Source organism: Fluviicola sp. (assembly GCF_039596355.1).
In the GTDB taxonomy this organism is placed as follows: domain Bacteria; phylum Bacteroidota; class Bacteroidia; order Flavobacteriales_D; family Crocinitomicaceae; genus Fluviicola.
This window is the reverse complement of the sequence record NZ_JBCNJW010000003.1, coordinates 115,343-172,081: the sequence shown is the minus strand read 5'-3', so window position 1 is coordinate 172,081 and position 56,739 is coordinate 115,343. Positions and strand designations below refer to the sequence as shown.

At 44.1% G+C, this 56,739-nt stretch carries 58 protein-coding genes and 1 other RNA gene (2 of these 59 only partly in view); 31 read left to right on the top strand and 28 right to left on the bottom strand.

Translation table 11 applies throughout. The features are described 5' to 3' along the window. The 3 genes from ABDV94_RS08745 to ABDV94_RS08735 form a co-directional block, all read left to right on the top strand. Positions 1 to 1,585: the 3' portion of a peptidylprolyl isomerase gene (locus ABDV94_RS08745; RefSeq protein WP_343606572.1), read on the top strand. 371 nt of this gene lie to the left of the window's left edge; only the last 1,585 of its 1,956 coding nucleotides appear in the window; its start codon lies off the left edge, out of view; it ends in the stop codon at positions 1,583 to 1,585. Between the two features lie 141 nt (positions 1,586 to 1,726). After that, the gene (locus ABDV94_RS08740) at positions 1,727 to 3,106 is read left to right on the top strand and encodes a peptidylprolyl isomerase (RefSeq protein ID WP_343606571.1); all 1,380 of its coding nucleotides are present in this window, start codon (positions 1,727 to 1,729) and stop codon (positions 3,104 to 3,106) included. 18 nt (positions 3,107 to 3,124) lie between these two features. Next, positions 3,125 to 4,081, top strand: coding sequence for an AAA family ATPase (locus tag ABDV94_RS08735; RefSeq protein WP_343606569.1), 957 nt, complete (start codon positions 3,125 to 3,127; stop codon positions 4,079 to 4,081). Positions 4,082 to 4,134: 53 nt separating this feature from the next. Here ABDV94_RS08735 and ABDV94_RS08730 read toward each other — a convergent pair whose 3' ends face one another. Further along, complete coding sequence (locus ABDV94_RS08730) at positions 4,135 to 5,028, bottom strand: hypothetical protein (protein ID WP_343606567.1); 894 nt, start codon at positions 5,026 to 5,028, stop codon at positions 4,135 to 4,137. A 193-nt stretch (positions 5,029 to 5,221) separates the two neighbouring features. On the opposite strand from ABDV94_RS08730, the gene ABDV94_RS08725 reads away from it, so the two are divergent. The 4 genes from ABDV94_RS08725 (at position 5,222) to ABDV94_RS08710 (ending at position 7,783) form a co-directional block, all read left to right on the top strand. Beyond that, complete coding sequence (locus tag ABDV94_RS08725; protein ID WP_343606565.1) at positions 5,222 to 6,097, top strand: transglutaminase-like domain-containing protein; 876 nt, start codon at positions 5,222 to 5,224, stop codon at positions 6,095 to 6,097. Positions 6,098 to 6,280: 183 nt separating this feature from the next. Next, positions 6,281 to 6,583 carry a hypothetical protein gene (locus tag ABDV94_RS08720; protein WP_343606563.1) on the top strand — a complete coding sequence of 101 codons (303 nt, stop codon included), beginning with the start codon at positions 6,281 to 6,283 and terminating at the stop codon, positions 6,581 to 6,583. 87 nt (positions 6,584 to 6,670) lie between these two features. Further along, a complete protein-coding gene (locus ABDV94_RS08715; protein WP_343606561.1) occupies positions 6,671 to 7,297 on the top strand; it encodes a hypothetical protein in 627 nt (208 codons plus the stop codon). 36 nt (positions 7,298 to 7,333) lie between these two features. Beyond that, positions 7,334 to 7,783 carry a hypothetical protein gene (locus ABDV94_RS08710; protein WP_343606560.1) on the top strand — a complete coding sequence of 150 codons (450 nt, stop codon included), beginning with the start codon at positions 7,334 to 7,336 and terminating at the stop codon, positions 7,781 to 7,783. Positions 7,784 to 7,965: 182 nt separating this feature from the next. Here ABDV94_RS08710 and dnaE read toward each other — a convergent pair whose 3' ends face one another. The 7 genes from dnaE to ruvX all read right to left on the bottom strand — a co-directional run bounded on the left by dnaE (position 7,966) and on the right by ruvX (position 16,239). Beyond that, on the bottom strand, positions 7,966 to 12,354 hold the full coding sequence (gene dnaE / locus ABDV94_RS08705) for a DNA polymerase III subunit alpha (RefSeq protein WP_343606558.1): 4,389 nt from the start codon (positions 12,352 to 12,354) through the stop codon (positions 7,966 to 7,968). A gap of 254 nt (positions 12,355 to 12,608) precedes the next feature. After that, positions 12,609 to 13,049 carry a DUF1573 domain-containing protein gene (locus ABDV94_RS08700; RefSeq protein WP_343606556.1) on the bottom strand — a complete coding sequence of 147 codons (441 nt, stop codon included), beginning with the start codon at positions 13,047 to 13,049 and terminating at the stop codon, positions 12,609 to 12,611. Between the two features lie 367 nt (positions 13,050 to 13,416). Continuing rightward, positions 13,417 to 13,749: a DUF1573 domain-containing protein gene (locus ABDV94_RS08695; RefSeq protein ID WP_343606554.1), complete on the bottom strand. Its 333-nt coding sequence runs from the start codon at positions 13,747 to 13,749 to the stop codon at positions 13,417 to 13,419. A gap of 60 nt (positions 13,750 to 13,809) precedes the next feature. Continuing rightward, complete coding sequence (locus tag ABDV94_RS08690; RefSeq protein WP_124744245.1) at positions 13,810 to 14,256, bottom strand: DUF1573 domain-containing protein; 447 nt, start codon at positions 14,254 to 14,256, stop codon at positions 13,810 to 13,812. A gap of 205 nt (positions 14,257 to 14,461) precedes the next feature. Next, a complete protein-coding gene (locus tag ABDV94_RS08685) occupies positions 14,462 to 15,034 on the bottom strand; it encodes a hypothetical protein (protein WP_343606550.1) in 573 nt (190 codons plus the stop codon). Then, the gene (gene def, locus ABDV94_RS08680) at positions 15,034 to 15,630 is read right to left on the bottom strand and encodes a peptide deformylase (protein WP_343606548.1); all 597 of its coding nucleotides are present in this window, start codon (positions 15,628 to 15,630) and stop codon (positions 15,034 to 15,036) included. The genes ABDV94_RS08685 and def overlap by 1 nt, the downstream gene beginning before the upstream one ends. Before the next feature lie 192 nt (positions 15,631 to 15,822). Next, entirely contained in the window at positions 15,823 to 16,239 is a 417-nt protein-coding gene (gene ruvX / locus ABDV94_RS08675; RefSeq protein WP_343606546.1) for a Holliday junction resolvase RuvX, read from the bottom strand. A gap of 77 nt (positions 16,240 to 16,316) precedes the next feature. Between ruvX and ABDV94_RS08670 the strand changes: the two genes are divergently transcribed. Next, on the top strand, positions 16,317 to 17,126 hold the full coding sequence (locus ABDV94_RS08670) for a 2,3,4,5-tetrahydropyridine-2,6-dicarboxylate N-succinyltransferase (protein WP_343606545.1): 810 nt from the start codon (positions 16,317 to 16,319) through the stop codon (positions 17,124 to 17,126). 65 nt (positions 17,127 to 17,191) lie between these two features. Here the strand turns inward: ABDV94_RS08670 and ABDV94_RS08665 are convergent, their stop codons facing one another. Beyond that, entirely contained in the window at positions 17,192 to 19,459 is a 2,268-nt protein-coding gene (locus tag ABDV94_RS08665; RefSeq protein WP_343606543.1) for an aconitate hydratase, read from the bottom strand. A gap of 412 nt (positions 19,460 to 19,871) precedes the next feature. On the opposite strand from ABDV94_RS08665, the gene ABDV94_RS08660 reads away from it, so the two are divergent. The 4 genes from ABDV94_RS08660 to ABDV94_RS08645 all read left to right on the top strand — a co-directional run bounded on the left by ABDV94_RS08660 (position 19,872) and on the right by ABDV94_RS08645 (position 22,247). After that, the gene (locus tag ABDV94_RS08660) at positions 19,872 to 20,414 is read left to right on the top strand and encodes a hypothetical protein (RefSeq protein ID WP_343606541.1); all 543 of its coding nucleotides are present in this window, start codon (positions 19,872 to 19,874) and stop codon (positions 20,412 to 20,414) included. Between the two features lie 155 nt (positions 20,415 to 20,569). After that, the gene (locus tag ABDV94_RS08655; RefSeq protein ID WP_343606540.1) at positions 20,570 to 20,929 is read left to right on the top strand and encodes a TfoX/Sxy family protein; all 360 of its coding nucleotides are present in this window, start codon (positions 20,570 to 20,572) and stop codon (positions 20,927 to 20,929) included. A 19-nt stretch (positions 20,930 to 20,948) separates the two neighbouring features. Then, positions 20,949 to 21,518: a Crp/Fnr family transcriptional regulator gene (locus ABDV94_RS08650; RefSeq protein WP_343606539.1), complete on the top strand. Its 570-nt coding sequence runs from the start codon at positions 20,949 to 20,951 to the stop codon at positions 21,516 to 21,518. A gap of 63 nt (positions 21,519 to 21,581) precedes the next feature. After that, positions 21,582 to 22,247: an MBL fold metallo-hydrolase gene (locus tag ABDV94_RS08645; protein WP_343606538.1), complete on the top strand. Its 666-nt coding sequence runs from the start codon at positions 21,582 to 21,584 to the stop codon at positions 22,245 to 22,247. 101 nt (positions 22,248 to 22,348) lie between these two features. On the opposite strand, the gene ABDV94_RS08640 is transcribed toward ABDV94_RS08645, so the two are convergent. Then, positions 22,349 to 25,117, bottom strand: coding sequence for a bifunctional aconitate hydratase 2/2-methylisocitrate dehydratase (locus ABDV94_RS08640; protein ID WP_343606536.1), 2,769 nt, complete (start codon positions 25,115 to 25,117; stop codon positions 22,349 to 22,351). 226 nt (positions 25,118 to 25,343) lie between these two features. On the opposite strand from ABDV94_RS08640, the gene ABDV94_RS08635 reads away from it, so the two are divergent. The 5 genes from ABDV94_RS08635 (at position 25,344) to rplI (ending at position 28,927) form a co-directional block, all read left to right on the top strand. After that, entirely contained in the window at positions 25,344 to 26,249 is a 906-nt protein-coding gene (locus ABDV94_RS08635; protein WP_343606534.1) for a hypothetical protein, read from the top strand. Positions 26,250 to 26,317: 68 nt separating this feature from the next. Next, positions 26,318 to 27,685, top strand: coding sequence for a hypothetical protein (locus ABDV94_RS08630; RefSeq protein ID WP_343606532.1), 1,368 nt, complete (start codon positions 26,318 to 26,320; stop codon positions 27,683 to 27,685). A gap of 129 nt (positions 27,686 to 27,814) precedes the next feature. Then, positions 27,815 to 28,162, top strand: a complete 348-nt coding sequence (gene rpsF, locus ABDV94_RS08625) for a 30S ribosomal protein S6 (protein WP_343606531.1) — start codon at positions 27,815 to 27,817, stop codon at positions 28,160 to 28,162. A gap of 25 nt (positions 28,163 to 28,187) precedes the next feature. Beyond that, positions 28,188 to 28,451, top strand: a complete 264-nt coding sequence (rpsR, locus tag ABDV94_RS08620) for a 30S ribosomal protein S18 (RefSeq protein ID WP_013685774.1) — start codon at positions 28,188 to 28,190, stop codon at positions 28,449 to 28,451. A gap of 29 nt (positions 28,452 to 28,480) precedes the next feature. Beyond that, positions 28,481 to 28,927: a 50S ribosomal protein L9 gene (gene rplI / locus ABDV94_RS08615; RefSeq protein ID WP_343606528.1), complete on the top strand. Its 447-nt coding sequence runs from the start codon at positions 28,481 to 28,483 to the stop codon at positions 28,925 to 28,927. 175 nt (positions 28,928 to 29,102) lie between these two features. On the opposite strand, the gene ABDV94_RS08610 is transcribed toward rplI, so the two are convergent. Beyond that, positions 29,103 to 29,726, bottom strand: coding sequence for a hypothetical protein (locus ABDV94_RS08610; protein ID WP_343606526.1), 624 nt, complete (start codon positions 29,724 to 29,726; stop codon positions 29,103 to 29,105). Between the two features lie 418 nt (positions 29,727 to 30,144). On the opposite strand from ABDV94_RS08610, the gene ABDV94_RS08605 reads away from it, so the two are divergent. Further along, positions 30,145 to 30,615: a peroxiredoxin gene (locus ABDV94_RS08605; protein WP_343606524.1), complete on the top strand. Its 471-nt coding sequence runs from the start codon at positions 30,145 to 30,147 to the stop codon at positions 30,613 to 30,615. Continuing rightward, complete coding sequence (locus tag ABDV94_RS08600; protein WP_343606522.1) at positions 30,602 to 31,075, top strand: YciI family protein; 474 nt, start codon at positions 30,602 to 30,604, stop codon at positions 31,073 to 31,075. The genes ABDV94_RS08605 and ABDV94_RS08600 overlap by 14 nt, the downstream gene beginning before the upstream one ends. Here the strand turns inward: ABDV94_RS08600 and ABDV94_RS08595 are convergent. Genes ABDV94_RS08595 through ABDV94_RS08585 form a run of 3 tightly spaced genes read right to left on the bottom strand, consistent with a single transcriptional unit; the run spans position 31,072 to position 33,985 of the window. Continuing rightward, entirely contained in the window at positions 31,072 to 31,521 is a 450-nt protein-coding gene (locus ABDV94_RS08595; RefSeq protein ID WP_343606520.1) for an SRPBCC family protein, read from the bottom strand. The genes ABDV94_RS08600 and ABDV94_RS08595 overlap by 4 nt on opposite strands. A gap of 9 nt (positions 31,522 to 31,530) precedes the next feature. Then, positions 31,531 to 32,262 carry a LytTR family transcriptional regulator DNA-binding domain-containing protein gene (locus ABDV94_RS08590; RefSeq protein ID WP_343606518.1) on the bottom strand — a complete coding sequence of 244 codons (732 nt, stop codon included), beginning with the start codon at positions 32,260 to 32,262 and terminating at the stop codon, positions 31,531 to 31,533. Next, positions 32,255 to 33,985, bottom strand: coding sequence for a tetratricopeptide repeat protein (locus tag ABDV94_RS08585; protein ID WP_343606516.1), 1,731 nt, complete (start codon positions 33,983 to 33,985; stop codon positions 32,255 to 32,257). The genes ABDV94_RS08590 and ABDV94_RS08585 overlap by 8 nt, the downstream gene beginning before the upstream one ends. A 227-nt stretch (positions 33,986 to 34,212) precedes the next feature. Between ABDV94_RS08585 and ABDV94_RS08580 the strand changes: the two genes are divergently transcribed. Beyond that, complete coding sequence (locus tag ABDV94_RS08580) at positions 34,213 to 34,656, top strand: hypothetical protein (protein WP_343606514.1); 444 nt, start codon at positions 34,213 to 34,215, stop codon at positions 34,654 to 34,656. Positions 34,657 to 34,753: 97 nt separating this feature from the next. Here the strand turns inward: ABDV94_RS08580 and ABDV94_RS08575 are convergent, their stop codons facing one another. From ABDV94_RS08575 to rfaD, 4 genes are all read right to left on the bottom strand, one after another. Continuing rightward, the gene (locus tag ABDV94_RS08575) at positions 34,754 to 35,749 is read right to left on the bottom strand and encodes a T9SS type A sorting domain-containing protein (RefSeq protein WP_343606512.1); all 996 of its coding nucleotides are present in this window, start codon (positions 35,747 to 35,749) and stop codon (positions 34,754 to 34,756) included. Between the two features lie 304 nt (positions 35,750 to 36,053). Then, a complete protein-coding gene (locus ABDV94_RS08570) occupies positions 36,054 to 36,857 on the bottom strand; it encodes a TonB family protein (protein ID WP_343606510.1) in 804 nt (267 codons plus the stop codon). A gap of 119 nt (positions 36,858 to 36,976) precedes the next feature. Further along, positions 36,977 to 37,360, bottom strand: a complete 384-nt coding sequence (locus ABDV94_RS08565) for a VOC family protein (RefSeq protein ID WP_343606508.1) — start codon at positions 37,358 to 37,360, stop codon at positions 36,977 to 36,979. Between the two features lie 7 nt (positions 37,361 to 37,367). Next, entirely contained in the window at positions 37,368 to 38,333 is a 966-nt protein-coding gene (gene rfaD / locus ABDV94_RS08560) for an ADP-glyceromanno-heptose 6-epimerase (protein WP_343606506.1), read from the bottom strand. A 151-nt stretch (positions 38,334 to 38,484) separates the two neighbouring features. Here rfaD and ABDV94_RS08555 point away from each other — a divergent pair, with 151 nt between their 5' ends. From ABDV94_RS08555 to ABDV94_RS08525, 7 genes are all read left to right on the top strand, one after another. After that, positions 38,485 to 38,916 carry a 6-carboxytetrahydropterin synthase gene (locus ABDV94_RS08555; RefSeq protein WP_343606504.1) on the top strand — a complete coding sequence of 144 codons (432 nt, stop codon included), beginning with the start codon at positions 38,485 to 38,487 and terminating at the stop codon, positions 38,914 to 38,916. Positions 38,917 to 39,051: 135 nt separating this feature from the next. Further along, positions 39,052 to 39,642 carry a GTP cyclohydrolase I FolE gene (gene folE / locus ABDV94_RS08550; RefSeq protein ID WP_343606502.1) on the top strand — a complete coding sequence of 197 codons (591 nt, stop codon included), beginning with the start codon at positions 39,052 to 39,054 and terminating at the stop codon, positions 39,640 to 39,642. Positions 39,643 to 39,787: 145 nt separating this feature from the next. Beyond that, positions 39,788 to 40,516: a Bax inhibitor-1/YccA family protein gene (locus ABDV94_RS08545; RefSeq protein ID WP_343606500.1), complete on the top strand. Its 729-nt coding sequence runs from the start codon at positions 39,788 to 39,790 to the stop codon at positions 40,514 to 40,516. Positions 40,517 to 40,608: 92 nt separating this feature from the next. Then, positions 40,609 to 41,319 carry a zinc metallopeptidase gene (locus ABDV94_RS08540; protein ID WP_343606498.1) on the top strand — a complete coding sequence of 237 codons (711 nt, stop codon included), beginning with the start codon at positions 40,609 to 40,611 and terminating at the stop codon, positions 41,317 to 41,319. A 231-nt stretch (positions 41,320 to 41,550) separates the two neighbouring features. Then, positions 41,551 to 43,083, top strand: a complete 1,533-nt coding sequence (locus ABDV94_RS08535; protein WP_343606495.1) for a GH3 auxin-responsive promoter family protein — start codon at positions 41,551 to 41,553, stop codon at positions 43,081 to 43,083. Next, positions 43,076 to 43,888, top strand: coding sequence for a hypothetical protein (locus ABDV94_RS08530; RefSeq protein ID WP_343606494.1), 813 nt, complete (start codon positions 43,076 to 43,078; stop codon positions 43,886 to 43,888). Before ABDV94_RS08535 ends, ABDV94_RS08530 begins: the two co-directional genes overlap by 8 nt. Before the next feature lie 156 nt (positions 43,889 to 44,044). Further along, positions 44,045 to 44,659 (top strand): deoxynucleoside kinase, encoded by a 615-nt coding sequence (locus ABDV94_RS08525; protein ID WP_343606492.1) that lies wholly within the window; start codon positions 44,045 to 44,047, stop codon positions 44,657 to 44,659. Positions 44,660 to 44,876: 217 nt separating this feature from the next. Here ABDV94_RS08525 and ABDV94_RS08520 read toward each other — a convergent pair whose 3' ends face one another. Continuing rightward, a complete protein-coding gene (locus ABDV94_RS08520; protein ID WP_343606490.1) occupies positions 44,877 to 45,455 on the bottom strand; it encodes a hypothetical protein in 579 nt (192 codons plus the stop codon). A gap of 50 nt (positions 45,456 to 45,505) precedes the next feature. Between ABDV94_RS08520 and ABDV94_RS08515 the strand changes: the two genes are divergently transcribed. Continuing rightward, positions 45,506 to 46,360 (top strand): hypothetical protein, encoded by an 855-nt coding sequence (locus ABDV94_RS08515; RefSeq protein ID WP_343606488.1) that lies wholly within the window; start codon positions 45,506 to 45,508, stop codon positions 46,358 to 46,360. 551 nt (positions 46,361 to 46,911) lie between these two features. Here ABDV94_RS08515 and rnpB read toward each other — a convergent pair. The 5 genes from rnpB to ABDV94_RS08490 all read right to left on the bottom strand — a co-directional run bounded on the left by rnpB (position 46,912) and on the right by ABDV94_RS08490 (position 50,847). Beyond that, positions 46,912 to 47,331, bottom strand: an RNA gene (gene rnpB / locus ABDV94_RS08510) — RNase P RNA component class A. A 12-nt stretch (positions 47,332 to 47,343) separates the two neighbouring features. Next, a complete protein-coding gene (locus ABDV94_RS08505; protein WP_343606486.1) occupies positions 47,344 to 48,420 on the bottom strand; it encodes a T9SS type A sorting domain-containing protein in 1,077 nt (358 codons plus the stop codon). A gap of 165 nt (positions 48,421 to 48,585) precedes the next feature. Then, entirely contained in the window at positions 48,586 to 48,993 is a 408-nt protein-coding gene (locus ABDV94_RS08500; protein WP_343606484.1) for a hypothetical protein, read from the bottom strand. A 55-nt stretch (positions 48,994 to 49,048) separates the two neighbouring features. Then, positions 49,049 to 50,275 (bottom strand): hypothetical protein, encoded by a 1,227-nt coding sequence (locus ABDV94_RS08495; protein ID WP_343606482.1) that lies wholly within the window; start codon positions 50,273 to 50,275, stop codon positions 49,049 to 49,051. Further along, positions 50,272 to 50,847, bottom strand: a complete 576-nt coding sequence (locus ABDV94_RS08490) for an RNA polymerase sigma factor (RefSeq protein ID WP_343606481.1) — start codon at positions 50,845 to 50,847, stop codon at positions 50,272 to 50,274. The genes ABDV94_RS08495 and ABDV94_RS08490 overlap by 4 nt, the downstream gene beginning before the upstream one ends. Before the next feature lie 107 nt (positions 50,848 to 50,954). On the opposite strand from ABDV94_RS08490, the gene ABDV94_RS08485 reads away from it, so the two are divergent. After that, positions 50,955 to 51,467, top strand: a complete 513-nt coding sequence (locus ABDV94_RS08485) for a histidine phosphatase family protein (RefSeq protein WP_343606479.1) — start codon at positions 50,955 to 50,957, stop codon at positions 51,465 to 51,467. On the opposite strand, the gene ABDV94_RS08480 is transcribed toward ABDV94_RS08485, so the two are convergent. Continuing rightward, complete coding sequence (locus ABDV94_RS08480) at positions 51,409 to 52,227, bottom strand: rhomboid family intramembrane serine protease (protein ID WP_343606478.1); 819 nt, start codon at positions 52,225 to 52,227, stop codon at positions 51,409 to 51,411. The genes ABDV94_RS08485 and ABDV94_RS08480 overlap by 59 nt on opposite strands. A gap of 246 nt (positions 52,228 to 52,473) precedes the next feature. Here ABDV94_RS08480 and ABDV94_RS08475 point away from each other — a divergent pair, with 246 nt between their 5' ends. Beyond that, a complete protein-coding gene (locus ABDV94_RS08475) occupies positions 52,474 to 53,163 on the top strand; it encodes a hypothetical protein (RefSeq protein WP_343606476.1) in 690 nt (229 codons plus the stop codon). A gap of 181 nt (positions 53,164 to 53,344) precedes the next feature. Here the strand turns inward: ABDV94_RS08475 and ABDV94_RS08470 are convergent, their stop codons facing one another. After that, a complete protein-coding gene (locus ABDV94_RS08470) occupies positions 53,345 to 53,650 on the bottom strand; it encodes a DUF3861 domain-containing protein (RefSeq protein ID WP_343606474.1) in 306 nt (101 codons plus the stop codon). Between the two features lie 195 nt (positions 53,651 to 53,845). Between ABDV94_RS08470 and ABDV94_RS08465 the strand changes: the two genes are divergently transcribed. Next, complete coding sequence (locus ABDV94_RS08465) at positions 53,846 to 55,297, top strand: hypothetical protein (protein ID WP_343606472.1); 1,452 nt, start codon at positions 53,846 to 53,848, stop codon at positions 55,295 to 55,297. 159 nt (positions 55,298 to 55,456) lie between these two features. Here ABDV94_RS08465 and paaI read toward each other — a convergent pair whose 3' ends face one another. Continuing rightward, positions 55,457 to 55,864, bottom strand: a complete 408-nt coding sequence (paaI, locus tag ABDV94_RS08460) for a hydroxyphenylacetyl-CoA thioesterase PaaI (RefSeq protein WP_343606470.1) — start codon at positions 55,862 to 55,864, stop codon at positions 55,457 to 55,459. A gap of 1 nt (position 55,865) precedes the next feature. Beyond that, a protein-coding gene (locus ABDV94_RS08455) for an AMP-binding protein (protein WP_343606468.1) crosses the window boundary here: on the bottom strand, positions 55,866 to 56,739 show its 3' portion. The gene runs 473 nt beyond the window's last position; 874 of the gene's 1,347 nt are visible here — the last part of the coding sequence; the start codon falls outside the window, past its right edge; it ends in the stop codon at positions 55,866 to 55,868.

The window sequence follows — 56,739 nt, the reverse complement described above, 5'->3', positions numbered from 1 at the left end:
GCACATTTTGGTAAAAGTGGCTGAAAATGCTTCTCCGGAAGATACTCTTGCTGCATACAACCGCATCATGGCACTGAAAAAACGCATCGAAAACGGGGAAGATTTTGCAACCGTTGCAAGAAGCAAAAGCGGTTCGGATGATCCTTCTGCAGTACGAAACGGAGGTGATTTAGGATATTTTACAGCATTCCAGATGGTGTACCCGTTTGAAGAAGCGGCATACAACACTCCGGTAGGAAAAATCTCCAACCCGGTTCGCACGAAATTCGGTTACCACATCATCAAAGTGATCGATATGCGTCCGGCACGCGGAACGATTAAAGTGGCTCACATCATGGTTGCAACCGGAAGAGACGCAAGCGCGGAAGACCTGGAAGCAGCTCATAAAAAAATCGATGAGATTTACGAAAAACTGCAGGCTGGTGAGTCTTTCGAGAAACTGGCAAGCGAATTCTCCGATGATGCGCAAACAGCAGAAAGAGGTGGTGAATTGCAGTTGTTCGGAACGGGTACAACAACCCGTATGGTTCCTGAATTTGAAGAAGCAGCTTTCGCTTTGAAAACAAACGGTGAGATTTCCAAACCGGTACAAACGGCTTACGGATTCCACATCATCAAGCGCCTGGAGTTAACACCGCTGCGTTCATTCGACGAACTGAAGAAAGAAATTCAGAACAAAGTGAACAAAGACGAACGCTCCAACGTCACGCAGCAGTCTTTCATCGAAAAGCTGAAAAAAACCTACGCATTCAAAGACAGCTACAGCAAAACAAACAAGTGGTTCGTTCAGAATATTGATTCCAACTACTTCAAAGGAACCTGGAACGCAAACGGACTGAAGTCGAACAGCACCATGTTTACGCTGGACAACAAAAACTTCACGCAAAAGCAATTCGCCGATTACTTGCAGAAGAACTATAGAAACTTCCGAAGTATGGACTCCAAAGCATTGGTTCAAAAACAATACAGTGCATGGCAGAACAGCGAAATCCTGGCGTATGAAGAAAGCAAACTGGACAGCAAATACCCGGACTTTAAAGCGTTGATGCAGGAATACCATGACGGAATCCTGTTGTACGAGATCATGTCTGACAAAGTATGGAACAAAGCAATCAAAGATACTTCCGGCTTGAAATCGTTCTTCGACGAACACAGCACGAACTATACCTGGGGAAAACGTTACAATGCGTATGTGTACGAATGTTTGAACGAAGATGTAGCGAAGAAAGTAGCAACGATGTTGAAAAGCGACACCATTTCTTCCCGCACCGTGATTAACGCGATCAACAAGGATTCGGAACTGAACCTGCGCGTGCGCACCGGGAAATTTGAAGTGGAATCAACGCCATACCTGAAAGGTCATGACCTGAAAAAAGGTGTAAATCCCGTTTACGTTCAGGATGGAAAATATTACATCGTCAAAGTGGATGAAATCCTGGAGCCAACGGCGAAAACACTCGCGGAGGCAAAAGGAGCTGCCACATCTGATTACCAGAATTACCTTGAAAAAGAATGGCTGACCGAAATTGCCAAAAAGCACCCGATCATTGTGCACGGGCCGGTACTCTACAGCCTTGGAAAATAATAACAGAAAAGCCGGTTTCGACCGGTTTTTCTTTTTAAGAAAGTTTTTAATTCTTAAAATAATGTAATTTGGTCTGCGTTATAGATTGAATCTCAAAAAAGAACACGAAATTAGCGGTTCATTCGCTTGATAAATACAAAAATGAAATACAGCATATTCCTAAGTTTACTTTTTACTCTGGCTCTTACCAAATCGTTTGCTCAACCTAAAATGGTTGATAAGGTCGTTGCTCAGGTGGGTGAAAACATTATTCTTTATTCCGAACTGGAAGGACAGAAACAAGCCATGAAGCAAGGCGGAGCATCCCCGGAAGATGTGAACGAATGTGCGATCCTGGAACAAATGCTGTATAATTTCCTGTTGGTGAACCAGGCGGAACTGGATTCAATCCAGATTAGTAACGAACAGGTAGATGCTGAAATGGAAAACCGTCTTCGGGTGTACGAAAACCAGATGAAGAATGTGAAAGACGAGAAAGGAAACCCGATCACGCTCGAATCATTCTACGGGAAAACGAAGTCTCAGATCAAAGAAGAATTCAGAGCCACCATTAAGAAGCGTATGCAGGGACAAGAGGTTGAAAGAGGAATTACTGCCGACCTGGATGTTTCGCCATTGGAAGTAGAGACCTTCTTCAACTCCATTCCGAAAGACAGTTTACCGTATATCAACTCGCAGCTCTCATTTCAGCAAATTGCGGTTTTCCCCCGCATTACCAAAGCAGATAAGGAAATTGCATTCAAAACGATTTCAGACCTGAGAAAACAGGTTGTGTCTGGGAAAGTTACCTTCTGTACGGCTGCTGCCCTGCATTCGGAAGACCCGGGAAGCGCGAAAAATTGTGGTCGTTACGAAGCAACACGCGGAATGATGGCAAAACCTTTCGAAGCAACGGCTTACAGCTTAAAAGTGGGTCAGATCAGTGAAGTATTTGAAACAGAATATGGTTTCCACTTCATGCAATTGCTCGACCGCAAAGGAGACGATTATGTCGTAGCTCATATCCTGATTGCTCCGAAATTCAGCCTCGACAGCCTGGATGCAGCCAGCAAGCGCATGGATAAATGCTACGATCAGTTGAAGCAAAACAAAATCACCTGGGAAGATGCTGTGAAGATTTACTCCAACGATGCCAACACCAAGGAAAACAAAGGATACATCACCAACCCGATGACCGGAGAAATCAAATGGAGCGTGGAAGAAGTGAACCAGGTAGATCCGATGATGTTCCAGCTGACAGATGGTTTGGAATTGAACCAAATCACTGCTCCGACATTATACTTCGATTACAACGAGCGAAAAGAAGCAATCCGTATCGTGCGCGTGGCAGAACGTACCAAACCGCACGTAGGAAACCTGAAGGATGATTACAACCTGTTCCGCATGATGGCGCTGGAAGACAAAAAACAGAAAGCGATTGTCAAGTGGACTAAATCCAAAATTTCAACCGCTTATATCCGCATCGACGACGCATACAAAGATTGTCCGTTTGAAAACCAATGGATTCCGAAAGCACCTTAAAGAAAAAACTATAAAGCCATGTCAGACGTTGCTGCTATTGAACAACTTGTAAAAGATTATAAAGCACTTAAAAACGAAATCCACCAGGTCATTGTTGGTCAGGAAGACGTTGTAGACCAGGTATTGATCTCCATTTTTTCCAGAGGACACTGTCTGCTGGTCGGAGTTCCCGGACTGGCAAAAACCTTATTGGTAAACACCATTGCTGATACGCTTGGACTTTCTTTCAACCGCGTACAGTTTACCCCCGATTTGATGCCTTCGGACATCGTGGGATCGGAGATCTTGGATGAGAGCCGTCAGTTCAAATTCATCAAAGGGCCTTTGTTCAACAACATTATCCTGGCAGATGAGATTAACCGGACTCCTCCCAAAACACAATCCGCTTTATTGGAAGCCATGCAGGAACGAAGAGTAACTGCTGCAGGAACAACTTACCCGCTTCCGCATCCGTTTTTTGTACTTGCAACTCAAAACCCGATCGAACAGGAAGGAACGTATCCCTTGCCGGAGGCGCAGCTCGATCGTTTCATGTTCAACATTTGGGTCGACTACCCGACTTTCGTAGAAGAATTGGCGATTGTAAAAAGCACCACTTCCGATACGAAGATCGATTTGAAACGGATTGTTTCGGGTGAAAAGATCGCCGAATACCAGGAGTTGATCCGCCGTGTTCCGGTTCCGGACAATGTATTGGAATTTGCGGTTAAACTGGTTGCAAAAACCCGTAAAGACAATCCGATGGCTCCGCAATTGACAAAGGATTTCATTTCCTGGGGAGCCGGGCCAAGAGCTTCGCAATACCTTGTAATCGGTGCGAAATGCCACGCAGCACTGCACGGACGTTTTTCTCCGGACATTGACGATGTGAAGGCTGTTGCTTTACCGATTCTCCGCCACCGTATCGTACGCAATTATCGTGCGGAAGCTGAAGGATATTCCAATGATCGTTTGATTACCGAATTGATGAAATAAGAAATAAAAGAAGGGTCGCGATGCATCGCGACCCTTCTTTTTATTCCTGATTATTATACCGTAACCGTATACGTATGTCCGTTGATTTCGATGGTGAAAGTTCCGTCGCAGGTTCCCTGTCCGTAATCAATCGTACGCGTTGATTTTCCTGTCGGCGTGATTTCCAGCGTTCCTTTCGTGATGTACGGGCAACCTACTTTTACGTGCAATGCATTCGTAATATTTGCCACGTAGCCGTCTCCGTTCACCACATTGGCAGTTGCTGTTCCGGTGATATCGTATTCATCGTCCCAAATCCACAACTGGGTCGTGTATCCGTTCGTAAAGGTTCTTACCTGGTGTGAAACGTAGGTTGCAACTTCACCGCTGGATAAGGTCACTACTCCATTCACGTTTACATCGTAATACGGTTGTCCCAAAGAGTTCGGCCCCATGTTTTCTACGGTCATATATCCTTCAACCTTGTTGTCGTTGACGTAGTAATTCACCGGAGTGTACTTGATGATCGTTCCTTGTGCATAGTATGAACCATTGTAGGAAACAATCAGTTTACCGCGGCGTTGTTTTCCGTCGTCGCACGTACAGTTATTGCTTCCCCAGTCGATGGTCAGCGTATCCTGCGAACCTACCGTATCCAAAGTAATGATGACGTTACAATCTGCTTTTTCGTACAAATCACTCGATTCTGCCTTCCCGACCTTGAAGATCGGTTTACCGATTCCGTACACAAAGGTTCCGCCTTTGTATGCCTGATCCGACATGTTTGCCATTTCTGCAAACGCATTTTCGACAATGGCGTTTGTTTTGGGAGCGCTGCTTTCATCGTACTTCCATTTCTTACAGGAAGCTACCTGCGCTATAGTAGCGATAGCCAGGCTAAAAATCAAAATCCGTTTCATTTTGTTGTAGTTTTTAGTGATACGAATATCGTTGATAACAAAGAACATACCAAACGATTTGGTTTGAAATGTGTAAATATCACTTATAAGCTATCAGATTGTAAAAAGATACACACGACCGCCAAATTTTCTTCGCAGAAATGAGTCGTTTGAACGCTTTCGCCGGTTGTTCACATTTTAGTATTAATACTTTGGAAACATTCTCACAAAAAAAGCTTTGCCCTTCCCATATCTTTGCTTCATGAAGGATTTCAAATCTTTACAAGCCCTGATTGCACTCATGGACGATCCTGATGAGCAGGTTTATGCTCACGTCAGAGACCGTTTGCTGGAGTTCGGCCCGGATGCTGTGCAGCTGCTTGAATCTTCGTGGGAAGAAAAAGATTACGGCCTTCTGTTCCAATCGCGGATCGAAACACTGATTCACGAAATCCAATTTGAGGAATGCAAACGTCAGCTGAGTTCCTGGTATCACGGCTCATCGAAAGATTTGCTGCGCGGCGCCATCATTGTGGCCAAATACCAATACCCGGGACTGGATCAAAAGCAGGTCTACGATTTCATTGAACGCATCCGCAGGGATTGCTGGCTGGAACTCAATCCAAACATGACGGCGTTTGAATCGATCCGCATCATCAACAAGGTGCTTTTCGGACAGTATGGTTTTTCCGGGAATTCCAAGAATTACAATTCGCCGCTCAATTCGTTTATCAATACGGTGATCGAAACACGGAAAGGCAATCCGTTGAGCCTGAGCATTCTTTACAGCGTGGTGGCACAGGAATTAAAACTGCCGATTTACGGGGTGAATCTTCCGAATCATTTCATCCTTGCCTACATGGACAACAACGGCGTGAATCAATTCATTTCCAACGGAAACGAATACGGCGTGTTGTTCTATGTCAATGCGTTTTCCCGCGGGAGCATGCTCCAAAAAGAAGACATCGTTCAGTTTTTATCGAGCATCCAGGTAGCGCCTCAGGCAAGCCATTTCCAGCCGTGCTCCAATTCGGAGATCATCCGCCGCATGCTGACGAACCTCATCGCTTCGTTTCAACAAGTAGGGAATTTAGAGAAGGTGAATGAGTTGATTGAGCTGCGGAGTTTGATGGAATAATTTCCATTGAGAATGGAAAATTGCATAAGACCACCTCTAAGGCACTTCATGGATACTACCAAATTTCATAAACAACTCGAAAATAAACGAATGACTTTTCCGGCTCATTTTATGAGCAACACCAAATGGCTAAAAGTGTTCATAATTCTATCCCGGCATGCAGAGATGATCCATACATGCCTGATGAAAACAATTTGGGATGATCGGTTACGGGAAATTCCTCTTCCCACGTTCGAAAATTTTGACCAAACGTTTCATGATTCCGGAATCAAGGATGTACTGATTGGTGGCCCCTTATCCTTCAAAGAAATCGAGTGGCTTGAATTTCCAGCTGAGCAGACACGATCCGGACAGATAAGGCATGAAGAGTCCGAATCATTCAAACACACCCAGGACATCCTTTCAATCAATGAATGGCTGATTCAATCGGGGCAACTGGAAATTGAACTGACACCGACCAAACTAATCGTTTATGGTTATAAATAACGAACCGTTTTAAAGCAGCACTAGTTTTAAGAAACAACCGATTATCAATATAATAGTTACCTTCACGCAACTCAATTTATATACTTCATGAAAACACCATTTATCCTGATCCCTGCTCTTCTTTTCCTGCTGACGATAAGTAACCTGGCACTGTCACAAGACTCTATCCGGATGACCACAAATAATGGAACTGAAAGTAAAGAACTTCGGAGCATCATTGATTTTGAAGGCATCTACATGAAAACCCTGAACTTCGGGGATGCTGCGCTGAACGAAAAGTACTATGAAGTAACTCTTCAGGAATACAAAAACGGTCAATTTGTGAAAAGCACCGTCTTGTTTGATGGAGCAGAATCCGATTTTTTTAAAATCAACGGGAATTCGTTGTCACTGCGGTTTTTAGTTAAATTAGCTGACGGTCAATTAAAAGTCGCGCTTTACGGCCCCAATTTCACAAGTGCCAAAAAGTATTTCAAGCTAAGCAGTCGTACTGACGATTATGTTCTGAAAGATTTCTTCGGATCTCCCGAACAAACCATCCGCTTAAGCCCCACCGAATCCAATCCGGTTCTCGCAATTATCACTCCCTCCGTACACAAAGACGGATCGGCTTCTTACTGTGAAGTGGTTCAGACCGGTGTCAAACCGGAAGATTTCGGGAAACATTTTCATATCCCGCATTATTTCCTGATTTCGATCCGCTTTAAATCCTGATTCGATGATCTTTCATTCAGAAATACATCTACCAACATGACGGTAGCCGAAGGACAGAACCGATTGGTTCAATTCGTCGAAAAGAAAATCAGGGATAGCGGCCTGTGGGGATTTTTCCAGCGCAAGATTGATATTTCCCTGACCCGGATTCTCGAACCCTGGGAGAAAAGCGCGAACCTTCCCTTACCGGGAGAAATCCGTCTTTCTTACCTTTTGATTGATCAAAACGGTATTACTTGTAACGGAGAAGATTTCATACCATGGAAAGAAATCTGTGCAACGGCCATCCAAACCGAACAACTCTCGAAAAATTACTCCGGTGAAAACTACCGGAAGCACCTGCTGATCGTATTACACTCCGGGAAAATCATTTCCTTTGAGCTTGGAGACATCGCGCATCTGAAAGGATTATTGGGACATTTCATTGAGTTGTATAAGATTAAGAATACCGAAAGCATTCCGACGAATCATGAACCAAAAAACTAAACGAATCGTCCTTTTACTGATCGGTGTGGCGGGGATCGCGCTGCTGATCCGGTTTGTTTTCTTCCAGGAACGGGAGATCACGTATTATTGAAAAGGGAACGCTTTCGCTTTCTTAAGGCAATTTCCGGGTATGGACTTCATGAATGAATGCCCTTCTCCACTTTTCAATTTTAAATTTTCAATTAATTCGTATCAAACCCCACTTCCAGCTGCATTTCTTTCATCTCCGTCAGCATTCTCGCCGAAGGATTGATCCGCAAACGCTTGGAGGGCATACTGACCGTCATATTGTCGAGGTGATCCACTACCGTAAATTTCACCGAACAATTTCCTTCCTCACTTTCCCTGAAAAGATTTTCCAGCTTGTTGAGCATCATCTGATCGAGCAATTTGATCGGGATTGTAATATTAACCGTTGCCGTTTTACTTCCCATCATGTCCTGCAGCTGCTCAATGGAATGAATGCTGAATTCGATCGGTTTTTGCTTCGTGATTTTATCCGGGTACGGCCCTTCCTGCACCTTTCCTTTGATTGCTACAAACAGGTCTTTCGTCAGGAGGTGTTTGAATTTCAAATACGTATCTCCAAAAATGTATTGCTTGTGCGAATTCGTGTAATCTTCAATGATAATCAATCCGAACGGCTTCCCTGTCTTCGTGGTAAGGTGCTGTGCATCCGTAATGATTGCCGGAATGGTAAAATCGCGCCCCAGGTGATCTTTCACATTTTGAAGCAGTTCCACATTTCCGTTACAGAATGCTTCGATCTCCACCCTGAAATCATCCAGCGGGTGACCGGAAATAAAGATTCCCACCACTTCCCGTTCGCGGTTCAATTTGTAGAGCAAACTCCATTCTTCCGAATTCGGGATCGTAGGTTCCGGCATTTTCACATCTGCCGATTCACCGAACAGCGAAACCTGCGAGGAGTTTTCGTTTTCCTGCAAACTACTTCCGTATTTCAACGCGTTCTCAATAAACGTTTTCCCCGAAGCATCCAGGGCGAAATACTGCGCCCGGTGCGCTCCGCGAAATGAATCGAAACAACCGGCATACGCCATGCTTTCAATGGCTTTTTTGTTTACCAAACGTAAATTCAAACGCTTGGTCATGTCGAAGATCGACTGGAAGGGTCCTTCTGCCTGGCGGTTTTCAATGATATTGTCTACCGGTCCGCTTCCCAATCCTTTGATCCCTCCCAATCCGAAACGGATCGCTCCGGCCTGGTTCACGGTAAACTCATAGGACGATTCGTTTACATCCGGCCCAAGTACTTCGATTCCCATGCGGCGGCATTCTTCCATGAAGAAACTCACCTGGGTGATGTCGTTCAGGTTATTCGAAAGTACCGCAGCCATAAACTCTGCCGGGTAATTCGCTTTCAGATACGCCGTTTGGTAGGCAATCCAGGCATAACACGTGGAGTGCGATTTGTTGAAGGCGTAGGATGCAAATGCTTCCCAGTCTTTCCAGATTTTCTCCAGGATGTTCGGATCGTGTCCGCGTTCCTGTCCCTGAGCAACGAATTGCGGTTTCATTTTATCCAGGATGTAGCGCTGCTTCTTACCCATCGCCTTACGCAGAACGTCGGCATCACCTTTGGAGAATCCCGCCAGTTTCTGCGACAAAAGCATTACCTGCTCCTGGTAGACCGTAATCCCGTAGGTTTCTTTCAGGTATTCTTCACAGGCATCCAAATCGTATTTGATTTCCTGTTCCCCATTTTTCCGTTTAATGAAATCCGGGATGTATTCCAGCGGGCCCGGACGGTACAAGGCGTTCATCGCAATCAAATCGGCGAAGACGGACGGACGCAGTTCACGCATGTATTTCTGCATCCCGGGACTTTCGTACTGGAAGATCCCGACTGTTTCACCGCGCTGGAATAGTTTGTATGTTTCTTCGTCATCAATCGGGAATGAATCCGGATCGAGGTCGATGTTGTGTCGTTTTTTGACGTTCCGGACGGCATCTTTGATCAGCGTCAGGGTCTTCAACCCGAGGAAGTCCATTTTCAGCAAACCGGCTTCTTCTGCTACGGAGTTATCGAACTGCGTACACCACATGCCCGTATCTTTTGCCAGGGCAACCGGAACGAAGTTCGTAATATCATCCGGGGTGATGATGACCCCGCAGGCGTGAATTCCCGTATTTCGGACGGAACCTTCGATGCGCTGCGCCTGTCTGAGCACTTGTGCACGCATATCTGTTCCGCGGGCCAGGTTGCGCAATTCCTGCACGTTTGCCAAATCCTGCGGACTGTTTGCCAGTTTTTCGGCCAGTTTCGGTTCTTCCCAGTTAAAGATCGCATCCAACGAGAAGTTGTCCGGGATCATCTTTGCCAGCATGTTGGTTTCCATCAATGGCAAGTCCAGCACACGACCTGCGTCGCGGATGGAAGACTTCGCCGCCATCGTACCGTAGGTAATAATTTGTGCTACCTGGTTGGCTCCGTATTTCGCAATTACCCAGTCGATCACCCGTCCGCGGCCTTCATCATCGAAATCGATATCGATATCGGGCATGGATACACGATCCGGGTTTAGGAAACGCTCAAAGAGGAGATCGTATGCAACGGGATCGACATTCGTAATTCCGGTACAGTATGCAACGGCAGAACCCGCTGCGGAACCACGTCCCGGACCTACCGAAACGCCCATTTCGCGGGCTGCATGACAGAAATCCTGTACAATCAAGAAGTAACCCGGATACCCGGTTCGTTCAATGGTTGCCAGCTCAAAGTCGAGCCGCTCCCGGATTTCGTCCGTGACTACCGGGTATCTTTTCGCCGCTCCTTCGTATGTCAGGTGGCGCAAATAAGCATTTTCACCGCGTTTCCCGCCATCTTTTTCGTCTTCCTCATGCCGGAATTCATCCGGGATTTCGAAAGCAGGAAGCAAGACTTCACGTGCCAGCGCATAGGGTTCGATCTTTCCTAAAATCTCCGCTACACTTTCAATCGCTTCCGGAAGATCCAGGAACAGTTCTTTCATTTCGTCGGCAGACTTGAAGTAGTATTCTTCGTTCTCCAGCCCGAAGCGGAAATTCCGACCTTTTCCTTTTGGTGTGGCAACTTGTTCACCATCGCGTACACACAAGAGAATATCATGCGTATTCGCATCTTCTCTCGATCCGTAGAAGGTGTTGTTTGTTGCTACGAGTTTGACGTCGTGTTTCTGTGCCAGTTTGATGAGCGAAGAATTCACGCGGTCTTCGTCTTCCTGTCCGTGGCGCATGATTTCCACATACAGATCATCTCCAAACAGGTTTTTCCACCAGATCAATGCTTCTTCGGCTTGTTTTTCACCGACATTCAATAACAATCCGGGCACTTCACCATTCAAACCTCCTGTCAGCACAATGAGATCTTCATGGTATTGTTCAATGATTGATTTATCGATCCGGGGCACGTAATACATCCCTTCGGTATGTGCAGCTGAAGCGAGCTTGATCAGGTTGTGGTAACCGTTTTTATTTTTTGCCAGGAACACAACCAGATGCCCATTGTCTTTGACAGTCTTATCCAAACGGTCGCGACAAACATACATTTCACAACCGATAATCGGCAAGAGTGGTTGTTTGGTATATACTTGCCCGTTTTCTTCGGCTTGCTGCCGTTCTGCTTCTATTTCTTTATTAATTCCCGCAATGGCTTTTTCGAAATGAAATGCCGCCATCATATTCCCGATATCTGTGAGCGCAACAGCAGGCATGTTGTGTTTCATAGCCTGTTTAATCAGCCCTTTCACGTCCATCGTAGACTGCAGGATCGTAAACTGCGTGTGGTTGTGCAGATGCACAAACGGAAGGTCTTTGAGGCGTTCCCGCGCTTCGGCAACGTCTACCGAAATTGCATCACCGCTTGTCTGCTTTTTGAGTTTCGCACTTTCTTCCTTCAGGTTGAGGTGCGTTAACCCGATCGGCTGAATGTAATCCGGGTTTGCAATTTTGAAGCGGTCGAAGTAATCGAGTTCAACCTTTAATTCTTCGCGGGTGAACACTTCTCGGCGAACCAATTCGAAGAAACAACGCGTCGTTGCCTCCACATCGGCTGTTGCGTTGTGCGCCTCACCGAAAGGTACGTTGAAAAGGTAGCTGTGAAGTTCCGTCAGCGTAGGCAGTTTGAATTTACCTCCACGTCCCCCGGGAATCTTACACATTTCAGCGGTTACTTCCGTACAGGTATCGAGTACCGGAAGATCGTGCATGTTTGTTTCGACTTTCGTACGCAGGAATTCTGCTCCCATGATGTTGATGTCGAATCCGATGTTTTGCCCGACGACAAACTCGGCTTTTCGTAACGCTTCATTGAATTCTGCGATAACATCTTCCAGAGCTTCCCCCTGCTCCATAGCGAGTTCGGTAGAAATACCGTGAATCCGCTCGGCATCGTAAGGAATATCGAAACCATCGGGGCGGATCAGGAAGTCTTTTGCTTCGACCAGGTTCCCCAGTTCATCGTGTAACTGCCAGGCAATCTGAATGGCTCTCGGCCAGTTATCCAGATCCGTCAGCGGAGCATTCCAGTCACGGGGTAAACCAGTTGTTTCGGTATCGAAAATCAAAAACATGTGAGATCTCTTTTTGGGAACACTAAAGGTAGTGAAAAGAAAGGGATGAATGAAAAACAAGTGGATTTCCTGTTAATAACTCACCCCTATTTTTGAAAGATTTTATTCAGGACCGGCTTCGAATGCACTCAGCCGGCCTTATCCGATTTTTTCCAATCTGCCAACCGCGATTCGGGTGGTAAATTTGTGATTTCGCACTATTTACAAACCCGCGCATTTTTTACCAGATTCGAGAAACCCCGTAAAGGCGAATTCTAATTCGTCTGAGCCGGAGCGGATTCCACCGGCAATTCCTGCTGCGGCAAAACCTCTCCCTTGATATACAATTTTTTCTCCGGCTCATTCACCGCATTGGATTGAACCGTAAAGCTCTTGTTGATTTTACCAACCCGGGCTGAGTCATAACGCACTTTGATAAGGGCTTTCTTCCCGGGAGCAATCGGTTCTGTGGGCCATTCGGCAACGGTACAGGAGCAAGACCAGCCGACTTTCGAGATAATCAAAGGTTCTTTTCCCGTATTTTTCAGTTCAAACGTATAGGTTGTATTTCCCCTGTAAGGAACCTGCCCGAAATCATGCGTTTCTTTTTCAAAGGAAATCTGAGGCCCTTTGGTTACTTCTTGGGCACAAAGCTGCTGATTGGAAATAAACAGCAATCCGCACGTTGCCGCGATGTTTAAAATGATTGTTTTCATGTGAGTAGATTTTGAATTATTCCGGAAATCTACCGCTTTAAAACAAAGAAGAAATGGTGATTAACAAGACCTTAACTCAAGTCTTAAATAGCTGTTAAAATAGGGAAAAATTGATGCTTCGATTCAGTTCGACATGATTCGATAAGCTCATTACAAATACAATGACACCTGAATTGTTCTTTACTTTTTTTCCAAGGCAAAAAAAGTAAGCAAAAATGCCTCACCCAATTACAAACGAAGCGGTTATCTATTCCGGGCCGATCCACGGAAAGACGGGATCGGAAACCAGAACAGATAACCTTCATTTAGAAGTATTAACATGTAAATCCAGTTTTTGTGCAATTGGGAAGGAATCCCGGTAACAAGCCTATTCTTCGCCTTCCGGGATAACGTAGACTTTGAAGCGGAGTTTGTCGGTTCCTTTTTTGGTATTGGTGAAGAGCAAAACCGTGCGATCCTGTTCGTAGTATTTGCCTTTGGTTTCGAAGGTCACTTCAATGACGGCGGTTTGTCCGGGCTGAATGGGTTCTTTCGAAAAAAAAGCTTTGGTACACGGACAGGAAACTTTGTAATCGGAAATGACCAGGGGGGCATCCCCGGTATTGGTAATCACAAATTCGTGCGAAATGACCGGACCTTCCTCTGTATCCGGAAAGGTAAACACGGCCTTATCAACAGAAAATTCCGCTCTCTGACTCATACAGAAAGCGGAATTCAATATTAGAAATGCGATTATTAAAACACGCATTTGTATTCGTTTTTAGTGTGCTGAAGGAGCACCACCGTCGTTTACAGGGCTTGTTCCTTCTGGCTGAGGAGCAACATTTCCTTTAATACGAATCACTTTTGTAGGCTCGTTCACAGCGTTTGAAGTAATCGTTACGTTCTTGTTGATTGCTCCGGAACGTTTGGTGTCATACTTCACAGTGATTACACCTTTTGCTCCCGGTGCGATTGGCTCTTTCGGCCACTCAGGAACTGTACATCCGCAAGATCCTTTTGCGTTAGAGATAATCAAAGGAGCGTTTCCTGTGTTTGTGAAAGAAAATGTACAAGTACCGTTTGCACCGTATTTGATATTTCCGTAATCATGTGTTTCTTTCGCGAACTCGATTTTAGCTCCGTTTTGTACTTCTTGAGCAATCGCAGTGTTTGCGCCGATCACAGCTACGAAAGCTAACATCATTGTAAATAATACTTTTTTCATTTTGTTTCTTATTAGTTGTTGTAAATATAGATTATAAAGTGTTATCAATTCGTTTCTTTAACACATACTTAACGAAATTGAAAATCGGAGAAAAGCGTTCAAAGAGGTCAAAAAGTTCCATGGATTATGCAACTAAAATCGATTGCGGACTATCCTTTTTCAATTCTCCCATTATGCTGAGCAGAGTCGAAGTATCACTTTTCAATTAATTCCGTTGGTTCAATTTCGAAATGTATTCGTCGAAAGTTAAATCTACATATTTTAAACGATTTTCAATCTGCTTTCGTTGCTCCGCATCCATTTTCGGATTTTCTTTCAGCAGGAGTTCGTAATAGTATTTCACTTTATCCTTTCTGCGCGGAAGCACAAATACGTCATAAGCTCCGGCCAGACTTTCCAATACCATTGCCCGGTTTTTATACGTCGGGTACATCATGATCAATGAATCTGCCAGGACTACCGAACGCTGGTGCAGACCAACGGATGCAAAAATGATGTGTGCTTTATCCAGGTAGCGCGGCGCTTCATCTGATTTCGGGAAACGGTGGTACAAGCCCAGGCATTTCTCAGCATAAGCGACTGCTGTGCGCTGGTCGTATTCCAACTCCCCGGATGCGGAAGCGGTTTTCAACGAATCTTCGTATGCTTTGATTTCTTTTACAGCTTGTTCCAGGTTCGGCTTATTCGCTTCGCCTTCCGTATTCTGAGCCGGTTCTTTTTCATTGGAAGCACAACCGAAAACCAGCAATGCCATCCCGATCCAATAACTCGCTTTCATTATTTTCCTTTTTTCAGTGATGGGAATTTCATTTTGTAGGCAACAGAAATCAATCCCTGGGAAATGTTCTGCAGTCTTTTTGAAAGCAGTCTTCTTTTCAATACCGATAAGTGATCCGTAAACAACACTCCTTCGATGTGATCGTATTCGTGCTGGATGATGCGTGCTTTATATCCTTCAAACCATTCGTCGTGGAACTGCCAGTTCTCATCGTAATAGGTTACGCGGATTTTTTCTTTCCGGAACACTTCTTCGCGGATTTTCGGAATACTCAAACATCCTTCGTGAAAACCCCACGCTTCGCCGGCTTCTTCTTCGATAATCGGGTTGATGAAAACACGCTTGAATCCTTCCATCCCTTCCGCCATCGGATCTTCTTCCTCGTCTTCATCGGTTTCTGCAAACGGACTTCCGTCTACTACAAACAAACGAATGGAACGGTTGATCTGCGGAGCTGCCAAACCTACACCGGATGCTTCATACATCGTTTCGAACATGTCTTCGATGAGTTTCTTCAAATCCGGATAATCCTGGTCGATCTCAACCGCTTCTTTTTTCAATATCGGGTCACCATATGCAACAATCGGCAATATCATTTTTTGTTCTTTTTAGTCATTTATTGAATCAGGACATAATCCCATTCTTTGTATTATTTCGTCCGTTCAGACGTTGAAAAAGTTCACTTGTTCAAACAGATCGTTTTGAAACGCCTTGAACATGGAAACTCTTTGAACGCTTTTGTAACGTTTTACAAAGTTAAAAAATTGATGCGTTCAAAATACTTTTCCTTATTTCATGCGGGTTTGAAGGTAATCCTGGAGGATAATTGCGGCACTTACCGTATCAATCAATCCTTTTTGCTCCCGGTCTTTTTTCTTTAATCCGCTCTGTGCAATTGCCGCAGAAGCCATTTTTGACGTGAAACGTTCGTCCAATAAGGCAACAAGTAGCTGCGGAAAGTTTTTTTCGATCGCTTCTTTCAGTAAACGTACATTTTGGGTAATGTGTGAGTCGGAAGCATCCAATCTTTTCGGTTCACCGATCACAATCTCGGATACTTTTTCTTTTTCAACCAGTATTTTCAGCTCATCCATCAGCGTTTTACTATCAATGGTTTTCAGCCCGAAAGCAAATAACTGCAGCTCATCCGAGAGTGCCAGACCGGTTCGTTTCAACCCAAAATCGATTGCGAGAATTTTTGACAAAAAATTGACTATTAGAATTACACTGCAAAAATAGGGATATAATTACGAATCATTACTTTTGTCAAAAATCAAAAAATATGCGTTCCATTATAGAAGCTGCCTGGGAAAACCGGGCTTTGTTAGAGCAAGCTGAGACACGTCAGGCGATTGAACATGTGATCGAAGAAATCGACAAAGGGAGACTGCGCGTCGCAGAACCGAATGACGACGGTTCCTGGCAAGTGAACGAGTGGGTAAAAAAAGCCGTTGTGATGTATTTCCCGATCCGCAAGATGGAAACCATTGAGGTTGGCCCTTTCGAGTTCCACGATAAAATGGCGCTGAAAACAAATTATGCCGAGTTGGGTGTACGTGTTGTTCCGCATGCAGTGGCACGCTACGGTGCATTTGTTGCTCCGGGAGTGATCATGATGCCTTCTTACGTAAACATCGGTGCGTATGTGGATTCCGGAACCATGGTTGACACCTGGGCAACGGTTGGGTCCTGTGCACAAATCGGGAAAAACGTGCACCTGAGCGGTGGTGTTGGAATCGGTGGTGTTTTGGAACCGTTGCAGGCTGCTCCGGTAATCATCGAAGACGATGCGTTTATCGGTTCACGCTGTATTGTTGTGGAAGGCGTGCGTATTGGGAAAGAAGCCGTTTTGGGAGCAAACGTTTGTTTAACAATGTCGACCAAAATCATTGACGTAACAGGGGCAGAACCGGTTGAACTGAAAGGATATGTTCCGGAGCGTTCGGTGGTGATCCCGGGTTCTTATACGAAATCATTCCCGGCTGGCGAATACCAGGTTCCATGTGCATTGATCATTGGAAAGCGTAAGGCTTCTACGGATTTGAAAACCTCTTTGAACGATGCCTTGAGAGAACACCATGTAGCGGTTTAACTCACTATTGAAAATGCAAAAAAAGGTGGGGACGCGATGCGCGTCCCCACCTTTTTCTTTTTTATTTATTTTTCATTCAGCTTGATCAGGTTTAGTGCCGAACCGGCTTTAAACCACTCAATCTGCTGATCATTATACGTGTGATTCAACAGGATGTTTTCTTTCGAACCGTCTGCGTGAACGATTTCCAGCGTCAATTGTTTTCCCGGTGCAAAATCAACCAGGTCAATGAAGTTGAACGTATCGTCTTCTTTGATTTTATCGTAATCTGCTTCGTTTGCAAAGGTCAAGCCCAGCATCCCCTGTTTTTTCAGGTTTGTTTCGTGGATTCGTGCAAATGATTTCACGATGACCGCACGAACTCCCAAATGACGTGGTTCCATTGCTGCGTGTTCGCGGGAAGATCCTTCTCCGTAGTTTTGGTCTCCCACTACAATGGAAGGAATTTCTGCCGCTTTGTACGCACGTTGTGTAGCCGGAACTTCACCGTAAGAACCTGTGAGCTGATTTTTCACTTCGTTTGCTTTTCCGTTGAATGCATTTTCAGCACCAATCAGCATGTTGTTTGAAATGTTATCGAGGTGACCACGGTAACGCAACCACGGACCGGCCATTGAAATGTGGTCGGTGGTACATTTTCCTTTTGCCTTGATCAATAATTTCGCTCCCAGGATGTTTTGTCCGTCCCAGGCAGGGAAAGATTCCAGCAATTGCAAACGCGTTGAATCCGGTTTCACAATGACCTGAACACCCGAACCATCTTCAGCCGGAGCCTGGTATCCCGGATCCTCTACATCGAATCCTTTCGTAGGAAGTTCATCTCCGTGCGGAGGTAATAATTTCACTTGCTCTCCTTTATCGTTTGTCAAAGTATCCGTAATCGGGTTGAAGCCCAAATCTCCGGAGATTGCCAAAGCAGCCACCATTTCGGGGGAAGTTACGAATGCATGTGTATTCGGGTTTCCATCTGCCCGTTTGGAGAAGTTCCGGTTGAACGAGTGCACAATCGTATTTTTCTCTTGCTTGTCCGCTCCTTCACGATCCCATTGTCCGATGCAAGGTCCGCAAGCATTGGTAAATACTTTCGTTCCCATTTTCTCGAAGGTCGCAATGATTCCGTCGCGCTCAATCGTATAGCGAACCTGCTCCGAACCCGGGTTGATTCCGAATTCTGCTTTCGGAGTAATTCCATGTTTCACAGCCTGCTCCACGATGGAAGCTGCACGCGACATATCTTCGTAAGAAGAGTTGGTACACGATCCGATCAGACCCCACTCTATTTTCATCGGCCAGCCGTTTGCTTCTGCTTCTGATCTCATTTTTGAAACCGGCGTTCCGCGATCCGGAGTAAATGGTCCGTTGATGTGCGGCTCCAAAGTATCCAGGTTGATTTCGATTAACTCGTCGAAATATTTTTCCGGATTGGCGTATACTTCCGCGTCACCCGTTAAATGTTCTGCAATCTGATCTGCCAAAGCCACGACTTCTGCTCTACCCGTTGCATTCAGGTAACGGCGCATTGAATCATCGTATCCGAATGTTGAGGTCGTTGCACCGATTTCCGCCCCCATGTTACAGATGGTTCCTTTCCCGGTTGCGGAAAGCGAAATTGCTCCGTCGCCGAAGTACTCAACGATGGCCCCGGTTCCTCCTTTTACGGTGAGGATATCCGCCACTTTCAAAATCACGTCTTTTGCCGAAGTCCAGCCGTTTAATGTCCCGGTCAGTTTCACCCCGATCAGTTTCGGGAATTTCAACTCCCAAGGCATTCCTGCCATGACGTCTACCGCGTCAGCACCACCCACACCGATTGCGACCATTCCCAATCCACCGCCGTTCACTGTGTGCGAATCGGTTCCGATCATCATTCCTCCCGGGAACGCATAGTTTTCCAGCATGACCTGGTGAATGATTCCGGCTCCCGGTTTCCAGAAACCGATCCCGTATTTATTGGAAATGGAGGACAAAAAGTTGAACACTTCGTTGTTTTCATTCAGGGAGCGCTGTAAATCTGCATCGGCCCCCACTTTTGCCTGAATCAAGTGATCACAATGCACCGTTGAAGGAACGGCTACTTTCTTTTTCCCTGCCTGCATGAATTGCAGCAAAGCCATCTGAGCCGTTGCATCCTGCATCGTCACGCGATCCGGAGCAAAATCCACATAGGACTTGCCTCGCTCGTGCGCAACGCTTGCCTCCCCATCCCACAAGTGGGCATATAAAATTTTCTCCGCCAATGTCAGCGGTTTGTTAACCACTTTGCGGGCAGCAGCGATACGAGAAGGATATTTCTCATAGACTGCCTTGATCATATCTAAATCGAAAACGGCCATATTTTAAGTAAGTTTTGTGTACCTCTAAATTTAAGCATTAAAAAAATGAGATGTTCTAAATTAAAGTTATAAATGCATAGATTTTTTCGATAATAGATCAACCGCAAAGAGAAGGAGGGTGTGAAGGGTGAAGTTTGTGTTTCAGGGAATATGGTTATATCGGTTTAAAAGATTGATCTTTCCAAATCCACCAATCTACCGGCACAGGAAATTTATTCGGAACTGATCGCACATCTCTCGACTTTGAATAATACACGTTAACAGCAATTAAGAGGATTACTTTTGACAGGATATTGTTACTTTTGATCAGCAATTTACTTGTCCACCTATCAATTCTCATTTGTCAACCTGAAAGGATCAAGTTTTTTTCATAAACTCCCTAGCAATCAAGCTTAAAAAACGAAACCCGAAGATGAAAAAATGGCAACTCAAAGTATTTCTAAGTTTAATTATTTGCGCAGGAATTATCAGTTATCCATTCTTTACAATCAAGTACTTTGAAACTTCAACAGCACTATTGATCACTGCAAAATATCTGTTAATACCAATCATTTTACTCTTGTCCCTTTTCGGACCTCGATTTTACTATAGAAAAGTCAAACCTTTGGATCATAATATCCCGAAAAATAAATTGAAAGCAAAGGCACGCGATATTATTTCCATTGTGATGATGATTATTTTCACATCCGGAATTTTGTTTGGAATGGCCTTTTCATTAATCATTACCACAAATAAATTCCTGGGAAAATCAGAAGTCGTTACAATTAAAGAACCCGTAATAACTTACTCCATATCCGCAAAGAAAAATGGAAACCCCAGGCATTACATCGAATTTTTAAATCCAAAAACCGGAAAAAGAGTTGAGTTGGAAGTTTATAGAAAATATGAAGTTGGGGAGCTTTTTGAGAAAAGAATGAAATACGGTGCCTGGGGCATTTTATATGCAACAAAATAAAAAGCCCCTGCACTTCGACTACGCTCAGTGGCTAGGGCTTTGAATACCATCCCGTAAGTTTCGGATTGGATGGCAACGGGATAATTCTCATATTTGAACTCAAACATTCCAACCGGTGAAGCAGCAGCAACCCGGGCTTGAAAAATAAGTTGAATATGGCCTATAACGAAGATACATTGGAGCGGATACGCCAAGTGCTATTGTCCAAAGAAGTGGATTTCCAGGAGAAAAAGATGTTCATGGGAGTTTGCATTATGGTTGACGATAAAATGTGTTGTGGAACACATATTTCAAAGAATAACCATGAAGATCTTCTTTTTTGCAGAATCAGTGATGAAGACTATTTGAAAGCTGTGGAAAGGAACGATGTTTTACCCATGAAAATGGCCGAACGGGTCATGAAAAATTACATCTATGTCATGGAACACGGATTCAACAGTTCAAAGGAATTGAATTATTGGATCCAATTGTGTTTGGATTACAATCCCAAAGCAAAATCGAGCAAACGAAAATGAAAAAATATCTAAAATAAAAATGGAATCCCTTATTCATCAAATTACCCAATACGCAACGTTCTCTGAGGCCGATCTGGATAGTGTTCAATCCAGGTTCAAACACCATCAATTCAAGTCTAAAGAATTTATTCTGAAAGAAGGGCAGGATTCCACACAGCTGCATTTTATTATTACCGGTTTAGTGCGTGTTTTTTATTTGAGGGACGGCAAAGAAATTACAACGTACCTGTCTTGCGACAATGGTTTTGTTTCCGCTTATTCCAGCTTTATCAATCAAACAAAATCAGCTGAATTCTTACAATGCCTGGAGGACACGGAAACTTATTCCATCCATTTCAAGGACATGCAGGAATTATATGAAATGATCCCTCAGTGGCAAAAAATCGGAAGAATCCTATCAGAAAACATGGTCAATTGCTTTGCAGAAAGGTTTTTTAAGATTCATTCCATCCCGGCAAAAGAAAAATACCTTGACTTTTTAAATACTGCCGACAAAAAAATCATCCAGCGCACTCCGTTGATTCATATTGCTTCTTTTTTAGGAATCACTCCCGAATCTCTCAGCAGGATAAGAAAAGAGATTTCTTAACATATATCAAAGAATAATAGATTCCTACACCTCATTTTTGCTGTTTAATTTTATTCGTTAAAAATGAAAGAAGTAGCCAAAAATGTTTATCAAATCGCCCTCTTCCCCAGAAGCGGAATTAATTGTTATGTCATCGATGACATACTGGTAGATGCCGGAATCAAAAGTTCTGCCAATAAAATTCTCAATGCCATCAAGCATTCCGATATTACCAAGCATGTCTTAACACATGCTCATCCGGACCATCAGGGCGCAAGCAGTATTGTGTGTACAAAACGAAACATACCTCTTCTTACATCTGTCATCGAGAAGGAACATGCGGAATCGGGAAAAGTCATTTACGACTATCCCAACAACAGGCACTGGATCGCAAAATTTCAACAACGGTATTGGGCCGGAAGCGGACATAAAGTATCTCATTTACTCCGGGAAGGTGATGAAGTGGGGAGTTTTACGGTTATTGAAACCCCCGGACATTCAAAAGGGCATATTTCTTTATTCAGAGAAAAGGATGGAGTACTGATTGTCGGAGATACCTTGGTAAATATGAATTTACTGACAACCATTTCCGGACTTCATGAACCTCCCGGTTTATTTACAACTGACCGGATAGAGAACAGGAAATCGATTCACAAATTATTCAACCTAAAACCAAAAATACTTTGTTTCGGACATGGTTCTGTTCTATACGACAAGGGAGAATTTGAGACCTTTATGGCAAAACTCTAATACTGCATGCGGATGGTTAAAAACGCTCCGTCTTTAATTAAAAAACCCCGGCATTTCGACTACGCTCAATGACCGGGGTTTTATTATTATTTGGTATTCTATTAATTCGCCAACAGCTTGTGTGAAGGAGCAAACTTCGTTAAGTTGATTCCTTCTACAGCCTTTTTGTATTCTTCGATGGATGGAGTTCTACCCAAAATAGTCGAAAGAACAACCACCGGTGTAGAAGAAAGCAAAGATTCTCCTTTTTTACCTTCCGCATCTTCTACCACACGTCCCTGGAACAAACGGGTTGAAGTTGCCATTACGGTATCTCCCTTTTCCGCTTTCTCCTGGTTCCCCATACACAAGTTACATCCCGGACGCTCCAGGTACAACATGTTTTCGTATTTCGTACGTGCTTCTCCTTTCGGAGCGTCGTCATTGAACTCGAAACCGGAGTATTTCTGCAACACTTCCCAGTCGCCTTCCGCCTTCAATTCATCTACGATGTTGTAAGTCGGAGGAGCAACAACGAGCGGTGCTTTGAATTCCACTTTCCCGTTTTGTGCTTCTACGTTTTTCAACATCTGAGCCAGGATTTTCATGTCTCCTTTGTGCACCATACAGGAACCGATAAATCCAAGATCTACCTTTTTATCTCCACCGTAGTAAGACAACGGTCGGATGGTATCGTGAGTATAGCGTTTGGAAACGTCTTTGTTATTTACATCCGGATCCGCGATCATCGGTTCTGCAATCTGATTCAAATCAACTACTACTTCCGCGTAGTACTTCGCGTTTGCATCCGGAGTCAACGCCGGCTTCTCTCCTGATTTAATCTCAGCAATCCGCTTATCTGCTCTGTTAATCAATCCCTGAAGTACCTGGCGCTCATTGTCCATTCCTTTATCAATCATGATCTGGATGCGGCTTTTCGCAATTTCCAGTGATTCGATCAGGGTATCGTCTTCTGAAATACAGATAGACGCTTTCGCTTTCATCTCCGCAGTCCAGTCGGTAAATGTGAATGCCTGGTCAGCAGTCAATGTTCCGATGTGAACCTCGATGATTCGTCCCTGGAATACGTTTTCTCCACCGAACTGGTGCAGCATCTGAGCTTGTGTTGCGTGAACCACATCGCGGAAGTCCATGTAATCCGGCATCGATCCTTTGAACGTTACTTTCACGGATTCCGGGATCGGCATGGAAGCTTCTCCAGTAGCCAAAGCCAGGGCAACTGTTCCGGAGTCTGCTCCGAATGCTACTCCTTTCGACATCCGTGTGTGGGAGTCACCACCAATGATAATCGCCCACTCGTCTACTGTGATATCATTCAGTACTTTGTGAATTACGTCGGTCATGGAATGGTAAATCCCTTTCGGGTCGCGCGCTGTGATCAGACCGAAGTCGTTCATGAACTTCATCAGTTTCGGGATGTTTGCCTGTGCTTTTTTATCCCAAACAGAAGCTGTGTGACAACCTGACTGGTATGCACCGTCAACGATCGGTGAAATCACCGTAGCCGCCATCGATTCCAATTCCTGAGCCGTCATCAACCCGGTTGTATCCTGTGATCCAACGATGTTTACTTCTACGCGCACATCGGAACCTGCGTGCAATACTTTCCCCGGAGCGATTCCAACGGCATTTCGGTTGAAGATTTTCTCTACTGCGGTCAATCCCTGTCCTTCAACAGAAACTTCTTTTGACGGAGCAAATACAACCGGAGCTTCAATTCCCAATGTTTTCGCAGCAAACGTCTGGATTTTCTTACCAAAAACGATTGCGTAGGATCCACCTGCTTTGATGAATTCCATTTTCTGCGGCGTGAATGCCTTGGAAATATCAATCAGCTCTTTGTCGCCGTTATATAATTTTTTTGTTTTTGTATTGATGGTCAAAACAGTACCTGTTGCAACGGAATACACCTGCTCCAAAACCGGCTCATCGTTTTCATCACGCACAACATTTCCTTCAGCGTCTGTTTTCTTGACCCAGTTTTTCAAATCCAACCCGATTCCTCCGGTAACGTCAACTGTTGTAAGGAAAATCGGTGAAATTCCATTGGTTCCTCCTACGATCGGAGCGAAGTTGACAAACGGAACGTAAGGACTTGCTTGTTTTCCGGTCCACAATGCCACGTTGTTCACACCTGACATACGGGATGAACCTACACCCATCGTACCTTTTTCAGCAATCAGCATCACGCTTGCATCCGGATGTTGTGCCTGCAATGCTTTGATTTCTTCCTGTGCCTGTGGCGTAATCATACATTTACCATGCAATTCACGGTCTGAACGGGAGTGAGCCTGGTTCCCCGGAGACAATAAATCGGTTGAAATATCTCCTTCACCGGCGATGAATGTCACTACTTTGATTTCTTCAGCAACATCCGGAAGTTTGGTAAAGAACTCCGCTTTCGCGTAGCTTTCCAAAATTTCCTTCGCAACCGCATTCCCATTGTGGTATGCTTCTTTCAAACGATCTGTATCTGCATCGTACAGGAACACCTGTGTTTTCAATACATCCGCTGCCTGTTGTGCAATTGCGGCATCATTTCCCAGTGCCAGATCAAGCAATACGCTGATGGAAGGCCCACCTTTCATGTGAGACAGCAACTCAAAAGCGAAAGCGGGTGTAATTTCTTCTACTACTGACTCTCCAAGAATAATCTCTTTTAAAAACGCCGCTTTCTCACCTGCTGCACTCGTCGTACCCGGCAACGTGTTGTAAATGAAAAACTGAAGGGAATCCTGCCTGTATGCATTCCCTGCATCTTTAATCTGAGCAATAATTTCGCTTAACAATTCAGCGCTGTCAATTGGTTTCGGGTGAAGTCCCTGCGCTTTGCGCTCTTCAATTTCCCGGATGTATTCTTGATAGTTCATAAAAGGATTACAAAAGTCGTTTTTTAACAATTTGTTTGATGCGCGAATTTAGCCAAAAGCAATGGAATTCAAAACACAAAAGATGCTAAGATAGTATAGTTTCAAGCTATTCAGATTGGTTCTAAATTGCATCCATTTAAATCCCGGTTTTCGATGTATCCGCAGCGGCTTTTGTTTACCTGTTTCACTTTCCGACATCTGGGTTAAAACCCATACCGCAAGTCCTATGAAAAAAGGTGTTCTGATTCTCTTTGCCTCTTTATTGCTCTTCGGAAGTTGTCAGCTTTTCCGGCCAACAGTCATTTACCAGGAATACGATAAAATTCCCGATACCAAGAACCGGAACACGTGTAAATTCATGACAGATTCTGTTCTGGTTTATGCGATTTTCGTTGACGTAGACAGCTATCATCCCTGGACGGAATTCGACATCCGTTCCACGATGGATTCACTGAAAAAAGCCACAAACTGGCTTCAGTCGCAAGCCGGTAATTACTCCCATTCCGTGCAGTTCGAGCCGGTTCAATACAAAGACGGTGGCAGGCTCACGATTTACGAGCGATCAGTGAAAGTCAACTTATCTCACGAACAAGCATTTATCCGCGAAAGAAGATCCCGGTTCAAAAAATGGATTTCCTGGTCGGATGCTATTGCGAAAAAGGCCGGGAAGGGACTCAAGTATATTCCGTCATCAAAAGTCAGCCAGCGCTTAAAAATTGTCAATGTGCAAACCCTGAACCAGGCGCTGCGCGACAAGTACAAACGGGAAAATGTAGCGATTCTGTTTTTCGTGAACGGGTATTACGAAGATCACCCCAGCTATTCTTTCCACACGGAATCGGATCGATTTGCGGAATATTCGATTATCACCAACAAGAATCCGGCGGTGATCAGCCACGAGATTCTGCACCTTTTCGGTGCTGTAGATCTTTACCCCAATAAGGCTTATCCGAATTTCAATTTCAAAGAACTGGCTGAAAAGTTCCCGGACGAGGTGATGCGCATTCAGCACAAGGAGATTTCCCGGCTGTCTGTTTCACCGATCACGGCTTATTTTATCGGCTGGCAGGATAGTTTGGACAAACCGAATACGCGTTTGCTGCTGCACAAGTATGATTTGAAGGGGTATTGAGATTGAGACAACGAACTGTTTGTTTTAATTTTAGCTAATTTTACGGCATTATATCACTTCAACCTCTTATGAAGATTTTTTCGCTTATTCTTTTCACCTGTTTTTTCGGACTTTCCGCCCAAAGCCAAACTTCAAAAGAAGAACGTCCGTACTATTATATCGGGAAATATGACAACAAGAATCTGTACATCCAATCAACGTATCGGCAGCAAAGCAACCGGGCAACGCTTTACGAATTGACCGATGATGAGATCGTTGAATCCGAAAAGATTGAAATCCGGAATGCACTCATCCATCAACTGTATATCTTTGAGGAAGCGTTCTATGCCATTACGTCGTCCGTAACCGGCGACAATTTTTACCTGACAACCTTCGATAAATTTCTGAAGGAAAAGGAATCCATCGAAATCCTGTCCCTGACAAACAACCAGATGAGGGGATTAAGAAGCGGCGATTATTCGCTGAAATTTTACCACCGAAAGGATCATGCAGCAGTTGTGATTATTGGCGACGAAATCACCGTATGCTCTCTCAACTTCACTATGCTTGATTCAAAAACGTTCACGATTCCGACAAGACTGAACACCCATTTTATTTCGGATGTTTACCTGGAAGAAAACCTGGATGTATACATTTCAAGAAGAGATGAGCTGTTCCATTTTAAAAACGGAGTATTGCAAACACCTAAAATCAGCCGCACAACTCTTCCCGGAACGATTGACGAATGGAAGTTTGTAGATACTGACTCTGATCCTTACCTCGTTTCCATGATCACCCAGGGCGGATCCGTCAGGGGTTTTGCTTATGCTCCTCTAAATCCGGAATCCATTCAACTGAAAGAATGTGTCGTAAAACCTGAAAAAGTAGGATCCCGGGGCAAAATAAAACTCACTTACAATTCGCTTGTCAAGGCAGAAATCAATGAAAACAAACTTATTTGCACCGTACAACGTATCGAACAGGCAATCAACGAAACGATCATGATTTCTTGTATTGATATTCCGAAACAGGAAAATCTGTGGAATTTCCAGGTACTCAGCATACACGATGCTCCTTATATATGGAAAGAGAATCAAAACCCTTTAAACCGGGCTTCCTTTTCGTTTATACAAGACGGGAAGTTGTTTTTCTTCTTCAATGCCGCCGTGAAAAAATTGAACCCGGAAAACTTCTTTGAAACAGATAAACGGGTCATTACTTACGACATTTCCATACAGACCACCATTATTCAATCTGAAATTGATCTGAATACCGGGGAAAACAGCACCAAACCGCTTCACGCGGATTTCAAGTCAGAAAGCTTTAAGATTTTCAACTCTTCCTATCACCTGGATGACAAGAATAATCTTCACTTTATCACTTATAAAGAATACAACAACAAACCTTACTACGAAATGCTGAAACCGGAAAAGAAGGTTGAAACCGTTCAGTTGTAAGCATCGTTAAATGTGATTCTGGCATCTTTTTCACCCAAAGTCAACATTTTAAGGATTTTATTCCTACCTTTGCACCCCGCTAAGTGAGTCTTGGCGGTAAATTAGTATCAATAACAAATAAGTTTAATTATGAATTCTTACGAAACTGTTTTCATTCTTACTCCCGTTTTGTCTGAAGATCAGGCAAAGGAAGCAGTGCAAAAGTACGAAAGCGAATTGGCTGCCATGGGTGGTAAATTGACGCATTCTGAGAGCTGGGGCCTTAAAAAATTGGCTTACCCGATCCAAAAGAAATCAACTGGTTTCTATTTCTTGTTCCAATTCGATGCTGAAGGTTCAGTGATCGCTGATCTGGAATTGGCTATGAAACGTGACGAGCGCATCATGCGTTTCCTGACTGTGAAAATGGACAAGGATCACGTTGCTTACGCTGAGAAACGTCGCAAAAAAATGAGCGGAGCTCCGGTTGAAGCTTAATTATTTACCATTCAATTTTAAGAACATGTCACAAAACGATATTCGCTATTTAACTCCGATTAACATCGAGATTAAAAAAGACAAATACTGCCGTTTCAAAAAAAGCGGAATTAAATTCATCGATTTCAAAGACGCTACTTTCTTGTTGCGTTTGGTGAATGAGCAAGGTAAAATTTTACCTCGCCGTATTACCGGAACTTCTGCGAAATACCAGAAGAGAGTTAACAAAGCTATCAAACGTGCTCGTCACCTGGCTATCTTGCCTTACGTTGGCGATATGTTGAAATAGTCTCGTATTCATTTTAAAGACACGAAATCATGGAAGTAATTCTTAAGAAAAATATCGATAAATTAGGTTACAAAGACGAAGTTGTAACTGTAAAACCAGGATACGGACGTAATTTCCTGATTCCTCAAGGTTACGCTTCTTTGGCTACTCCTTCTGCGAAAAAAGCGCACGAGGATATGATGAAGCAACGCGCTCACAAAGAGTCTAAAATCGTTGCTGAAGCAGAAGCTATCGCAGCTAAATTGGTTGAAGTTACTGTTAAAATCAGCACGAAAGTGGGTGAGAACGGTAAAATCTTCGGTTCTGTTAACACAGTTCAGTTGTCTGAAGCGTTGAAAACAGCAGGATTCGACATCGACCGTAAGGCTTTGAAAATCAAAGATGAGCCAATCAAAGAAGTTGGTACATTCGAAGCTGAGGCAAACTTGCACAAAGGAGTGAAGCCTGTATTCAAATTCGAAGTAGTAGGAGAATAAGATTTTCCGAAAATCATATTGAAATCCCGTTGTTCTGAGAACAACGGGATTTTTTTTGCAACTTCTTTTCGAACCGCGAATTGAGCAGATGATACGATACAGGTCAAAGAAAAGCTTATCGCTGATCCAACAACACAACCATCCTCGAGATCAGCGTAATTTGCGGAAGCCCCATTTACTTTTTCACGACTGTGACTTTCATCTGGCAATCACTACAGGAACAGGAAGCTTTTCCGGTATTCAAATCATACACTTCCTTGCATCCGCAGGAACCGGTACAATCGATCACTTTGACCGTATCGATCATCTCATTTGCATCACCTGCCAGCACAACCGTTTCAATAACTCCGTCTCCGAAATCAAACGAGTAGGTCTCCACATACTTATCTCCATCGGTGATAAAATGGTAACGCACCAGGGAATAGCTCTGCCCGGTATATGCTTCCTCCATGTATTTCTGAAACACATCCAGGTAGTACACTTCAAATTTTGCGTTGACCAGGTTTGTCACGGTAGTCGCTCCGTTTTTAGTACTCGTCACTTTCATCGTACAGCCCGAACAGGAACATGAAACGTAATTGTGCCCACCTCCACCACCAAGCTGTCCGGTCAATGAACAGGATTCTGATGAACTGGTACACGATCCGCTGCATTCGATTTCAACTTCGTTTTGACTGATTTTTTCCTGGAATTTTTCGGTCTTTACAGTGGCGGAACCTGTATTTTCTTTCTGACACGAAAACACCAATAAGGCGCTTGAACAAAGGAGCATGACTGATCCCAAAAGCAATCTTTTCATAATTTATTTCATTAAAATGAAGTTCCCGTTTCTAAACAGCAGGGAACACAGACTGGCTTAGACGTGAATAATGGTCTCTTTTACAGTGAATAAGCGATGCAAGATACTTGAAAAATAAAACTTATTCAACTATTCCATAACTTCTTTTTTACGCTTTTGTTACATGCAATCATCGCCACACTCCAACCCTAACTATCTTAAATCACTGAAAAACAGGTAGAAAAGCAGCAAGACAGATTTACACTTTAGAGTAATTCACTTCCAAATTTTACACAAATGTAACGAATTATTTCCATTCATGTTACACCATGCGCTCTTATCGCGGTTTTCATTCACACGCATTTGCCAGAAGTAAAAAATAGTTTCGCTACAAACGCATTCTTTTTGCATCTTTGTTCAACACATAAATGACAAAGTCATGGCAATAGCAGTTGGTGATCAATGTCCGGTTTTTACACTGAAAGACCAGAATAATGCAGCTTTAGATATTCAATCCGTTCTCGGGCAAAAGGTTTTGGTGATCTATTTCTATCCCAAAGATGACACTCCCGGATGTACCGCTGAAGCATGTTCTTTTCGCGACAGTTACGAGGATTTCAAAGACCTGGGTTGCGAAGTAATCGGTATTTCGAGTGATTCACCCAGGAAACATGCGGAATTTGCCGCTAAGCACCGGTTAAGCTTCACATTACTTGCCGACACAGAAAAAGCAGTCCGCAAAACATTTGGTGTTCCGGGAAACCTCTTCGGACTGATTCCGGGACGCGTGACGTACATCGTTGACAAAAACGGAATCGTGCGCCATATCTACAATTCTCTGACGAATGCCGCTACGCATATTGATGAATCGCTGAAAGCCGTAAAACTGATTTGCGATGAAAGCAATTAAAGCGTTAGCCGGAATCCTGTTGCTTGGATTACCACTCCTTTCCTACTCACAAGAGGATTTGCAGGAGGAAAAAGCAGGTTTCGATCCGGAACTAGCCAGACAACTGGGTGCAGACGAATACGGCATGAAGCATTACGTCATAGCTTTTCTGAAACGCGGCCCGAATTCAAGTCAAAATAAGGAAGAAGCCGATCGTTTGCAACGCGCCCACCTGGACAACATTAAAGCTCTGGCAGATCAGGGAAAACTAGTTGTTGCAGGCCCTTTTCTCGATAACGGAGACATTCGCGGAATGTATATTTTCAATGTAGAAACAGTCGAAGAAGCAGAGGCACTAACCAAAACCGATCCGGCTATCCAGGCAGGAAGATTGATAATGGAACTGCATCCATGGTATGGTTCCGCAGCACTGATCAAAACACTTGAAATTCACAAATCGGTGGCGAAAAAGCAGATTTAGAAGCGCTTCTCCACCTCCTGAAAACGGTAATCAAAAATTCCTTCCAGTTGTTTTCTCACAAACAACCGGTGGGCCAATTTGCCTAAAATTCCGAAAGGGAGCGAATAACTTACGATATCTGTCATTTCAACTCCTCCCTCCACGGCTTTGAAATGGTGTTCATGATGCCACATTTTGTAAGGTCCCTGGCGTTGTTCATCCACAAAGTAGCGCTGGTCTTCCACCACAGTAATTTCGGTCACCCAGGACAATGGAATATGCATCACCGGCGAGATCTTATAGGCAATGATCAGCCCCTCGTAAATCTCAGCAGGGGTTTCTGTCAAAACGCGAAACTTCATGTATCCGGGAGTAATTTTCTGCAGGTTCTCCGGAGCAGAGAAAAACTTCCAGCAAGTTTCCAGATCGGTTTTGACAAGTTGCGTGCGTTTAATTTGATACATCATTATTTCCCGTTAAAATAAATTCACCCGCTCCAAAAGCGATGACCGATGTGCCTCGCTCACCGGAATCTCTTTCCCATCCAATAAAATAGACTTCGGGTTGATCTGTTGAATGTGATTCAGGTTCACCACAAAGGAACGGTGAACGCGGAAAAACTCATTTTTCGACAACTTGTTTTCTACGTGCTTCAGGCTATAACTCACAATGTACTTGGAATCTTTCGTAAAGAGAATCGAATAGTTATCGCAGGCCTCCGCATACAGAATATCCGAATACGCCAATTTGATCAGCTTTTGCTTGTCCTTGATAAAGAAATAGGAATTGATCAGGATGGAGTTCGCAAATTCGATCTGACGATTTTGCTGCCGCACCTGGAAAGCATGCCACGCCAGTTCCACCTGCGCCTGAAGTTCTTCCTTCTTAAACGGTTTCATAACCAGCCCCGCAGGATTCGTTAATTTGATCCGCTCCAGCGTCTTGGAATCCGTACTGGAAGTCACGAAAAGAAAGGGTTTGTTGAGCTGCTGATTCACGAAATGCGCCAAATCCACTCCATCAGGTCCGGTTCCGAGGTTGATATCCAGCAGCAAGAGATCCGGCTCACATTTTTTCAACAGTGCTCTCGCCGACTCAAAGGTATCTGCCTTTCCCAAACATTCATAACCGTTATCCAGTAAGCATTGCTCCAGGTAATCTGCGATCAGTAATTCATCTTCTACAATAAACAGTTTTGGTTTAGTCATGATACACGTGATAGTTTGAGATAAGTAATTCCACTGTCAGGCCTTTTTCAGAGTTTGTTTCCGTGAATGCTGCCTGTAGTTTTTTCGACATCGTCCGGATCAGCTTCGTACCAAAATGTGTTCCGTTTTCTTCATTCGTTTTCCCGGAGCCGTTATCCCCCACAAGCAAACGGAGCTTTCCGGCATCTTCTTTTAAAACCAGTCGAATCTCCGGGGTTTGCTGATCAGCAAAGGCATACTTGCAGGAATTGGTCACTAATTCCGCCACAATCAAGCCGATAGGAAGTGCCGACTCAATATCCAGGTTCAAATCTTCCACTTCATACATCACGCGAATCGGTTTGCTGACTTCCTTCCGGAAATGAATCACCAAATCGTCCGTCAACTCACACAAGTATTCCGTCATCCGCACTGCGCGGATATTTTCCGTTTGATACAATTTTTGATGAATCAGTGAAATGGCATTGATCCGGTTAAGACTGTCTTCGATCAACTGCATCGATTCCGGATCTTTCAAATCACGTGCCTGTAAATCCAAAATGGCATGCACCATCTGGAGGTTGTTTTTTACGCGGTGGTGAATTTCCCCCATCATCGATTCCTTCTGTTCCAGGTTCATCTGAGACATCTCATATTTCTGTTCCAGCAACTGGTGAATCCGTCTTTTATTGCGGAACAACAGGAATAAAAAGATCAGAACGATCAGGATGAGCACCAAAGCCACCGCAAGAATCGTCAGTTGGCGCGCATACGTTTCGGACTGAATCTGCTGTTTCAGTTTCGCTTCCTTCAGCTTCTGTTTGTTGGATTCCACCTCGAACCGCGCCTGCATTTCAGCCAGTGCACTGCTCTTTTCCGAAGTAAAAACCGTGTCCTTCAAATCCGCATAGCGTTTTTGGTATTCATACGCTTTCCTGAAATCACCCGATGCAGCATAGCTGTCCGACACCGTGTAATAAGCAAAAGCTTCCCGTTCCTTCGCACCTGTATTCTTCACCGCTTCCAGGCTCTTCAAAGCATATTCGTGCGCCTTCCCGTATTGTTTCAGGTTGATATAAGCATTCGATAGTCCGTTGTAGGTCGACGTAAGATTCAGGTCGTTGTCATACTTTTTGGCAATCTCGGCAGCCTTCAGGTAGTAATCGATTGCGGTGTCGAACTCCTGCTTCTCATGATAAATCTTCGCCAGCGAGTTATACGCCGGCCCTAAGCCCTGTTCGTAGTCATTTCGGAGGTAGATATCAATTGCCCGTCTGAAATTGGCTACAGCCTCTTTTTCTTTCTTTTGATATGTAAATGTGATTCCCTGGTTTACCAGCACATCGGCCAGATCGATATCCAGTTTCAATTTTTTACACAATGCGATAGCCTTGTTATAGTACCAGTTCGAATTATCGTATTGAAACTGTGTAAAATAGCAAACACCCAGCTGGGAATAACAGTACGACAGGTTTTCATCGTCTTTCTCCAGTTTGAACAGATGGATTGCCTGGTGAAAATACCGGATTGCAACTTCAGGATTTCCTTTGATGTCATTGGCAATTGCCAGGTTCATCAGCGCAAAAGCTTCTCCCGCACGGTAATCTGCTTCCTGGGATAAACGAAGTGCTTTCGAACTTAAGGCAATCGATTTTTCTACGTCGACGGAGTACAAAAATTCACTTTTCAGATTGAGCGCATCGATTTTGGCGGTATCTTTTTGACCGTAGATAGCAGGTATCACTAATAACCCAAAAACAAAAAGAAGGAAATTACGATTCATTTCTCACCCTAAAAATACCACCATTTACTCATTATTCAGTGTTTCTCAACCCTTTTTTTTGACCGGAACTCTTGTAATCCTGACTTTTGCACTTCAAACCCAATTATGAAAAACAAATTACGATTCCTAAGCGACGTAATCACACTTATTCGAATAAAATTGCACCACCCGGTTCAAATCCACCTGTCATGATGTTTACCAAAACCATTCAGTTCAAACAATGGACCTTCGAAATTCCTGTAAAACTCAACCGGAAAATATACTCGAATACACTGTGTGGTTATTCTGAGTTTCACATCAAAAAATTCCGTTCTTTTTTTCGTTTCAGTGACGAAATCTTCACCTCCGAACTCAAAGACCTGCTCAGCCAGTTCGGAATCGATTACAAAAAAGATACGCAGGTCAAAAAAGTGCCGGATGCAGACGGGTTCGAAACGTTCCTCATTACCTATCAGTTCCTCGGAGTCATTCAATCCGACTCCAGGATTTCCCCGGAAGAAAAATCACTCGCAGCGAACCTTGAGTACGAGCCATTGACCAAGAAAATCGGCATTGCATTTTACCAGGTCGAAGAAAAAATTATCGGAAAACACATTATCTACGCGGAAATCTTATTCCGCAACCAGCCTTAAAAAGGCACTGTTTGCCCTTCAGATCAAAGATGACTCCGATACTCAAACCAACAAGAAAAGGCAATCATTCGGAATTAGGCATTCGTAATTACTACTCTTAGTTCTTCACGACTTTATACATCTCGCTGCCAACCTTCAGATAGTATACCCCTGAAGAAAATACTGAAAGATCGACATGAAATTCCTGCTTGCTTACAACAGATACTGCCGCATTTACGTTCCTGCCTGAGGCATCAAAAACACCTTCAAACTCTTTGGATGAAGCACGCACGATCAACTCACCCTGGGTCGGATTCGGATATAGAATGACTTGCCCGTCTTCGCAATTCAGGCTCGCAAGCGACAAAATTTCCTCCGTACCATCCAAATCCGTCAGTCGCAAACGATAGTAATTCGTTGTGTTTTGCGGAGCATTGTCAATGGTGTAAGCATAGTTCGTTCTTGCTTGTGAATTTTGCTGTGCCTTCACAATTCCCAGTTCGTTCCAGGAAGAACCGTCAACAGAACCTTCGAGCGTGAAATGATCCGATCTTGCTTCGCTTTCGGTCGTCCAGTTTGCAACAACGCCATTACCGGCACACATCATTTTAAAAGCACTCAGTTCAACAGGCAGCCCCGAAACCAGCGTAATCTGGATATCATCCACCAGCAAGTTACAAGTTTCAGTTGTTGTTCCTGTAAAGGTCAGTGTGAGAGAAGCGGCATTTGCAATGAAGAAGAAGGTCTCCGTAGCAAGGGAAAAAGCCGTTCCGTTTCGGGAAACATTTTGATTGAGTACTCCCCCGCTTAGTGTCACGTTCAACGACTGAAGCGTAGGTCCGCAAGTCGTTCTTCTGGAACATTTAAAAGAAAGCCTGTAATATGACCCAGATGTAAATCCGGTAATGGTCTGACACAAGCCTGCAGCTACATCCACTTCTGCAACCTGATTCGTAGTGGATGAACCACCGTAAACCGATTCGGCATTTACTTCCGGAGAGCATCCCCAATTCGTTCCACTGGAATTAAAATTTCCGTTGAGTACCGTTTGAGCAACTATTTGATTAGGTAAAACACAAGTTATCACCAATATACATGCAAAAAAGGTTCTCATCTGATCTATCTATTTCTTATTAAACGCCTGCGAAATTAGTTTTTTAAGCGAAATTCGAAATTTAGAAATCGTTACTTTTATGCGAAACACCCGAAAACAGGGGCTTAACACACTAAATGACACTACTTTTCTGAAATGTGTTAAAATTCCACCAAAAACTTCGGTATAACTGATTTTACAGGTTCGCAAATCAGAAAAACTACGCTGAAAAAATTGTCAATCCGGTGCTTTTTTAGTTAGCAACTAATCCATCTTTCTGAAAACCAGTACACATCATTTCTCTTGAAGAGAAATCAAAGAAGAATTAGTTCAGTTTAAAGGAAACAGGAAGCGAAAATGTCGAATTGATTTTCTTTCCTTCAAAAGTAGCCGGCTTCCATTTAGGCATGTTACTAATGACTCTCACAGCTTCCTCATCCAGGAGCGGGTGTGCCGATCTTTTCACTTTTACGTCAGTCACGATTCCCTTGTCTGAAACCACAAACTGGAGATACACCTTTCCTTCGATATGATTGTTTACAGCAACTTGCGGATATCTCACATGACCTTTGAGGTACTTGACAATACTTTTTCTTCCTTTTTGAAAAGTCGCCGGTGTTTCATGTTCGTAAAAAGTGGTTTCCTTACCGTTCGGGAGATAACAGGCTTTGAACGTTCTTTTACCGTTCACATAGGTTTCTTTTCGTCTGATTTTCCCATTTTCATCATAAATAACAAAATCCCCTTCCAATTCTCCATCTGCAAAATTCTTCGTAGCATATAATTTTCCCGCATCATCGTATGATGTATGCACTCCGTGCAACTTTCCATTTTTGTAATTGGAAGAATAGGATTTGATGCCATTTTTCTCATAATAAACAAACTCGCCTTCCCGGATTTTCTGCGCATAATCTTTGAATGCACCGGTCATTTGAATCGAATCCGAATGCTTGTAATAATCCCACACTTTATAAAGGTGATCTTCTTCCCGTATCAAGCGGTAATATACGGCAGAATCCAAGATTTGTGTGACATTCCAGGCACTATCGAAGTAAATGGTATCGCGCTTATTCTGAGCAACGGCACAAAACGCAGCCGAAAGGATGAGGGTGGTGAAAAGGTATTTCATTGATCTGATTTTTACGGGGTAAAATTACGAATTACGAATTACGAATTACGAATTACGAATTACGAATTACGAATTACGAATTACGAATTACTTCATTCAAAATCATTTGGAATTCGGCATTAAACTTCCACCAACTCCAGCGGCAAACCATCCGGATCGGCAAAAAACGTAAAACGGTGTCCGGTCAGTCCATCTATGCGCACCGGTTCGGTTGCAATTCCGGCTTCATTCAAACGCCCGATTGCAGCATCCAGGTCGTGAACGGTAAATGCCAAGTGACGCAAGCCTCGTGCTTCCGGGTACGAAGGTCTTTCCGGCGGGTCAGGGAACGAGAACAACTCAACAACGTAGCGTCCGTTCAGCATGAGATCCAGCTTATACGAATTCCGTTCACTGCGAAAAGTTTCCGCCAGGATTTCCATTCCCAGCACTTCCGTGTAAAAGTGTTTGGAACGTTCGTAATCCGAACAGATTATGGCTATATGGTGAACGGAATGCAGCATCGGGAACTTAGATGTATTTTCCTTCCGACAGGTAATTTTTCACGTAGTCTTCAATTCCTTCTTCCAACGTGTGGAATGGGATATCATACCCCTGACCGATCAGTTTCTGCATGTTTGCTTCGGTAAAATACTGGTATTTATCGCGGATATCAGCCGGTGTGTCGATGAACGAAATATCCGGTTCTTTGTCTAAAGCCTTGAAGGTATTGGTTGCCAAATCCAGGAATGTACGTGCTTTCCCCGAACCCAGGTTGTAAATCCCGGATTTCGCCGTTCCCTTCATCAGGAATTCGATCACGGAAACCACGTCTTTCACGTACACGAAATCACGCATTTGTCCGCCATCCGTGTAATCCGGGTTGTGCGAACGGAACAGTTTCATCGAGCCGTGTTCTTTCACCTGGTTGAATGTGTGCATAATCACCGATGCCATGCGCCCTTTGTGGTATTCGTTCGGGCCATACACATTGAAGAACTTCAAGCCATACCAGTGCGGAGGAGTTTCTGTCTGCTCCAGCGCCCACATATCGAACCACTGCTTAGACCATCCGTATGGATTCAGCGGCTGTAGTTTCGGCATGTTTGATTCATTGTCGTCATAACCGAATTCTCCCAAACCATAGGTTGCTGCCGAACTTGCGTATACGAGTGGAATCTGGAAGTGAACACAGTGTTTCCAAACCATTTTGGAGTATTCCACGTTCAGTTCATCAAAAATTGCTTGGTCAAATTCCGTGGTATCGGTGCGCGCCCCGATGTGCAATATACACGTCACCTCAGAGCCGAATTCTTTCATCCATTGGTCAAAATCAGTACGCTGAACCATCGCAACAAACAATTTCCCGTCCAGGTTGGACGCCTTTTCAGCCCTGGAGAAATCATCTACCAAAACCAAATTATTAATTCCTTTGCTGTTCAGTGTTCCTGCTATGCAACTTCCGATGAAACCCGCTGCTCCTGTAATGACAATCATGATAATGAATTTTAGACAAAAGTAACGGAATTATCAATTTAGGAATGATTTAATTATCAAGAATTGGGAGCACTTCCCGATAATTAATAATTGATAATTCCTTTTACCTTTTCACTTCAAAATCGTACCTTTGTACCCAATTTTTCAAGACTTGGAAACAGTATACATTACCCGGAGAGAGCATTTCAATGCGGCACATAAATTATGGCGCGAAGAATGGTCGGATGAAAAGAACGAAGCCGTTTTCGGTAAATGCAGTAATAAAAACTGGCACGGGCACAATTTCGAATTGTTTGTTACCGTGAAAGGAGCCCCCAACCCGGAAACTGGTTTTGTAATCAATTTGAAAGACCTGAGCGTAATTATCAAAGAATTGGTTATCGAGCAGCTGGATCACAAAAACCTGAACCTGGATGTCCCGTTTTTGAAAGGAAAACTGGCTTCTACGGAAAACCTGGCGATTGAAATCTGGAAGCTTATCGAAGCGCCGATCGGTGAAGCAGGCGGTCAGTTGTGCAAAATCAAACTGGTGGAGACAGAAAACAATTTCGTAGAATACTTCGGAGGAAAAGAACCCTATTAACTAATGGAGAATGCAACATTGAAAAGGCGATGAGTCAAGAGACAAGACCTTTGGAGTCACGATTCAGTCCTGACTCTTGTCTCCTGATATCCTGACGTCCTTTCAATTCTACATTCTCACTTTTCAATTTAGATCATGAGTGAATTTCAATACAACGACGACGTTACACAACACATTTCAGGTGTCTATAAATCCATTCTCTCAAAAATCGGAGAAGATCCTGAGCGCGAAGGCTTGCTCAAAACCCCGGAGCGTGTTGCCAAAGCACTGCAATTCCTGACTCAGGGCTACGATACCAAACCGGAAGAAATTCTGAAAAGCGCCTTGTTTAACGAGGAATATTCTGAAATGGTCCTGGTAAAAGACATCGAGGTGTATTCGATGTGTGAGCACCACATGCTTCCATTCTTCGGAAAGGCACACATTGCCTATATTCCGAACGGAACAATCGTAGGTTTGAGCAAAATTCCACGGGTGGTAGATGCATTCAGCCGCAGACTACAGGTTCAGGAACGTTTAACAATCGAAATCCGCGACTGCATCCAGGAAACCCTCAAACCGAAAGGAGTTGCAGTGGTTCTGGAATGCCAACACATGTGTATGCAGATGCGCGGAGTACAGAAACAAAATTCCGTCACCACTTCCAGTGCGTTCACCGGATTATTCCTTGGCAACGACTCCACAAGAAAAGAGTTTATTAACTTAGTACAAGCAAAATTGCACTAGTCTGCTCAAAGGTTGAAAACAAACCATTGAACGTTTGAACCTTTTGAATTTTTGAACAAGTCAAGTTCTATTGCAAAAACAACAAATCATCAGAATAATTGGATGATTCGAAACAAGAAAGTATTAACCAAATAAAATAACAACCATGAGTGAAATCATCGATAATTACAGTTTTGACACGGCAGAAAAACAAGCCGCCGCAAGACAATTTTTCGCGAAAGTATACGGATTCATGTTCTTCGCACTGATCGTTTCCGGGGCAATTGCATATCAATACGGAACGGAAGCATTTTTCGCAAAACACTTTTTAAGCCCCACACCAAAAGGATACCAGCCAAACTTCCTGTATTACGTGGTTATTTTCTCCCCGGTCGGAGTAGCACTGTTGTTACAGACCATGATCAACCGCCTTTCATTCCCGCTGTTATTCGGATTGTTCTCTTTATACAGCATTCTGATCGGTTTTTCCCTCTCGTACATTTTCATCTTTTACTCCATCGGTTCGATTGCAACCACTTTCGGTATCACTGCCGTAACCTTTGGAGTCATGGCAATCATGGGCTTTGTAACCAAATTAGACCTGACTAAAATGGGATCCATTCTGTACATGGCTTTCATCGGAATTTTCATTTCATCCATGATCAATTTCTTCCTGAAAAGCGAGGCATTTGAATACCTGATTTCAATCATCGGGGTGATTGTGTTCACCGGTTTGACAGCTTACCACATGCAGCAATTGAAACAATTTGCACACGACTCTGAAATTTCAGCTGAGAACAAAAATAAACTGGCGCTTTTGGGAGGATTTACCTTGTATGTTCTCTTCATCAATTTATTCGTTTCTCTCCTGAGTTTATTCGGGAACAGAGATTAGAATCAGCTAACATTCTTTAAGTTAAAACCTGCTAAAATTCAAGTATAGCAGGTTTTTTTGTGCGTAACTTTGAGAAACAAATTTAACTAACAATGATATCTTTTGGCCCGGCTATGCTCATTGGTTTAGTCTTTATGGGAATCGGACTATTGGTGAGCTGGCGATTAAGAAGCAAATTTCAGGAATTCAGCAAGATTCCCTCCAGAAGTGGTTTAAGCGGTCGTGAAATAGCAGAGCGCATGCTGCGCGATTACGGCATCTACGATGTACGCGTGACCTGTGTTCCCGGACAATTGACCGACCATTACAACCCGGCTGACAAAACGGTTAATCTCTCCGAAGAAGTTTACCACGGAACTAATGCAGCCTCCGCAGCAGTTGCCGCACACGAATGCGGACACGCCGTACAGCATGCCAAAGCTTACGCACCACTGGAATGGCGTTCCAAACTGGTTCCTCTGCAGCACGCTTCCGGCATGTTCCTGAACATCCTGATGATGCTGACTTTTATCGGGGGAGCGATTTTATTCGAGTCTTTCCCGATCAAATGGGTTCTTTGGGCGATCGTCATCGCTTACGGGTTCATTGCACTGTTCAGCATTGTGACGTTACCGGTCGAACTGGATGCTTCAAAACGTGCTTTGAGCTGGATTGAACACTCCGGAACCGCAACGAAGGACGAATATGAACGTTCGAAAACGGCGTTGAATTTAGCCGCAACTACCTATGTAGTAGCAGCTCTCGGCGCAATCGTCACGATGTTTTACTACGTTTTGCGATTAATTGGTACAAACGACGACTAATTTCCTTTCATTTTTTCAAACAAAATCTTACATTTGGGGAAAATTTGGAAGTTATGTCAGAGCACCATTCAGAACATCATGATAAAAATGATACTTTCTTCGAAAGTTCAACAGTAGGAATTGGATTTGTGTACACAGTGATCCTGTTGGCAATCATCGGATCGATTTACGCATTCGGATAGTATAAGGAGGAAAGTTAATCCTCCTTTTTTATTTCACTGAATTTCGCTTATGCCTTTCAATTCGATTTTTGCATGGGTTATCAAAAAACGCCTGCATCAGATTGAGCTTTTCCGGAAATACCCGGAGGATGTTCAGAATGAATTGTTTGAAAAACTGATCGAACAAGGCTGTCAGAGCAAATACGGTAAAGAACACCGCTTCCACCAAATCACGTCTTACCAGGACTTCAAACAACTGGTTCCTCTCAACAATTACGATTCCCTGAAGCCATGGATCGATAAACTCATGTCCGGCGAACAGCACGTACTTTGGTCGCAGGAAACCAAATGGTTTGCCAAGAGTTCCGGAACCACTTCCGATCGAAGCAAGTTTATTCCCGTGACCCGCGAATCGCTGGAAGACTGTCACTACAAGGGTGGAAAAGATTTACTCGCCTTGTATTACGAAAATTTCCCCAACCGGAAATTGTATAAAGGAAAACACCTGATCGTTGGCGGAAGCGCACAGGTACTGCCTGTTTCAGACAACAGCTACCAGGGTGACCTGTCGGCGATTATTCTCAAAAACCTGCCCTGGTGGGCGGAAATCCGGCGCACTCCTTCCAGGGAAATTGCCTTGATGAGTGAATGGGAAGAGAAAATCGAGAAAATGGCGCGCAGCACGATCGAAGAAGACGTATATATCATTGCCGGCGTACCGAGTTGGACATTAGTCCTTGCCCGAAAAATACTCGCTATCACCGGGAAGAAACACCTGCGGGAAGTATGGCCCAACCTCGAATTATTCATGCACGGCGGCGTGAGTTTCGAGCCTTACCGCGAAGCGTTCCGCGAGTTGATTCCTTTTGACGACATGCATTACGTGGAAACATACAATGCTTCGGAAGGATTTTTCGGCATCCAGGACGTAGACGGTTCCAACGAACTGCTGCTCATGCTTGACTACGGGATTTTCTATGAATTCATCCCGATGCATGCGTTTAAAGACACGGAATCGACTGAAATCTACAGCCTGGAACAGGTTGAACTGGATGAAGAATACGCGCTGGTGATCTCCACCAATGCAGGGCTCTGGCGCTACATTATCGGGGACACGATCCGCTTTACGTCGAAAAGTCCGTATCGTTTTAGATTAAGCGGACGAACCAAACACTTCATCAATGCATTTGGCGAGGAGTTGATCGTCAACAACACGGATTTCGCCATCACGGAAGCCTGTTCAAAAACCAACGCCATTATCCGGGATTATACCGTAGCCCCGGTTTATATGGATGGAAATACACAGGGAAAACACGAATGGCTCATTGAATTTGACCGCGCACCAAATGATATCGGACGCTTCATGCACTTACTGGACGAATCGCTTCGCAGCATCAATTCGGACTATGACGCCAAACGCACCAAAAATCTGGCATTGGGAAAACCATTGCTTCATGTACTAAAATCCGGCAGTTTCGATAACTGGCTTCAAAAAAAAGGTAAATTAGGAGGACAGCACAAGGTTCCCCGCTTGATGAATTCCCGTGAAATCGTGGAACAAATCTTGCAGGAAACAGACTTTGAAACAATTCAATATGCGTAGACTTCTGCTCTGCCTCGCCGGCGTTTTACTTTCGATCCACAGTTACTCCCAGCAAAGCTGGAAGGTAGTCTGGTCTTTGGAAATCGATCCGGAGTCTGTCTGGGACATCGACCCCATTCATCAATGCATTATTTATCAGAACCAGAGTATTCAAAAACGGGACGCCAAAGGACAACTGATGCTACAGGAAAGTTTTAAATCGCTGGGCTCTATCCAGAAGATTGATGCTCAAAATCCCTTGAAAATTGCTTTATTTTCCGAAGATCAGCAACAAATTTGTTTCCTGGATAACGCACTGGCACTACAAAACGGATGTACGAATCTCAGCGATCTGAATGTGAGCCTGGCTGTTACCATGAGCGCATCCATCCAAACGGATCGGATCTGGGTCTATGACGAACCGAATTCCAAAATAGAACTCATTACGCTTCGCAACAACCAGGGACAGCTGATTCAGAATGTAAAGGGGCTCCTGGATATGAAATCGATTGTCAACATGCAGGAAATTGACAACCGCCTTTTCTTGTTTGACGAGATCAACCAGGTTGCCTGGTTTGACCAATTCGGGAATTTTATTGATGTTGCCACACTTCCACCGAATAAACCTGTTTACCCGATCCAGGATTATTTTCTCGTAGCAACTGGAAAGAATATTCAAACGTACGATATCAATGCACAGGTTGTTTCCGCATTTTTTTCAGGTGATTCTCTCCTGGATTCGGACATTGTAAAAATGGAAATCTCGGGAGACCGGATCTACATTCAAACCCGGAAAAAACTCTGGTGCTACCGGATGATTCAGTAATTACTTACTTCTCCCCGTTTGGGAATCAATTTTTCACAACAAAAATTGTTCAAAAAGGCTACCCGGGTGACCATTTGAGGCAATATTTTTTTGCACAATCCGCGAAACTTGAAGCCATATTTTGTAATTTAGTCAGCCCCAAAAAACACAGAGATTATGCATATCGCAGTAGCAGGAAATATAGGTTCAGGAAAGACCACACTAACAAAAATGCTGGCTAAACATTATGGCTGGGAAACTCATTTTGAAGATGTTGAAATGAACCCGTACCTGAACGACTTCTACGAAGATATGCAACGCTGGTCTTTCAACCTTCAGATCTATTATCTGAATTCCCGCTTTACACAAATCCAGGAAATCAAGGAAAGTAAAAATCACGTGATCCAGGATCGTACGATTTACGAAGATGCGTTCATTTTTGCACCGAACCTGCATTCTATGGGCTTAATGACCACACGTGATTTCGAGAACTATTTCTCTTTGTTCAACCTGATGGATTCGTTTGTTTCTGCACCGGATTTGCTGATCTACCTGCGCGCATCCGTCCCTACTTTGGTGAACCAGATTCAACAACGAGGAAGAGACTACGAAGAAAGCATCCGTCTCGACTACCTGAAGCGTCTGAACGAACGATACGAAGCATGGATTTCGACGTATGACAATGGGAAACTCCTGATCATTGACGTGGATAACAACCGTTTTCCTGAGAACCAGGAAGATTTGGGAAAAATCATCCAGTCGATTGATGCGGAGATTAACGGATTATTCTAATTTTCAAAAACGTGTCTTAATTCAAAGTCCTTGAATTCCTATTAACAAGGATTTGATTGCTTTACACACAATTGGAATGTTTTTTTCGGTGAGGCTACATCTGCCCTAAATAAAAATCGTAGAATTCGCGGTATTTTTTCAAATTGGGAATTCCCAAAAACCCAATTTCCCAATATTGGGACAGGGTCGTGAATTCCTTGAAATCCTATTCTAAAAATTAGTCTAAATACAGATCATCTGTCCCTTCCAACTCGGAGAAATCTTTCAGCAAAATAGCCAGATCGGTCAGAATAGCATCTTTCTGCTCATCGCGCACCTCAGTCTGCCCGAAATATTCTTTCAACAGCAACTGTGATTCCAGGATAGATGGCTCCGGAGCAACGGCTTCGAAATTCTCAATCAGGGTAATGGCTTCAAGGGCATCCAGGAAATCCCCTTCAATCCCGAACAAGACAAAATCTGCCAGGTATTCCGAAAAATCCAGTTTGGAATTCCAGAACGTGCTGAGCAATTTGCGTTGAATCCCGCGGTTTTCAGAATTGTTAAATGCCTCCATCAAAGGCTCCACTGCCGAAGTATCTTTCAAACTTTGAAGCAGATCGATCAGTAAGACTTCATTTTCTGCAGACAATCCGGACCTCCATACCGTAATCAACGGCTCAATAATCGTTGCATGACCGTGAACGGCGAAAGCTTTGATTGCACTTGCAACCTTCAATTCATCCTTACTCTGTAAATCACCCAACAGCTGGTTGATCTTTAGTTTTTCCTGCTTATTCAAATTGCTTTTCGACACGGGATTATTTTTTCACAAAAGTACAAAATACCACTATCTTTGACCTCATTATGAACTGGAAGATTTACATCCTTTTTGCGGGACTTTTTTTTACACTCAGTGCGTGTCTGGACGAAGCGAAACCAAGCGTCCATGAAAAAATCATCTTCTATACGGATACGTATTGTCCGGCAGACAGCGCCATTATCAACGAGTTTGAGCAATCCAGGCATATTTCCGTACAGGTTGTGTATCAACCTCAGGAAGAAATCGCGAAACTGATTCAAAAAAACAAGTTCAATACCGGGATCGACGTATTGTTGCTCGCTTCCGACAGTTTACGGGAAAACTTATACAACCAGGGACTATTCAGCCAGCTGAAAGAGCATATTTATTTCCGCAATATCGACCGGCAGTTTAACAACAATCATCATTTCTGGATTCCGCTCTGTCACAACCCACTGGTTTTAACATGCAAAAAAGATTCCAGCGCAGTCTGTGCACCTCTCAACTGGAACAAGATGAATAAAGACAGTGTACGACCGGGAATTGAAGTAAAATCCAACGTGAACTCCTACCTGATGAAGCTTGCCAAAACAGATAAGTTTGCAAAAATCACCAAAGCGAATCTAAAATCCGTTTCCGGTTACCGGATTTATACACTGGATCAACTGGCGAAACTATCGGAGGTGAATTTTCATTTCAACCAAAACAACTGTTTTTACTACCTCGTGGAAAAACAACGTTTCATGACCAATTTTACCAGTATCAGCTTGTATAAATACAGCCGCAATAAAACCGCAGCACAGCAATTCATCGAGTTTTACAGCTTGTATCAATACCAGGTTGCATCCAACAGAAACCAACTTTCGACCTTCAAAACCATCCAGCCAAACTTCCTGATCCGTACCCTGGAAATTCAGTAACAGGAGGAAGTGTTTTGAAATTAATTTGTTAAATTTTAGGAAGTTACCTGAATTTTACTTTAATTTTAAGCAAACTTCACGCTACTATTATGAATTCACCCGTGCTACTCAATACGGATCGAATACTCCTTAACCCTGACAATAGAAAACAAACATTTGGCTTGCTGGTAACTTTGTATTTACTGGTGAGTGCTTTGTTTGTAGGGCTTTCGATGCAACTAAGCAATCATTTTTCTTTCCCCCTCGGCACCACGGTGTGTCTGGCGGTTCTGTTTACCATTTTGGTGAAGATCATCCGGGTTACACTTGCAACCGGGTACATTAAAAACGACGTGGTGGTGATCAAGCTCCTGTCTGAGCGTTCATTCGTCCTGGAATTTGTCTGCATTAAAAAGGCGCGATCCTTTTCGCTCTTAGGTTTATCCGTTACGTTCCTCAAATTTAAGTTTGACGGAGCGGAATACCATGCCATTCTCTGTGGAAAACCCATGCAGGGTGGAACCATCGAAACCGTTATCCGGGAACACAAAAAAGCCTACAGGGAATACATTCAAAAAGGCAAGCCATAAGCCGGGTTCTGTACATTCAGTCCGCCGCGGCAGACTGAACTGACTGTCATTTATCTGGTACTGACGTCACCGTCAGCATCTATCGATCTACCCTCCAGGCATCCTGACGAAAACGCCAGGAAGAGAACGAGCAGCCCTACTCGCCTGGTTTACATGATCTTTCAGCCCGTGAGGTTTACCTAGCTTCCGAATGTCACCACCGGAACGGTGAGCTCTTACCTCACCTTTTCACCCTTACCCCAACAAAGTCAAAGACCTTATCGAGGCGGTTTATTTTCTGCTGCACTTTCTGTACCCGCCGGCTTAACCCGGCGAATCCTTCCCGTTAGGAAGCACGGTTGCTCTATGCTGCCCGGACTTTCCTCCCCCCGCCGAAACGGAGAGCGACAGTCGGCTTGCTGTACAAACTTACGCTTATTTCACGAATTTCTGTGTCGTATACCCCGAAGAAAATACCACGACCAAGGTGTAAGCTCCTGCCGGGAGCTCCGAAACATCGAGTAATTGCTCGTTAGAAGACGCAGGAATTTGTTTCCAGATTCGACCTGCCTGATCAACGACAAAAAAGTTTTCAGCCTGCTCAGCCGTAGAAACATGCAGTTTATCAGAAACCGGGTTCGGGTAGAATGAAACCGAAATCTTACTTTCGTTCAGACCCAATCCGTTGAAATTATCCCGGTATTCTACTGCTGTAACCGTTTCATTTCCCAAAACCTCATTGGTTCGGATACGCATCACAGCTTCTTTATCTGACGTAGAACGCCATTCGTATTCGTGTGCCACCGGAATCGGGATTGGAATCCACATCGCAAAACCGCTGTAGGTGATATACAACGAATCCACCTCATCAATCACATGGTGGATGCGGATGGCATCGAACTGCCCGAAAGGCGTTTTTACCGTTCCCCAACCGTCGACATTGCTTACGCGGTGACGGTGTTGTCTCCATTTCGCGTCGTAGATCGGGTTAAAGTCCACACTGGTATATCCTCTCGATTCGTAGTTATCTCCGTAAGTAATCGGCAATTCATAGCGTGTTTCGATCGTATCTGAACGAAAACCGATTCCCTGGCCGCTACTCACGATTTCATACCCGATCGAAGTAACTCCGGTAGTCGCTTTTTTTGTAAACTGGTTGATTGCATCGATGGAAATCGGCAAGAAGCTGGAAGCCTGACTGATCGGAAGATCGGTTGTCGAATTAAAATAAGTTGCCTTATAGGCTGCAGGAGCAAAGCTTCCGAACATGATGGAAGAAAGCCCTGTTGACTGGCTCATCGGGATTGTAATCAAGCTTCTCTGATCCTGCGGAACCAATGTAGAGAAATCCCAGGTATGGTTTGCCCCGGTGGTACCATAATCGATCGTAGGATCGGTCAATGTACTAAAGACATAGGATTCTGAAGCTCCCGCAAAGTGTTGGTCAGTTAGTGTGATCTGACCAAAAGAGAACGTACTGATAGTCAGAAGAGGAAGTAGCAAATGTTTCATTTTCAAAGTAGTTTGAGCAAATATATAAATTGTTTGGAAAGGTCGCGCCCTAAAAATACAGGTGATGACAATTTTCTAAATGGAATGAAAGCGCTTCACTTGCTCAAAGTGCCTTCAAAAGGTTGGAAAAGTTCCATGTTATTGTTAAACTTTTGTCTCCTTCAATCAGGATTCAGGCCAGGGAACCGGGCCGTCTACTCCGCCGTTAAACGGAAGATTGTAATCGTCATAACCGGCTACAAATGTGGGAATTACTGCCTGCCAAAACAGCTCCAGGGCTTCAACAATGTTTTTGATACTTTCCGATTCGGGCTGATTCAGTGCGTCGTCGTCGTATTCGAGCATGCAGCGAAACAAATCATAATCCATCCAGCTTTCCAGGTGTGTGGGATTGCGATCCAGACTGATTTCCATTCCATCACAACCAACAAAATGGTAGGTGAGCGCCTCTCCCTCATAAATCCGATAGTATTCTTCGTGATACTGGCTCCCGTTTTTCTTCAGCCATTGATCCAAAATGGCTACCTGCATTCGTACCCGGACACCTGAATCATAGTAAATCGTAGCGCGCATTGCTAACCTCTGTTTTCAGCGCAAGTTCGAAAAATAGTTTGATTCCGGGATCAATTTACTTTGTAAATGATCTTCTCAGTACAATTTGTCCGTTTAATGGAAGTCCTGCCAATTTCCCGAGGTAATAATCGGTGTGGAACGGTCTCAGTACGTCTGCCTGGAATTTCGCCCCGATACTGTATTTCGGTGTCAGGTGATAGTAATACTGGAATCCGAATTCCATGCTCATGGAATTGGAGTGCTCCACTTTCCCCGTATAGTTTCCTTCACGCTGAATTACCTGGTTTTGCACAATCTGTTCTCTTCCGTGGATAAACAACTGGATCCCCGGAACAACTCCGAAGGAAATCTCAGAACGTTTGAGCACATAACCGAAACGCAGCGGAAACTCTAAAGAATATAATTGTTTTACAGAAACGGTTCTGGTCATGTTTTGGGAGAAATTGGTTTCCCGGTAATCCAAACCGCCAAAACCTTCCATTCTCGCCTGTACCCCCAAACTCACAAATGCTTTATCGATCTTCTTGGTATATCCTCCGCCAAGTACCACACCGCCAACAACGTTGCGTTTTTCAGACGGAGATAAGTATGGCGACTGACCAACCGTTGCTCCCAATTCCAGGTACCAGGAATTTTCTTCCGGGTTTACAAGATTGGCAAGCGGTTCAATGTCACGGTTATTGGATTCCCTCAATTCTCTGGTTCCCAAACGATCTACATTCGGATCTTCGTTTAAGCCTGTTTCATCCTGCTTCGTTTCGGATGGAGTATTTGCCAATGGTTTCTGCTCCGGTGTTTCCGGGTTGATTTCTTCCCGGATTTGCTCTGCTGCCTGTAAACGATTCACAGGAGGCGTTTGCAGATTTGTCCGTACACGCTGTCTGAAATGCGTTTGTACGCGTGGAGCTGGAGTTACTGATTCTGAAGGAACATCCTGAGTGGAGCTTTCATTTCCCGGATTTTCAGAAGTTACTTGTTCAATCGGGGTATTGTCAGTTGTATTTTTCGGTTCTTCTTTCGCCAGGGTTTCCTGTTTTGCATTTAAGCGTGAAACTTCCACGTTTTCTCCCGGATAAAAGATCAATCCCAGGACCAGCAGAACAGTTGCAGCAACAGAAAGCCATGGAAGAAATACCCGGCTTTTCTTGTCTTCCGGCAACATGGCTTCCATTTCCGACCAAAACTCCGGAACGAAAAGCGGCTCCTGTCCTTCGGCTGCGTGCGCATCCCGGAACAATTGATCCAGTTCTTCATCGCTGATATGTCGATTGGAATATTTCATATTACAAAGCGTTTTTCATGTCTGTTTTCCATCATTTCAAGCCGTTCTCTCAACAATTTCCGTGCGGTTGAAAGGTGCCATTTGGAGGTTCCTTCCGTAATTTCAAGTAAATCCCCGATCTCTTTGTGGCTGTAACCGTCAATGACATAGAGGGTGAACACATGCGCGGAAATCGGCGGAATGGTTTTCAGCAGATCCAGCACTTCCTGGTAACTCAACTCCATCGCTCCTTCATTTTCCACTTTTTCTGCAACGGACGCCAGTTCTCTTTCGGTTTCTTTTGCGACAATGGCCTGGTTATGATTTTTGTTCTTGCGGTACTCATCAATGAGCGTATTCACAATAATCCGTTTGGCCCAGGCTGGAAAATTCAATTCATCCAGATCTACGTTTTGCAAGCCGTTTACAATTTTCAGAAACCCGTTATTCAATGCATGCCGCGCATCTTCGTGATTCGCATGATACCGCAAACACAAACGTATGAATTGCCTGTAGCAATACTCATAGAGCTGCTTCTGCGAACGTCTGTCATTCTCAGCGGATCCCTCCAATATCTGTTTGGTCACTTGCATTTACCCGGGTTCAAATTGTTTACTGACAACCGTAAAATGTTGAAAGTTCAAGCTTGTTTTTTATCCTTAACGTTCTATCTTTACAATTGGTTGGAAATTACGGAAAAATGTTAACATTGAATCTTATTCGGCATGCCAAGACCAATCAGGTCTCGCCAACCGGCAGCGATTTTGACAGAGCACTTCTCGACAAGGGTGTCTCCCAGGCAAACGTACTCGGCAATTACCTTCGGACACACCACATTGCTCTCGGAAAGATCATTTGTTCCAGTGCAACCCGAACGCAGCAGACGCGTTCCATCATTTGCCAGCACCAGTATGAAAGCTGTGATTATGAATTCAGCAAGAAACTGTATCTCAGTTCACACGCACAGATTCTCGATGTGATCGGACAAAGTGGAAAAGGAGCATCAACGGTAACCATTATCGGGCACAACGAAGGCATTTCCGAACTGGCGAGTTATCTGTCCGGAGAATTTATCCACCTGCGTACTGCCGAAATGATTTCCCTTACCTTTCCTTTTGAATCATGGGATTACCTGGTTCGCGGAACCGGGGTGATTATTTTTCAGTATCGTCCTGAGGTTTTTCTTCCGCTTCCGGTTTCCGCGCAGGAGTAATGTGATAAATGACGCGCATTGGAGGTGTTGGTCCGTATTGATTGGCCTGTTCACGATACATTTGCTCCAAATATTGTCTGTAGGCCAGTTCTTCCTGGTTTCGAATCCACATTCCTTCCAAATCAGGAGGTTCGATTCCCAATTCCTGTTCAATTTCATATTGGAATTTGGCACGTACCGGGCCGTGATTCCGGTAAGCAACCGCTAAACAAACTCCTACAACAAATCCGCCGAAATGTCCTTCCCAGGAAATGGATGGTTCCATCGGGAAAATTCCCCAGATCATACTCCCATAGACAAAAATCACCGCCAGTGAAATTCCCTGAAGCGCCAGGATTCTTCTGAAGAAACCGGAGACAAACAGGAAGCCGAAAAGTGCGTAGATCACACCACTCATCCCGATATGGTATGAGCCGTTGTCTTGCGCTACCCACCAAACAATCAACCCCGTTCCGATCCAGGAGATCAGGAAAACCCGTAGGGCGATGTCGCGATAATAATAAATGACTGCTGCCAGTAGAAGATAGGTCGGAAGTGAATTGTTCAGAATGTGTTTTACATTATATGGATCATGCAATAATGGCATGAAAAAAACACCTTTCCAACTGCTCCAGTGCCTCGGACGGATTCCCCATTCGATCAGATCGCTTCCGCCGGTAGTTCGTTCAAGCAACCAGATAACCCAACACACCATCACCAGAAGTAGCGGATAAATGAGTGCTTCAGCGGACGAACCTGTTATTTTGTTTGTTGTTTTCACGCAGGGGATTCGTCAAAAAACAAACCGAAAATCAAAACCTGACAGATTGACATTCAATGAATTTACATCCGTCTGTAATTTCTCTTTTTATTTTGTTAAAGGCCTTTTTTGTTCTTTCCCACCCCTGATTTATTCATTGGCAGTTTCTGGATGAGCTGAAACAATCTACATTTTAATCCGGGAAAAATGACAGGTATCGGAACGCCTACCTGTCTGAATGAACTTTTAACACATAACTTAAAACCCATGAAAACACACCACTATTTGAGCGTATTGGCTTTAACAGCCATTATCGGAGCATGTTCTAAAGAACGATCACCTTTTAAATCAGAAAAACCACTTTCCGCTTCGGAACAAATCAGTTTGAAGTACAGCGAAGAAGTCATCGTTTTTGATCAGGCTCGCAAACACAGCGTAACTTACCGGATTGAATCTGACAATGCTGAAAGTGTCAAAGCCATGAAAAAGGATCTGGAAGCAGTTCGCATTCAACTCTTGAATGAAGTCCCTCAGATTTCGGACAAAACGAAAGACAAACCGACCTCTGACAAAGCTCCGCAACAACCAGTCACGGACCAAAAGGGCATCTATCTGAAAGAAATTAACCGGAACATCGGGAATGCCTTGGGTTATTCCGTTGAAGCTGTCAGACAAAAAGACGGCTACCTGGAATCCTATTCCACCATCACCGTTACAGCAGATAATTGCTACGGTTTGTACATTAGTAATCAGTGGCTCTATCAGAACTACAACTATTTCTACTGGAGTAATGACGGCGGAGCATCCTGGGTTTTCAGCCGGATGGAAACGCTTACTTTTAATCAAAATTATTACTTCACTTCCGGCGGATACGGTACACACCGGATAGTTAGTCAGCCAAGCTACATTAACAGTAGTTTTTCGGTTAATAACCGGATTTACTGGGCTGTTCTGTAATTCGTTCTGAAAAGAAATTCCTCTGAGAAACGGCTAAAAGCAGGTGTCCTTCCCACTTCTTTTAGTCGTTTCTTATATTCTCAGAAAGCAACCGGATCAATTCGGGGATAAGTGTCCGCCACGGAGGATGCACTTCCTAACAGGGTAACGAAAGCCAATACAAACTATTCAACCTCTTGCTTCATTTATTTCCTCCTTTTAGTTTTTTCATAAACTGACCGAATGCCGGTGCAAACTCTTCGAACAGGGGATGATTCCTGTTCCGGATCATCACTTCACTGAAAAGTTTTAGTCCGACAGCAAATTCTACCGTTTGATCCACACCATCAAACAGTTTCCGCTCTTTGAGTACTTCTACGATTGTAAAAATATCATCGTGATTTTCGAATTCGAACTCCAGGAGCTGATCTCCCAAAGTTCCGTCTTTCTTCTGTACTTCCTGCAATTGAATCCTGTACTTATTGAATCGTTTATTTTCATTTTCCATGGTATGTATGGTTTGATGTCCTGAACTCCGGGAGAATCTTAAATGTAAGGTACGAAAATCCGGAAATGAAAGACCAACAATTCGCATGTTCGCGATATTGCGTACAGAACCCGCAAACACTGAAATTTAGCCCACCCAGCGATTATTCCCGAATAATCCGCTCCGAAAATGGAGACGATTTTTTAAATTCGGAACATGAACGCAAAAAACGGACTGTTACTGCTGCTGATCCATTTCACCGGATTCATTTCTTTCGGGCAGGATTATCACTACTGGACAGATCAGTTCGGGATTAAAGCGACTGCATTGGGAGGAGCCGTTATTGCAGGCCAGGATGATCATTCGATGGTGTTTTACAATGCGGCAGCGATGGCATTGATTGAAAATCCCAGTCTTTCGTTTTCCATCAATGCGTATCAATACCGGACCTTCAAAGAGCAAAATGCGCTGGGGCCGGATCAAAACCTGAACAATACAGATTTTGCAACGGTTCCCAATATGATGGCTGGCGTATTTGTTTTCAAAAAAGCACCTCAGTGGCGCGTGGGCTACCATGTATTGTCAAAGAATGTCTACAACAACAAACTGAACCAGTTTCACACCGGGAGATACGACGTGCTGCAAATGCCGGGAGATGAAACATTCGTTTCTTCCTATGCCGATGAAATTCACAACGGTGAGTACTGGAGCGGAATTGCCGCATCCTATCAATTAAACCCTCATGTATCTTTCGGGATTACCCACACGGGAGTATACAAAAGCACGAAGTATTACAACAATTATTCGTTTACGGTTCTTCCTCCGGACACCTCGTCTTCTGAAATTACGCGCCTGTCTTCCACCATGTCGTTTAATTTCTGGGACATCAAAATCCTCTTTAAGCCTGCTGTTTTGATTCAATATCCGAAATTCCGGTTTGGACTCACCACAACACTTCCCTCGATCAACATTATCGGACGTGGAAACTTTTACCGGGAATTTTCTACGCTGAACATGCAGGATGTGTTGCCGATCGATTTTGCAGTGCTCGCAAAGGCTACCCGAAGTAAGGTAAAACACAGCAATGCCCTATCTATTGCGGCCGGCATCAGTGCACAAATAGGAACCCGGCTCTGGCTGCATCTAAGTGCAGAAACATTTTTCCGGCGGAGTTATTACCTGATTCACAAAGGAGCATCCGATACGGAGCATTATCCGGAAGTCGTTTCAGACTCCCTGATCACATCTATTTTCGGAGAGCAGCATTTTCTCTCTTACGGAGAAGCCTACAAACCTGTTACCAATATCGGGATCGGGCTGGATATTCGGGTGAATGACAAATTCTCCATGCAGTGCGGATCACACACGGATTTCAACTACAACCGTTTTCCTGTTTATACATTTTCCCGGCAGGTAATCGAAGCTTCACAGTATGATCGTTTGGTGACTTCTATTGGTGGCAATTACACGTTGAAAAGCGGGAAACGCATTGCCCTGGCTTTTGAATTCGGTTTTTCCTTACCCAAAACAACCGATTACACCATCAATTTCACCACTCCGAATGAAGCCCGCAATGGCTTGACGGGAGATCCGGGACATGGAGCCAAAACAACCGCTTACTCCTACAAACTGATGTTTGAGCTGACGCTGGGGAAACTGAACAGGTAATATCCGTTAGTCCCTGAAAGTAACGCTCCCCTCCTCATTCCTCACCCAAGGGAGGAAGGTTGATTTCCCGTAAACAGAAAAGATTGAGGCATTCTAAACAACAAAGCCCCGGTCATTGAGCGGAGTCGAAATGCCGGGACTTTTGTTTTATTTTCAGGTTTATTGTACTTCTCTTCCGGTCCGGTAAGCCGTTCCTTTGAACAGGCAAACCAGCTTTCCTTCTTCATTCGTAGTACGGATATCATACAACCCGGTTTTATTTCCAAGATGCAGTTCTTCGGCTTCCACATACAACACATCTCCTGCTTTTGCAGGATTTGTAAACGTGATGGAAACATCCAGTGCAACAGTGATAATTCCGTGTGAATTGCAGGCAAATGCAAAGGCTGAATCGGATGCAGAGAACAACACGCCGCCATGAATCCGTTCAAAACCGTTCAGCATGTCTTCTTTTACCGTGTAATGCAGTTTGCAATATCCTTCGCGGATTTCATCCATTTCGAGTCCCAGCCATTTCGAAAAACGGTCGCGCTCAATCATGATGTTATATACTTCTTGTGGTGTCATCTTATTTGTCTCTCAGGTCTAAAATACGGTTTAACTTCCCTCCTTCGCTTCGCGGAATGGTTCCCGGACAAGCCAGGTGAATTTTCATCGACAAACCGATATCGTCTTTGATTTTCTTACCCAATCCTTTGTGCGCGTACTGGATTTTTTCGTGCAGTAACACGTCATCGTCGCCCAGAGATGTTTCGCGCTTCAATCCTTCAAACAGGTCGTTGTTTACTTCGATGTTCACTTCCACCTCGTCCATCGTTCCGGAACGTTTCACCACCAATTGGTAATTCGCACTGAATTCGCCGAAGTTTTCCAATACGGATTCCACTTGTGTGTGGAACAGGTTCACCCCGCGGATGATCAGCATATCGTCTGAACGACCAAGAATTTGCCCCATTTTAACATGTGTCCGCTTGGCGCTTTTGTCGTAATACAAGCTGGTGATATCGTTTGTCCAGTAACGAATCATCGGCATGGCTTCCTTGGTTAGCGTAGTGAAAACCAGGACTCCGTTTTGTCCTTCGGGTAGCGGTTCTCCCGTGTCTTTGTCCACGATTTCCGGGTAGAAATGATCTTCCCAAATGTAGCTTCCCGTTCCTTTTTCTTCGAAATCTTCCTGGGAAACTCCCGGCCCGATGATTTCGGAAAGTCCGTAAATGTTGGTTGCTGTTACTCCCAATTTGGCTTCCACTTCCAGGCGCACGCTTTCCGTCCACGGTTCTGCTCCCAGGATCGCATATTTCAGGTTCATGGATTTGAGATCAATGCCTTTCTTTTCGATCATTTCGGCAATGGTGAGTGCGTAGGACGGCGTGCAGCAAATGGCTTCGCTCTGGAAATCCTGCAGCAGCATGATTTGTTTTTCGGTTCCGCCACCTGAAATC

What these genes read in the sequence shown, in the direction of transcription:
- ABDV94_RS08740 (WP_343606571.1), top strand. Translation starts at nt 1,727, where the DNA reads ATGAAATACAGCATATTCCTAAGTTTACTTTTTACTCTGGCTCTTACC.
- ABDV94_RS08735 (WP_343606569.1), top strand. Translation starts at nt 3,125, where the DNA reads ATGTCAGACGTTGCTGCTATTGAACAACTTGTAAAAGATTATAAAGCA.
- ABDV94_RS08730 (WP_343606567.1), bottom strand. Translation starts at nt 5,028, where the DNA reads ATGTTCTTTGTTATCAACGATATTCGTATCACTAAAAACTACAACAAA.
- ABDV94_RS08725 (WP_343606565.1), top strand. Translation starts at nt 5,222, where the DNA reads ATGAAGGATTTCAAATCTTTACAAGCCCTGATTGCACTCATGGACGAT.
- ABDV94_RS08720 (WP_343606563.1), top strand. Translation starts at nt 6,281, where the DNA reads ATGAAAACAATTTGGGATGATCGGTTACGGGAAATTCCTCTTCCCACG.
- ABDV94_RS08715 (WP_343606561.1), top strand. Translation starts at nt 6,671, where the DNA reads ATGAAAACACCATTTATCCTGATCCCTGCTCTTCTTTTCCTGCTGACG.
- ABDV94_RS08710 (WP_343606560.1), top strand. Translation starts at nt 7,334, where the DNA reads ATGACGGTAGCCGAAGGACAGAACCGATTGGTTCAATTCGTCGAAAAG.
- dnaE (WP_343606558.1), bottom strand. Translation starts at nt 12,354, where the DNA reads ATGTTTTTGATTTTCGATACCGAAACAACTGGTTTACCCCGTGACTGG.
- ABDV94_RS08700 (WP_343606556.1), bottom strand. Translation starts at nt 13,049, where the DNA reads ATGAAAACAATCATTTTAAACATCGCGGCAACGTGCGGATTGCTGTTT.
- ABDV94_RS08695 (WP_343606554.1), bottom strand. Translation starts at nt 13,749, where the DNA reads ATGAGTCAGAGAGCGGAATTTTCTGTTGATAAGGCCGTGTTTACCTTT.
- ABDV94_RS08690 (WP_124744245.1), bottom strand. Translation starts at nt 14,256, where the DNA reads ATGAAAAAAGTATTATTTACAATGATGTTAGCTTTCGTAGCTGTGATC.
- ABDV94_RS08685 (WP_343606550.1), bottom strand. Translation starts at nt 15,034, where the DNA reads ATGAAAGCGAGTTATTGGATCGGGATGGCATTGCTGGTTTTCGGTTGT.
- def (WP_343606548.1), bottom strand. Translation starts at nt 15,630, where the DNA reads ATGATATTGCCGATTGTTGCATATGGTGACCCGATATTGAAAAAAGAA.
- ABDV94_RS08670 (WP_343606545.1), top strand. Translation starts at nt 16,317, where the DNA reads ATGCGTTCCATTATAGAAGCTGCCTGGGAAAACCGGGCTTTGTTAGAG.
- ABDV94_RS08665 (WP_343606543.1), bottom strand. Translation starts at nt 19,459, where the DNA reads ATGGCCGTTTTCGATTTAGATATGATCAAGGCAGTCTATGAGAAATAT.
- ABDV94_RS08660 (WP_343606541.1), top strand. Translation starts at nt 19,872, where the DNA reads ATGAAAAAATGGCAACTCAAAGTATTTCTAAGTTTAATTATTTGCGCA.
- ABDV94_RS08655 (WP_343606540.1), top strand. Translation starts at nt 20,570, where the DNA reads ATGGCCTATAACGAAGATACATTGGAGCGGATACGCCAAGTGCTATTG.
- ABDV94_RS08650 (WP_343606539.1), top strand. Translation starts at nt 20,949, where the DNA reads ATGGAATCCCTTATTCATCAAATTACCCAATACGCAACGTTCTCTGAG.
- ABDV94_RS08645 (WP_343606538.1), top strand. Translation starts at nt 21,582, where the DNA reads ATGAAAGAAGTAGCCAAAAATGTTTATCAAATCGCCCTCTTCCCCAGA.
- ABDV94_RS08640 (WP_343606536.1), bottom strand. Translation starts at nt 25,117, where the DNA reads ATGAACTATCAAGAATACATCCGGGAAATTGAAGAGCGCAAAGCGCAG.
- ABDV94_RS08635 (WP_343606534.1), top strand. Translation starts at nt 25,344, where the DNA reads ATGAAAAAAGGTGTTCTGATTCTCTTTGCCTCTTTATTGCTCTTCGGA.
- ABDV94_RS08630 (WP_343606532.1), top strand. Translation starts at nt 26,318, where the DNA reads ATGAAGATTTTTTCGCTTATTCTTTTCACCTGTTTTTTCGGACTTTCC.
- rpsF (WP_343606531.1), top strand. Translation starts at nt 27,815, where the DNA reads ATGAATTCTTACGAAACTGTTTTCATTCTTACTCCCGTTTTGTCTGAA.
- rpsR (WP_013685774.1), top strand. Translation starts at nt 28,188, where the DNA reads ATGTCACAAAACGATATTCGCTATTTAACTCCGATTAACATCGAGATT.
- rplI (WP_343606528.1), top strand. Translation starts at nt 28,481, where the DNA reads ATGGAAGTAATTCTTAAGAAAAATATCGATAAATTAGGTTACAAAGAC.
- ABDV94_RS08610 (WP_343606526.1), bottom strand. Translation starts at nt 29,726, where the DNA reads ATGAAAAGATTGCTTTTGGGATCAGTCATGCTCCTTTGTTCAAGCGCC.
- ABDV94_RS08605 (WP_343606524.1), top strand. Translation starts at nt 30,145, where the DNA reads ATGGCAATAGCAGTTGGTGATCAATGTCCGGTTTTTACACTGAAAGAC.
- ABDV94_RS08600 (WP_343606522.1), top strand. Translation starts at nt 30,602, where the DNA reads ATGAAAGCAATTAAAGCGTTAGCCGGAATCCTGTTGCTTGGATTACCA.
- ABDV94_RS08595 (WP_343606520.1), bottom strand. Translation starts at nt 31,521, where the DNA reads ATGATGTATCAAATTAAACGCACGCAACTTGTCAAAACCGATCTGGAA.
- ABDV94_RS08590 (WP_343606518.1), bottom strand. Translation starts at nt 32,262, where the DNA reads ATGACTAAACCAAAACTGTTTATTGTAGAAGATGAATTACTGATCGCA.
- ABDV94_RS08580 (WP_343606514.1), top strand. Translation starts at nt 34,213, where the DNA reads ATGATGTTTACCAAAACCATTCAGTTCAAACAATGGACCTTCGAAATT.
- ABDV94_RS08575 (WP_343606512.1), bottom strand. Translation starts at nt 35,749, where the DNA reads ATGAGAACCTTTTTTGCATGTATATTGGTGATAACTTGTGTTTTACCT.
- ABDV94_RS08570 (WP_343606510.1), bottom strand. Translation starts at nt 36,857, where the DNA reads ATGAAATACCTTTTCACCACCCTCATCCTTTCGGCTGCGTTTTGTGCC.
- ABDV94_RS08565 (WP_343606508.1), bottom strand. Translation starts at nt 37,360, where the DNA reads ATGCTGCATTCCGTTCACCATATAGCCATAATCTGTTCGGATTACGAA.
- rfaD (WP_343606506.1), bottom strand. Translation starts at nt 38,333, where the DNA reads ATGATTGTCATTACAGGAGCAGCGGGTTTCATCGGAAGTTGCATAGCA.
- folE (WP_343606502.1), top strand. Translation starts at nt 39,052, where the DNA reads ATGAGTGAATTTCAATACAACGACGACGTTACACAACACATTTCAGGT.
- ABDV94_RS08545 (WP_343606500.1), top strand. Translation starts at nt 39,788, where the DNA reads ATGAGTGAAATCATCGATAATTACAGTTTTGACACGGCAGAAAAACAA.
- ABDV94_RS08540 (WP_343606498.1), top strand. Translation starts at nt 40,609, where the DNA reads ATGATATCTTTTGGCCCGGCTATGCTCATTGGTTTAGTCTTTATGGGA.
- ABDV94_RS08535 (WP_343606495.1), top strand. Translation starts at nt 41,551, where the DNA reads ATGCCTTTCAATTCGATTTTTGCATGGGTTATCAAAAAACGCCTGCAT.
- ABDV94_RS08530 (WP_343606494.1), top strand. Translation starts at nt 43,076, where the DNA reads ATGCGTAGACTTCTGCTCTGCCTCGCCGGCGTTTTACTTTCGATCCAC.
- ABDV94_RS08525 (WP_343606492.1), top strand. Translation starts at nt 44,045, where the DNA reads ATGCATATCGCAGTAGCAGGAAATATAGGTTCAGGAAAGACCACACTA.
- ABDV94_RS08515 (WP_343606488.1), top strand. Translation starts at nt 45,506, where the DNA reads ATGAACTGGAAGATTTACATCCTTTTTGCGGGACTTTTTTTTACACTC.
- ABDV94_RS08505 (WP_343606486.1), bottom strand. Translation starts at nt 48,420, where the DNA reads ATGAAACATTTGCTACTTCCTCTTCTGACTATCAGTACGTTCTCTTTT.
- ABDV94_RS08500 (WP_343606484.1), bottom strand. Translation starts at nt 48,993, where the DNA reads ATGCGCGCTACGATTTACTATGATTCAGGTGTCCGGGTACGAATGCAG.
- ABDV94_RS08495 (WP_343606482.1), bottom strand. Translation starts at nt 50,275, where the DNA reads ATGAAATATTCCAATCGACATATCAGCGATGAAGAACTGGATCAATTG.
- ABDV94_RS08490 (WP_343606481.1), bottom strand. Translation starts at nt 50,847, where the DNA reads ATGCAAGTGACCAAACAGATATTGGAGGGATCCGCTGAGAATGACAGA.
- ABDV94_RS08485 (WP_343606479.1), top strand. Translation starts at nt 50,955, where the DNA reads ATGTTAACATTGAATCTTATTCGGCATGCCAAGACCAATCAGGTCTCG.
- ABDV94_RS08475 (WP_343606476.1), top strand. Translation starts at nt 52,474, where the DNA reads ATGAAAACACACCACTATTTGAGCGTATTGGCTTTAACAGCCATTATC.
- ABDV94_RS08470 (WP_343606474.1), bottom strand. Translation starts at nt 53,650, where the DNA reads ATGGAAAATGAAAATAAACGATTCAATAAGTACAGGATTCAATTGCAG.
- ABDV94_RS08465 (WP_343606472.1), top strand. Translation starts at nt 53,846, where the DNA reads ATGAACGCAAAAAACGGACTGTTACTGCTGCTGATCCATTTCACCGGA.
- paaI (WP_343606470.1), bottom strand. Translation starts at nt 55,864, where the DNA reads ATGACACCACAAGAAGTATATAACATCATGATTGAGCGCGACCGTTTT.